This window comes from Halorussus salilacus (assembly GCF_024138125.1).
Taxonomy (GTDB): domain Archaea; phylum Halobacteriota; class Halobacteria; order Halobacteriales; family Haladaptataceae; genus Halorussus; species Halorussus salilacus.
Map to the genome: position 1 here is coordinate 1,279,325 of NZ_CP099993.1, position 54,852 is coordinate 1,334,176.

Consider the following 54,852-nt stretch of genomic DNA (forward strand, 5'->3'; position numbering starts at 1 on the left):
TCGCGACCCTCGGCCTCGAACTCCGCGAACTCCTCGCGGAGGTCGGCGGGCGAGACCCCCGCCCACGGGCGCACGCGAGAGGTGCTGTAGTCGTAGGCCACGTCGCTGACCAGCAGGCCGAGCGCCGAGAGCACGCCCGCGGTCCGGGGAATCAGGACCCGGGGCACGTCGAGTTCGGCCGCGAGCGTCGGCGCGTGGAGCGGCCCCGCGCCGCCGAACGCCACGAGGCCGAACTCGCGGGGGTCGTGGCCGCGCTCGACCGACACGACCCGGAGCGCGCGCTCCATGCTGGCGTTCGCGACGTCGAGGATTCCCTGCGCGGCCTCCTCGACCGAGGTGCCGAGGGGGTCGGCGACCGACCGCTCCACGGCCTCGCGAACCGCCGAGACCTCCACGTCGAGGTCGTCCGACAGGAAGTTCTCGGGGTTGAGGCGGCCGAGCAGGAGGTGGGCGTCGGTCACGGTGGGCTCGGTGCCGCCCCGGCCGTAGCAGACCGGACCGGGGTCGGCCCCGGCCGACCGCGGGCCGACCCGGAGGGCGTCGCCCGCGTCGACCCACGCGACGGACCCCCCGCCCGCGCCGATGGTGTGGACGTCTATCGTCGGCACGCCGACGGGGTAGTCGCCGACCTCGACTTCGGTGGAGGTGACGGGGTCGCCGCCCCGGACGAGCGACACGTCGCAGGAGGTGCCGCCCATGTCCATCGTGACCGCGTCGTCCATCCCGACGAGTCCCGCGACGTGGGCGGCCCCCTGCACGCCCGCCGCGGGCCCCGACAGCAGGGTGTCGACCGGGCGCTCGCCCGCGGCGTCGGCGGTGATGATGCCGCCGTTCGACCCCATGATCTTGAGTCCGGCGGGGACGCCGAGGTCGGCGACCTCGGCGTCGAGCGCGTCGAGGTACCCCCGCATCACCGGCTTGAGCGCGGCGTTGAGCGCGGTGGCGAGGGTGCGCTCGTACTCCCGAATCTCGGGGAGAACGTCGCTCGACAGCGAGACGGCGGCGTCGAGGCCCTCGGCGTCGAGGAGTTCGGCGACGCGTCGCTCGTGGGTCGCGTCCTCGAACGAGAACAGCAACGCGACCGCGACGCTCTCGACGCCCGCGTCGGCGAGCGTCCCCGCGAGTTCGCCGACCGCGTCCTCGTCGAGGGGGGTCTCGACTCGCCCGCGCTCGTCGAGTCGCTCGGACACCTCGTATCGTCGGTCGCGGGGGACGACCGGTTCGGGCTTCTCGGCCCGGAAGTCGTAGATGTCGGGGCGGGCCTGACGCCCGATTTCGAGCGCGTCGCGGAACCCCTCGGTGGTCACCAGCGCGGTCTCGGCCCACTCGCGTTCGAGGACCGCGTTGGTCGCGACCGTGGTACCGTGACCGAGGAAGTCCACGTCCGAAAGCGGGAGGTCGGCGCGATTCGCGGCCCGCTGCAGGCCGTCGACCACGCCGTCCTCGGGCGCGTCGGGCGTCGACGCCGTCTTGTTCGCGCGGATTTCGCCGTCCCGGACCGTCACCACGTCGGTGAACGTGCCTCCGATGTCGACCCCTACTCTGGCGTCCATGGTTCGGCTCCCGTTCTCGCGTCCATCTATCTGTGTGGCACGTTCGCGAGCGACGATTTATAGGCTTGGGTCGCGGCGACCGCCGACTCCCCCCGGGAGCGTCCGACGACTCACCCGAACGCCCTCCAAGCGACTCGGCAGTCGGTCGGCTTCCCTCGGAAGCCGACCGACTTACTCGGGGTAGAGTTACTTTCCCGCGTCGGACCCCGAAACCATTATGCCCGAGTTCGTCGGAGGTTCGGGTACATGCTACGGGTCGGTATCAACGGGTACGGTACTATCGGCAAGCGCGTCGCCGACGCGGTCCGGGCGCAGCCGGACATGGAGGTCGTCGGCGTCGCCAAGACGCGTCCCAACTTCGAGGCCGAGCAGGCCGTGGCGAAGGGCTTTCCGCTCTACGCCGCGGTCGAGGACCGCGTCGAACTGTTCGACGACGCGGGCATCGAACTCGCGGGGATGGTCGAGGAACTGGTCGAGGACAGCGACGTGGTGGTCGACGCCTGTCCCTCCGGCATCGGCGAGCAGAACTCGGCGATGTACGAGGAGTACGACACGCCCGCGCTGTACCAGGGCGGCGAGTCGGCCGACTTCGTGGACACCAGCTTCAACGCCCGCGCGAACTACTCCGACGCCAGCGACGCCGACCACGTCCGCGTGGTGTCGTGCAACACGACCGGGCTCTCGCGGCTGGTCGCGCCCCTCCGCGAGGAGTACGGCGTCGAGAAGGTCCGGGCCACGCTGGTCCGGCGCGGCGGCGACCCCGCCCAGACCGGTCGCGGTCCCATCAACGACATCCTGCCGAACCCGGTCAGCCTCCCCTCCCACCACGGCCCCGACGTGAACACCATCTTCCCCGACCTCGCAATCGACACGCTCGGGCTGAAGGTGCCCGCGACGCTGATGCACATGCACAGCGTCAACGTCACCCTCGAATCCGAACCCGACGCCGAGGAGGTCCGGGACCTGCTGGAGGACGAGTCGCGGCTGTTCGTCATCCCCGAACACTTCGACATCGACGGCGCGGGCAAGCTGAAGGAGTACGCTCAGGACGTGGGTCGCCCGCGCGGGGACATCTGGGAGAACTGCGTGTGGGGCGAGTCGGTGACGATGGAGGGCGAGGACCTCTACCTCTTCCAGGCCATCCACCAAGAGAGCGACGTGGTGCCCGAGAACGTCGACGCCATCCGCGCGGTCACGAACACCGCCGACGCCGAGGAGAGCATCGAGGCGACCAACGAAGCGCTCGGGATGGGCATCTGAGTCGAGCGGTCGGCGGCAGTTTTTCGGGTCAGTTCGAGGCGACGCCCCACGCGACGTGGTCCCAGAGGCGCTCGTAGACGTAGTAGGTCCCCGTCTTGAGGACGTTCGTGACGAGACCGATGTTGAGCGCGTCGCTCACGTCGCCCACCACGAACCACGCGACGCTCACGGTTATCAACAGCATGAACAGCCGGTAGCACAGCGTCTTGACGACTGCTCGGGACCGGGCCTGGTGTGCCGACCGCGACAGGAACCGCGCGACCCCCATCATGCGGGAGGCTCCCACGCCCAGCGTGATAAAGTAACCGGGCGCAGTATCATTATTCAGAGATAGTAACTGAATACGGTCACATTCCTCGGGTTCGAGTCCGACGTGTAACCGGAATCGCCGCTCGGCTGGAGCCGAGCGGCGATTCCGGACCGGGTCGACGAACGCGCGGCAAACGACCACGGGTGCCAAAGGCTTTTGCTTGCATGCGCCCTATCGCCGAACATGCGACGAGACGACCGCGACGACCCCTTCGACGACCTCTTCCGGGAGATCGAGCGGATGATGAACGAGATGATGGGCGGGGACTTCGACATGCAGGTCGAGCGCGGCGGCGACGCGACCGGGTTCGGTACCGACACCCACGTCGACATCCACGAGGCCGACGACGAGGTCCGGGTCATCGCCGACCTCCCGGGCGTCGAGAAGTCCGACATCGACCTCAAGTGCGACGGCGAGGTGCTGACCATCAGCGCCGCGAGCGACCACCGCGAGTACGACGAGCGCGTCCGACTCCCCGCGCAGGTCGACGAGCACTCCGCCACCGCGACCTACAACAACGGCATCCTCGAAGTCGCCTTCGAGAAGTCCGACGAGTCAGCGGATATCGACGTACAGTAGGTCCCATTCCGCAGTTCTCCCGCTTCTTCCGTTCTCGCGCTCCTCACTCCCCGGCGGTCTCGCGAATCAGCCCCGCCAGCCTGTCGTAGAACCCCGCGTCGTACTTGGTCTCGGCGTCGATGGTCGGGCGGGCGTTGGTCTCGTTGACCACCGCGCGGTCGCCCGAGACCAGGATATCCACGCCGAGGAAGTCGATGCCGAGCGCACCCGCGGTGCGCTCGGCGAGGTCTCGGAGGTCGGCGGGCAGGTCGACGCCGGTCGCCTCGGCACCGCGGTGGACGTTGTGCTTCCAGCGCCCCGACTCGCGCTCGGCGTCAGGCAGTCTGCGCTCGACCCCGCCGACGCACTCGCCGTCGACGACCATCGCGCGGTAGTCGGTCGCGTCGGCGACGTACTCCTGGACGAGGAACGACTTGTCGCCGGTGGCACGGTAGTCGTGGACGAGGTCGAGGTAGTCGGTCACGCCCAGAAACGAGTCGGCGTCGCCCACCTTCGCCACGCCGACCCCTCGCGTGGTGGAGTTTGGCTTGACCACGACCGGCGTGTCGAACCGGTCGAACGCCGCGAGCAGGTCGGACTCGTCGGCGGGGTTCGACACGAGGACGGTCTCGGGGACCGGAATCCCGGCGCGTTCAAGGCGGGCGACGACTCCGGCCTTGTTCCGCGACGTGAGCACGTCCTCGCGGTCGTTGACCCACGGCACGCCGAGGGCGGCGTCGAGGACGCCGCCCTCCATCGCCCGCGAGGGGTAGACGAATCCCGCGTCGAACCCCTCGGCGTCCCACGGCGGGTCGGCGAGCGCGATTGCCCGCCCCTCGGTGGGGACGTGGCGCGCTCGAATCCCGCGCTCTTCGAGGGGGTCGCGCATGCGCTCGAACGTCTCCTCTCGGTAGGCGACCGCGAGGTCCAGCATACGCTCTCAGAGGGAGTGGGTGGGTAAAAAGGTGGGTTTCGGGAACGTTCGGTATCTACCGAGCGGTCGGCTCACGGACGATAAACAACGAAAGGAAACCGACGAGAACCGCGCTACGCGACCAGCAGTTCCTCGCCGCGCTCGACCTTGATGCGACACGGCGGGGAGATCTTGTTGTACGCGCGGCGGAGCGCGTCCTTCACGACCGGGGCGTCCTCGGGCTGGCACCACGCGGTGAAGATGCGGTCGTTGCGCGGAATCCGGGCGGCGGTACCGACGACCTTCCCGAACGCCTGACGCATCCCGTCGGAGACACGGTCTGCACCCGCGCCGGTCGCCTGCTTGTTCTCCCGGATGACGTGGTGGGGGAACTTCCGGAGGATCATCTTGTAGTTGTCCTGACCGAGTTCCTTCAGCAGGTAGCGGTTGGCCGACAGGCGGGAGGCCTCCAGCGCGCCGTGGCGGAGCTGGACCTCTTCCTCGGTGAGGAGGCTGATCTGGACGGGGTAGTCGTCCTCGTCGCTTTCGATGTTGCCCATCTTGTGCTGTGCGATCTTCGAACCGGGGATGCCGGTGATGTACTCGCGTCGGGTGTACGGCGGCTTGCTGATCTCCCGGTACATCGAGGCGGGTTTGTCCGACATGGTTATTACTGGTGTCTGAGGGTCACTGCGCGGATAAACCCTTCGAAGCGAGACAAGGGAATCCGGTGGAGACGGGCGGACCCGGCGGTTGTGACGGGCCAGCACACACCACAGAGTCCCGTCACGGCCGGACCGCCACGAGCGTCAGCGCCGCGAGCAGGCCGCCCTCGACGAACCCCGCCGCGTGCGCGAAGACGTTGGTGAAGGTGCCGCCAGCGACGGGGCTGGCCGGGAACAGGCCGTAGACGAGCCAGACCAGCAACGCGAGGACGAGCGAGACGTACACGAGGTCGAAGCCGACCCGCCGGTAGTGGTCGCCGCCGAGCTTCGCGCCGAGACCGCGCGTGACGATGCCCGAGACCGCGAGCGCGAGTCCCGCCGAGACCGCTGCGACCTCGACCGGATCGGTTCCGTCGCGGTATATCCAGAGCAGTTCGGCGAGCAGGAGGAGGACCGCGAACCCGCCGACGAAGAACGCGGTCGCCCGGGAGTAGTTGGCCCGGAGCTGGACCGCGACCGCGGCCAGCAGGAACCCGCCGAAGCCAGCGACCACGCCCGAGAACCCCCGCGATATCGGCGTGGAGCCGGGATATCGGGATTCGAGCAGGACGTAGCTGGTGAGGTTCACCGCCACCGGGAGCGCGAGGAGGAAGACGGGGAGCGTCCGGCGGAACCACGCCCGACGGCCGGTGTTGAGACAGACGAGGTAGGTGACCACCGCGAGCGAGAGGTAGCCGCCGACGTTGTTCAGCAGGTGGTCGTTCCCCGCGTGGACGTAGGCCGCGGTGAGGAGCGTCTCGGGGGCGAACGCGCCGTGGTCGAACGCGAGGCGGTCGTGGGTCGCCTCGGGGAGCAGGACGTGTACCGCGACGAGGACGACCGCGACCGCCGCGACGACCGCGAGGTCCCCGGCGACCGCGGCGCGCGGATAGTCGAACCCCTCGGACGCGTCGGTCATCGGACGTAGACTTCGCGGGGCGGCGGCAAAAAGACACCTGCCGGGCGCGCCTGACGGCGCGCCCGGCAGGTCGTCGAATCGGTTCCGCGGGCCAGACTGGTCGCTCGAAGCGACTCCGCGGACCCGGCCGCCGGAACGACTATTGGCGGTCGCCGTGCAGGTTCGCCATGGTCGAAAACGAGAGCGACACCTTCGACATCGGCGGCGAGCTTGCGGTCCGTCGGCTCGGCTACGGCGCGATGCGGCTCACCGGCGAGGGAATCATCGGCAGGCCCGACGACGAGGAGGCGGCCCGCGAGCTGCTCCGGCGAGTCGTCGAGACGGGCGTCGACTTCCTCGACACCGCCGATTCCTACGGACCGGGCGTCAGCGAGCGACTCGTCGGCGAGACCCTCGACCCCGACGACGCGGTGGTGGCGACGAAGGCCGGACTCCTCCGAAATCGGGAGGGCGACTGGATTCCCCACGGCGACCCCGACTACGTACGGAATCAGGCGCTCGCCAGCATCGACCGCCTCCGGACCGACAGCATCGACCTCTACCAGTTCCATCGCCCCGACCCCGACACGCCGTTCGCCGAGTCGGTCCACGCCTTCGCGGAGTTGAAGGACGAGGGGCTGGTCGACCACGTCGGGCTGAGCAACGTGAGCGTCGACCGGCTCGACGAGGCCCGCGACATCGTCGAGATAGCGACCGTCCAGAACGAGTACAACGTCGGGAATCGCGAGCACGAGGACGTGCTCGAAGCCTGCGAGCAGGCGGGCATCGGGTTCATTCCCTACTTCCCCATCGGCGCGGGCGACCTCGGCGAGAAGGCCGACGCGCTGGCGGCGGTCGCCGAGGACCGGGACGCGACCCCGCGGCAGGTCGCGCTGGCGTGGCTCCTCCAGCACTCGCCGGTCACCCTCCCGATTCCGGGCACCGCCAGTATCGAGCATCTGGAGGAGAACGTCGGCGCGTCGGCGGTCGAACTGTCAGACGAGGAGATGGCGCGACTCGACGAGTGAACGGACTCGACGAGTGAACGGACTCGACGAGTGAGCAGACTCGACGGGCGAATCGACTCGACCGGAAGGTGACGCGGTGGCCCGGCGCGACGCGCCGGGCCACCGCGTGGATGCCTCTGGGCGGCGTGATAAACGTAGGATGGTTAGTAGTACGCGAAAGTCCGAGCCGACTTACAGTCGCTCGACGTTGGTCGCGCGCGGGCCCTTGTCGGCCTGCTCGATGTCGAATTCGATCTCCTGTCCCTCTTCGAGGTCGGGTCCGCCAACGTCCTCCATGTGGAAGAAAACGTCCTCGTCCGCGTCCTCAGTGTCGATGAAACCGTAACCGCCAGTATCGTTGAAGAAATCAACCGTACCTGTTGCCATTGCTTTTGGACACAGTGGCGGTGGACAAATAAGGCTTCCGAGAGAACCGGTACCACGGGTCGTGGGGATACGTCCGGCCGGGAGCCGGGCCAATCGGCACCCTCAGTCGTCGGCGACGGGGGTCTCGGGTCGGAACTCCCTGCTGATGGCCTTCCACTTGCCGGTCGAGAACCGGTAGTAGTTGACGGCCGCCGGAACCACGGTCTCGGCCATGAACGACAGGTACAGCCCCACGAGTCCGAGCGGAGTGGTGGCCCCGAGGTACGCCACGGGTATCGCGAACCCGAACATCCCGAGCACTTGGCTGTAGAAGGGCCATCGGGTGTCGCCGCTGGCGTCGAGCGGCCCCGCGGCCGCGCTCTTGACGCCCTGCGGGACGACGGCGAGACACGCCGCGTAGACCAGCGCAATCGCGACCGGGACCGAGGGGTCGGTGGGGTCGTCGACGAACGAGTGGACGATGGGTTCGGCGAACACGGCGACGACGACCGCCGCGACCGCGTACGTCGCGACCGAGAAGGCCACCACGTCGCGGGCGTACGACTCCGCGCCGGGCTCGTCGCCGTCGCCCAGCGCCTGTCCGACCAGACTACTGGAGGCCAGTCCGAAGCCCCACCCGGGCGTGTTCATCAGCCCCCAGATGCGCCGGGCGATGACGTAGGCGGCGACCACGCTCGGGCCGAACAGGCCGACGATGGCGAGCATCGGGAACTTCGCGACGGTCCACACTGTGTTGCGACCCACGACCGGGAGGCCGATTCGGACGAGGTCGCGCATGGTGTCGAGGTGGACGTACGAGCCGAGCGGGTCGACCGTGACGGGCAGCGCCCCCGCGCCGGGGAGCCGACCCGCGACCAGTCCGACCGCGAACGCCGCGGTCACGAGGACGTTCGCGAGCACCGTGCCCCACGCCGCGCCCGCGACGCCGAGACCCAACCCGAAGATGAACGCGGCGCTCAGCACGATGTTCGAGAGCGCGCCGCCCGCCCGGACCAGCATCGGAGTCCACGCGTCGTCGGCCCCGATGTAGACCCGACTCCCGATGAGGTTGAGGCCAGCGAAGGGCACACCGAGCGCGAGGATTCGGAGGTAAGTCGCGCCGAGTTCGATTGCGCGCGCGTCGTCGGTCATCACCGAGATGAGTTCGGCGGGGAGCGCCCAGAAGGCGACCGAGACCGGGATCGTCACCGCGACCACGAGTGCCACGCTCGACCGGACCGCGCGCCCGAGTTCGTCGAACGCCTCCGCGCCGTAGCGCTGGGAGACCAGCGCGATGGTGCCGCCAGCGAGACCGCCCCCGAGCGAGAACGCGACGCCCCAGTACGGCGCGGCGAAGCCGACCCCCGCGATGGCGACCGGCCCGACCGCGATGCCGACCATCGCCACGTCGACCGCGTTCTTCGACATCCGCGCCAGTCCGGTGACGATTCGCGGCCACGCCAGGTCCGTCGTCCGGCGGACGTGCTTGGGGTCCACGAGGCCGACGCGCGCGAGCGCGAGGCCGATGGAGAGGATGAGCAGTCGGACCGGGTTCGGGAAGCGAGCCACTACGGGGGTGTTTCGAATCGAAAATTAAAGTGTCTTCCTGATTCGGTAAGAGACGGCGATTACACTCCGGAGGTAGTAATAATATTTTTATACCCCCATACTTAATCGTAAGTCGGTGTAATACGAACAATGTCACCAATGACCAAGACTCGATTGGCACTCCTCGTGACGCTCGCACTACTGGCTACCGCTGTCGACCCGGCACTCGCTTGTGACTGGCGGTACGACTGCGTCAGTCCCTGATTCGGACCGAGAAGCACCGACCGACATACGGTGATTTCGGGGCACCCATCCCCATCCGTTTCGGATCGAAAGTCGAGGAGCGGCGACCATCGTGAACTCGCTCCCGATGCGCACAGTATGGTTCGTCTTCTACTGTATTCGGACAGCTTTGCTCGAAGCCGGAGATTGATATCGGAGAGAGACGATTAGAGCGGTAGACACTACGAACGTTAGTGTCTGTCAACTCGGGCTGGTATCCCGTCACCACTACCCCCCAAACTGGTACGGACCGGCGGCCGGGCGTTCTCGGCGGTGAACTACAAGGACCCGGAGCCCGATGCTCGGATATGGACCCGAACGAGGGCACCGACGACCCAGACCGGCTCGCTCGAATACTCCTCGCGACCGCGCTGGCGGTGGTCGCCGCGGTCTGGCTCCGAAGCGGAAAGCGAGTTCGCGGGGCGCTGGCCGGAGTCGGCGCGCTCGCGGTCGGATACGGACTCGCGACCGAATCGGGCGACCTGATGGAGACCATCGACATCGAGGGAAGCGAGGAGCGAGCGGGTCTGAGTGAGGAGGACGGCGGTCTGCGGTGTGCGGCCTGCGGTGAGCCCATCGTCCCCGGACAGCGACGCGGGCCGAACGAGAACCACGAGATCGTCCACGAGGACTGCGAGTAATCGAGAGTTCGGAAGTAATCTCGACCCGACAACCGTCGCTGTCCGGTCGAACGTAGAGAAGCATGCCGCCTCCCGGATTTGAACCGCCGGAGAGCAAAGCTCTCCGAGCCCCCGCTCGCTTCGCTCGCGGGGACGGGGACAGCTCGTCCGACGCCCATGGGCGCTTCGGTGAACCCCATGACGAAGGACCAACTCGAACCCATCTCGCCTGCTGAGGCGAAGAAGATGTACCTCAATGCGCGCGAGCGCGAAGTATCGCAATCAACCCTCGACGGCTACCACTACCGACTCAAACACTTCATCCGATGGTGCGAGGACGTCGAGGGGATCGAGAACATGAATACCCTCTCCGGTCGGGACTTGCAGAGATTCAAAACGTGGCGTCGAGACGATGGAGACTTGAAACCCATCTCGCTTGAGGGACAACTCGACGCACTCCGACTTTTCATCCGATGGTGTGGCTCTATCGATGCCGTCGAGACAGACCTTCACGAGAAGTTCGACGCTCTGATGCCGACACTCGACAAGACAGACGAGCAGAGCGAATCCATCCTCGATTCCGACCAAGCGGAGGCTCTACTCGAATACCAGCGGAAGTTCGAGTACGCGTCTCGTCCCCACGTCATCATCGAAATCCTGTGGCACACCGGGATTCGGCTCGGGGCACTTCACGCACTGGACGTAGACGACTACGACGAAGAGGCTGAGCGGCTTGCAATCCGCCATCGACCGAAGAAAGGGACACCACTCAAGAACGGGAAAGAAGGCGAGCGTATTGTCGCTCTGAACGCCGAGGTTTGCCGCTCAATCGAAGACTGGAGGGATAATCATCGCCATGACGTGGAGGATGATTACGGCCGAGAGCCGCTTCTCACGAGCAGGAATGGGCGGATGAATCGGTCGAGCATTCGGGACGCGGTCTACAGGGTCACTCGACCTTGCTATTATGGGGCTGATTGTCCCAAGGGACGGAATCCAGACGACTGTGAGGCGGGGTCTTATCCCGGATACAGCAAGTGTCCCGTCAACGTCTCGCCTCACGACATCCGTCGAGGCTCAATCACCTACTTTCTGACCGAAGACGTGCCCGAGAAGGTCGTTTCTGACCGGATGAACGTCGGACAGGACGTTCTGGACAAGCACTACGACAAGCGAGACGAGGAGGTGAAGGTGGAACAACGGCGGGGCTATCTCAGCAATATCTAACTGTTCTACTTTCACTACCTCTCCATAAGCATTTTTACGGGATGTATCGTTCGATGACATATGGGAAAAGCAATCACGAATCTCAAAATAATGGTACTTGCTCTCGTCGCTTCCTTCCTGATGTTGACCGTAGCAGGGTTTTGGAGTTACACAGGAGCAAGTGGTCCCATTGACGCTCTTGGGTCAATGCTCGGTTTACTCATCGAGTATCCCCGATTTGGTGGAATGTTGGTGATAGTCATCGGGTTTGTCGTTGTCGCAGATCGAATAGCAGGCTAACTTCCGATATAACAAACGGAGTTATGAGGACGAAAGCTGAAACCACCAAGATTACGTCAACAGTAACGAAATAGCGTTTCCGCCAACTGTCACCGTAAGAAATATTATTTGATAGTGTACACGCCAGTATAACATATGGAAATCACCATTACCTTAGACCATGGTCCTCTGAATGCAGAATTTACGGGTGAGGACCGAGAGGAACTTGAGGACAGCGTTCTCGGATTCGTTGAGTTTTTGGAACAAAATAAGGAGGTCTTTGATGGAACTTCTTTTTCAATAGAGCAGAATGGGGGAGACGAGAATCCAGGACTTGATGCAGAGTTTTGGGAAGAACAACAGGATGAAACTGAAGAATCAAACGGCGACGAAGGGTGGGATGTAGAAGTTAGCTACGGTTCCATCCCCACCCGAACGGGCCTTAATGAGGAAACGCTTAGTAGATACTTTGACATTGACCCGGAAGGAGAGGAACCACCGTATTTGAATTTCGACCCAGAGATACTGGGAGAATCTGGGAATAGTCGAAGTGAGAAGCAAATGCGTAGCTCTCTGATTCTTATGACGCTTTGGCGCGAATGCAATGATATTGAAGCAGTTCGTTCTCCTGACCTCAAAGATGCAGTACGGATTTCGGGAGTTGACGATAATGGTCTATTCAATATGTATCAGTTCAATAATGGGGAAGGAGATAGATATTTCCGCCGAGACGGGAGTGGAGCAAATACGGATATTAGTCTAACGCTACCTGGAGAACGAGAAGGATACGACCAAATCCAGAGAACGGTTGAACGACTGGAAGCGGAAGAGGAAGACAACACGTAAATGTCATTTGACCGTTTTTTGGAACACTACGATAGCGACGCAGGACAGAAGGAACAAATTGGGCTGGCGATTTACTATCTTGAAGCTGAACAAGAGCAGGATGAAGCAAAGCAGGCAGACGTAAAGGACTTGATTCAACGCTCGCGATCATCTATCTCACCGTCAAGCGTTTCAACCTATTTCAGTCGCCTCCGAGAGACGGGTTGGATTACACCAACCGAAAACGAGGGATACCGATTGACACATACTGGAGAAGATGAGGTGGTAATGTTGCTTGATGACGAAGCACTTGGTAATCCCCGCAACGAAGGAGAGAGTTTCATTGACTCGGAAGTAGTTGATGACGAACGGTACGAGAGACTAATCAAGGACATTAACGACTGCTATCGCTACCGCATCTACGATGGAACAATGGTCCTTACTCGCAAACTCTTCGAGGACATGGTCTTTGAGATCTTGAAAACGCACTATGCAGGTAGAGATGTGCAGATGTTCTATAATCAGGAAGACGATTGCCACTATTCATTCAATGAACTACTCAACAAACTCAAGGACGGCGTTTCGACCTTACGACGCTACTCCCGGGAACTTGATGACGCCTTCGTAGAGGAAGTTCGTGAACTCAAAAATGCAGGTAACCGAGGTGCTCACTCAATCAGAGTCGATTTTACTGATGATGAAGTTGAGGAGTGGGCAAGCGATGCTACAAGGATGTTTGAGGTTCTCTACGATGTACTCCTTGGCGCTCGCATTGCAGATGAGCAGGGGAACTAAGCCTCGCTGACTCTCATTTCGCTCTCACGGCTCTTCATGCCGCTCTTAGGAGGTCCTCAAGGTAAGCAAAGGAGAACATTGGCAAGATATTATCTCTGCGCATATCGCAGTCTACTCGCTCTCACGAGAGATGGGCTATACGTCACTCTTTGGAGCACCTGGCCCCCACGAGTCGTCATGTCCGTCGGCAGACTCCATCTCGTCAATACTCGGTGGTGAATCAAAAGCAGGAACGCCAAACCCCCAGTCCATCTCCTCCCAGTGAACCTCGATCTCCAAGTCCTCGGTCAACGTTCGGTGACGATGGGCATCGTCGCTGGCCTGACTTACGTGATTCCTGAGATGGCCAGGTTCACCGACAACCGTTCGACTACACCCGTCAATCGGACAGGTGTACACCTCGGGGCCGTCCGTCGAACCATCATCCCCGTCTCGGACCTTGCGAATCTGTTTGAGTTTATCACGGCTTTCGGTCTTACTCATGGGAGTTCCTCCGGGCTTGTTTCATCTGTTCATCGAACTTCCGCTCACGGGCACGATGCATCGTATCCCGCATCCAGTCAGGGTACCGACGTTCAGGAGGGAGTTCAAATGGGTCGCGACGGGGGATGACGCGGTCTGAGAATGGCCGAGATTCCCTTAAAGAATTCTTTAAGGAGTGTTCGGCCATTCTTGTAAGATCAACTCTACCCGCGATATTCAACGATTCAACCCCATTAGCGTGCCATTTAGTTCCTCGACCAGCACCGGTCTTTTCAGCTATGCCCTCCTCGCGGAGTCGGTTGAGTGAATCCATCGCCGTCGACTTCGACAAATCGGCCCGGCGTGCAATTTCTCGACCAGAAATACCGTCCTCGTTTTCGAGTACAGACAGGACTGCTCGATCACTGTCGTTGCGAAGATTGCCGTGAGGACAAGCATCGAATGATCCGCTTGGCGTTTCCCGACCGATCTTCTTGGTTTCGAGCCAGTCAGGAACTAAGCCCGTGGCGATGTAGACTGTCGCTTCAGTGTCGTCTTTTCGACCAGCACGCATCGCCGCCTGAAATACGCCCCCACGACGATGCATATTGAGGATATCATCTGCGATTGGATTTCCGAGTGAGAGATTCATCCCCTGAGTTTCCTCTACCCGTTCAGCACTTTCGCCGAATAGTGCCGTGAGATGCTGGTAGTAACTATCTCCCCGAGAGGGAGCGCCCAGCACTACCAGAAGCTGAGAGTCACCAATTTGGTTCTTCCCCCGGAGGGCATCGTAATACAAGTCTTCATCCCAAAGATGATCGAGTCCTCTCTCTTCGAGTTGGTCTCGAATATCCTTGCCAGTTATCAGGTCCGGGCGTTTTCCGTGTTTTTGGTGAACTTCTCGAAGGTATGCCTCACATTTGGGAATGCTAAGGTTCCCTCCCTGTGCAGGCCATGCGTGGGAGTTCAGTTGGATGAACTCGTATCCTTTCTCGCGGAGGTATCGGTTACGCTCCTGCTCGCCGAATAGGCGATAGTGCTTGAAGTCCCCACCGAGAACTCGTCTCCACTTCGAGAGGCAAGGCGTAGCGTCGAGCCCGATGACCGCCTCTGCTCCTGAGAAGTCCGGTAAGTCGAAGAACCACATTGTCGGGGTACCATCATCGTGACCATCTCCGCTTGTCTCGTATAGTTTTTCGAAGACTGCCGTCCGGTCTCCGGGAAGTTCCGTGTATTTTAGACCGTTATCTAACTTTTTAGCCCCGTAGATAGCGTACGCGATGAGTGGGGCCTTTGCATGGAAGTCCCCTACTGAATCCCTGTGATCGGTTGGTTCAAGACCGATCTTTCCAAGTTCTTCTAATGCCTTTACTCGGTCATCTCCTTCGAGACGCCGTAGGCTATCGAAAGGGAAGTCATCAAGCGTATCGATGAACTCTTGCGCTTCCTTAGCCGGGTTTTCGATAACGGTATAGTATTCATCAAAGGCGTCTTCATCGAGGACGACAACGCGATTCTCGACGTATGCTGGGTTGTACGCCTGCACGAAATTTCCTACGAGGAGATCGAGACCGTCCGCGTCAATCTGAGTGACTCGTTCGCAGTATGGACAACTGTTCTCTCCCCGCTGGCATGGAAGATCGAACTCTCGATGAATCTCACCCGGTGACCAGCCGTTATTGCGAGCGTTTCGCGCTTCTTGAGCGACCGGGTCATCTCGATAGGAAGGATTCTCGTCTCGTAGCGTTGGGCAGAATTCTCGCTTCGGAAGTTTCTCAACCCCGACTCCGTCCTCCTTGCCCCAGTCCTCGAATTGGTCGTAGTTATCGGTCAGATTCGTGAGAACCGTGACCGGCATAGCATCGGCAACCTTCGGAATACTTCGTGACTTTCCTATGCCGGGGAGAACATCGAACAGCGCGGTCTCTCCGTTGAGCGCAGCTTCCGTAATACCGTATTTCAGGACTTCTCGCGGAGGTTGCCGCCCGGTAGGTCTTTTACTTAGGGGCTTCTTTTTGCTCATGTCGAAGGGCTCCCTCCTTCGGCGACTGGAACTTGGTTCCCTCCGAGTTCCGATGTACCACGTCGAGCCAACTTCGGATGGCGTCGGGTCCGTTCTGACCCACCCTGTTCGACAGTTCGTCGATTTGGGGGTTCCGAGTGCCCACCTCGCCCCCTGTCCTTCGTTACGTTCATTGTCTTAGTCCTACTTGTCGGGATCCAACTCTTCGGCAGCTTTCTGCACGAACTCGTCCCACGTAACTCCGAGCTTTGCTTTGGTCACTCGGGCTTCATCACGGGTCGATTCCTCGGCAGGGATAATTGGCTTGGAAGCCATGTCAAAGGTTTAGAATTACTGACCCATAAAACGCCAAGTAAGTTATTACGAATACGAAGTATGAAATTTATTCCCCGAAAGTGTACCGACTGAAACTGAGAATCTCATCGGAGTCAGTAGTAGCAATAGAAGCCGTTAGACCCCATCGCATGAATTTGCCGTGAGCGGCTCCCTCTCGAATTTGAGGTTCTATCAGACCGATTCCTCTGCAAATGATGAGAAATTGATTGAGCGGCGCGAGAGCGGCTCCTATGAAGAGGTAAGAGGACACTTCTCGTCTAGAAACTCGATTTGGCCTTTAGAACCCCTGATTGTACGATATTCGGTCGAATTACCCGGTAACCTCTTTGGCGTATACGAGTATTCTCAAATGTAATGTCAGAAAGACTGTCGAAGGCACAGAGGGAGAAGGTACAGGAACTGATTGACGAGCGGGTTGAGGATATCAGACGCGCCGCCCTGAAACTCAAGATAGAACAACTGACAGGGGAAGTCCTTGGCGAACTCCATAACCGTGGTGTAGATACCGACCCCGAAGGCATCGATATGGTGGAGATAGCTCGGGAGTGCGTATTGGACGTGATGTTCGGAGATGAGACATCAGCAGAGACCATCGAGATTCCAGTCGGTGGTCGGCATAACCACGGCCACACTACGGAAGTCACTCTGGAAACAGAGGATGCGCCGGAGACGTATCTTGAGGAAGTCCCCATCGAGGACGGAGAAGACCCCGAAACTGTAGAGGTCGAACGAGTTGAGCCATCCGGTGACCCTCGACTGAACGGAGAACTCAGCTCCTCCGAGATAACCCGGGCTTTCCAAGAGGGACTAACTCCCGAGATGATTCTAGGGGACCGTCACACGAATGACGAGGATACGTCTGAAGAGCCGAACCCGGAAGATGTACCCAGAGCCGGACTACCGTGGTACCAGTAACAATGAGTACGAGTGATTCCCTCAACGCGACGCCCAAAGACGCAGATCGGGTAGTGAAGATGGAGACGAACAGGGTCTACAATCCCGTCGTGAGTACAGAAGAGGTCGCCGAAGAACTTGGGATTGGTACGGAAGAGACGTTCGAGCTACTCGAAGAAGCCCCAAGACCCTCAGGAAAGCAAGTTGGGGATACTCACGTCTGGTGGTAATAGGGATACAGAAAAGGGTCAAGAACGATGGAAATTGGACCTAATCCCTCTCGTCATCACCACACGTCCGAATCTCTCCAATCAATCCTATGACGGACGATATCTGTGGCGCGACGAACCGTCACGGTGAACCCTGCCAGCAACCTGCTGGATGGGGAACCGACCACGTCGGAAAGGGTCGGTGCAAACTGCATGGTGGTAATGCAGGTGCGCCAGCGGATAATCAGAACGCCTCCAAACACGGGCTCAACGCTGACCTGCATCACTACTACCGGGACCTCCCACCTGAACAGAAGGAGTTCATCGAGAAGATTGCCGCGACAATCGAGGATCGAGTTCGAGAGAACACGGGAACAGTCGACTATATGGACCGGGTCTTGTCCAAACAAGTGGCGATTCAACTCCACATCTCCTCGAAGGCGTCGGCATACATAGAGAAGGAGTCGGGGCTGGTTCAGGACGTTCCTGCAAGAGGTTCGACTCGCAAGGAAGCGGCTCCACTCCTCGAAGAGGTTCGTCGATACGATGACTCGATATTCAGAAATCTCAAGAAACTCGGTGTTCTCGACGACCCCGATTCACAGAAAGCTGATGCACTGGAATCTTGGCGCGATTTCATCGAGAAGAGCTACGATTCGTGAGCCGCCGTGAACGAGGTCCTATGCGATTTTTCGATTCATCAGGTTCATTCCTCTGCTCCAGATAACAATTGGCAAATGACGGCAGATATAGCCGTCTCTGCGAAAGTGGGTGTCAGAAGGTGGACTTGAAACGTGACCCCCGGTCCCTTTCGTGCCTCGACGCACCTCGGTCATGGACGGGATATCCTCTTTAGCCCAACCCCCCGTTTTCGAAATACGGCGCAATAGTATTCAGAGTATCAAAATCTTCCGGAGAATGCTCGTAAGAGGGATCTGTGCCGGAGAGGTCAATTCCCTAATGAGATAGCAGTGAGGCTGGTTCACAGGTAGGTGAATGATCCTTACTGGAGCCTCACCGAGTTCAGGTGTGACCCCGTAATGGAGATAGGGAACATATTCAGAAGAGAAAGAATTGTAAATCTACCAAAGGTGGTGGCGAGTATGGAAAGTTCACCCTCTGACCGATGTTGTTACACATGGCCAGAGGACCATGCAGTTGATGATCGACCTAATCAACAGAGTTCGTGCTGGCGGAAGGCGTATTCCGAAGAAGCAGACCATTGTCTCTGGCATGCAAACCCGAATAGTGTGTCAAAGTCTGCTGAAGAACTCAGGGTTGTTTGCTCGGATACCGAGGTCCGGGAACAGTGTTCAGGATACTCCGAGTTACTTGACGGAGCCAAGCTATCGGGTGTAAATCTCGAAGATTCCCTTTCATTTACAAACGTCGCGTTGCGAGACGCGGTTCTTCCGGGGTCGAATCTCTCCGGAGTGGTCCTAAAGGATGCGGATCTCACTGACGCAGTTCTTTGGGATGCTGATCTTTCTAACGCAAATCTTTCAAAAGCGGACCTTTCCGACGCAGATCTTCGGGATATAGACCTTTCCGATGCAAACCTATCAAATTCCGACCTCTCTGACGCAGATCTTCTGGATGCTGATCTCTCTAATGCTTCACTCAGAGGTGCAACTCTCACCGGTGCAGACATTCGGGAAGCAGATATCACGGGAGTATCCGTAACCGGAGCGACGACTTGCAAGCGTCTATTTGAGGGGTATGATGGTGAGATATCGACTGAAGATAGTTTCATACCAATGCGTCTCCGGAAGTGGCACTTCGGCTCAAACTTCGGACCTAGAGAATGGGAATCAACTGCACGAGCTTACCATGAGCTCAAATCCATATTAAGTGATCATGGATTAGTGGGTCAGTCTAGAGACATATATGTGAGGGAACGCCGGGCCCGTAGCCTTGAAGCGAAGGCTGATGGGGGTTCCCTGAATCTCAGGTATTGTGGTTCGCTTCTCTCTCAACTCTTTACCGGATACGGTGTTAAAGTTCGAAACCTCTTGGGTTGGATGGTAGCGTTATTTCTCTTTTCGACATCGATTTACGTTATCGCGGGTGTTGAGGAGAGTCTCATGAGGAATATTTCCTACAGTGTTCTTGCCTTCACGGTTGCTCCTCCAAAGATTCCTTCAGGTACTGGAGTACAATTTGTCATGATGATAGAAACGTTCTTTGGAACACTTTCGATAGTGCTATTAGGTTACATCCTTGGCAACCGAGAACGGTTTTGATAGTTGCAGAGAGGCAAGGTTCTCGAAGAGGCACCCAAAATTGGAGCTACTATGGCCAGTCAACCTCATCTGCGTTTTCTTGTCCGGGATATGGAGGCCAACGGCCGTGTTCATTTGGGCCGTATTCTTCTGGACGAGCTATCTCTGACCGCTCTCGTACAACTCGGTCAGTAACTTTAATCGCTACGTCATTACGCTTGTGGACTCCAAATACTCGTTCGTCTTGGTATTGGAATTCCCAATACTGGTGGTCGTCGAGGAAGATTAACCCTGGTTCCTTGCAACCAGGTCGTCCGCAGGTCGCGGCCGTATCGGGATATCCGATAGGTTTGACGGCCGCGATGTAGGTGTACCCATCCTTCCGTTCCTGCGGCCCCCCACCGTGAACGTGCCCATTACAGCGACTGAGCATAGAAAGGAGGTCAATCCCCTTCCCTATAAAGAAGCTTCTCGACGCCGTCATTAGTAGGAGATAAGATTAAACCAGGCTATTCCCTTGTCCCATTCAGGAATTCGGTCTCAAGCGCAGTCAGCCGCCTTAGAATTTGATTCAGAGCGATTGGGAAGCCATGGAGCTTCAAGAATCTCGAATATCGTCGTGTCACGGTCTGCGTGTACCGTGTACGGGAGCACGAGTAATTACAAGGGCCTCGCAATTCAATTGAGAGCGAAGCGCCCGAAGACGTTAGGGCGCGAGCTAAACCATGGTCAAATCTCAGGGCGGTTTTCGGAAGATAATGGCCGGAAGGCGTTGCTGGCTGGTGAATGAGGACCGAGTAAATTTCGGATGCCGCCTCCCGGATTTGAACCGGGGACAGCTCGATCTTCAGTCGAGTGCTCTCCCAGTCTGAGCTAAGGCGGCGCACTTGCAACGAGGCGTATGGCAAAGAAAAGGGTTTCGAAAGGCGGCGAGGGCGCGGCGGCCGCCGCGCCCTCGCCCGGGCGAAGCCCTTTGTTCCTCGGGAACGAACCGCACGCCATGGGCGAGCGCGCGTGCTACCTCGACTTCTGTCCGGAGTGTGACGCACAGGTCACCGTCGCCGACGAGGAGTGTCCCGACTGCGGGGCCGACCTCGGGTAGTCGGCGCGAGGATGTCCACGAAAGCCGAGCGGTTCTCCGGGGCGGTCAGTCCTCGGCGACGCCGTCGACCTCGACCGCCGGGTCCGACGGCCCCGCGTCGACGACCGCCTCCTTCCAGGTACCGCGGGTGAACCACGCCGCGGCGGCGAGAGCGCCGACGACGTGGCCGAGCGCGACGCCGACCCAGATGCCGGTCGCGCCGAGCGAGGTCTCGAACGCGAGGAGGTAGACCACCGGCACCCGGATTATCCACAGCGTGACCATCGACAGCACCATCGCGGTCTTGGTGTTGCCCGCGCCGCGGTACGCACCGACCAGCACCTGGAAGACGCCGATGAACGCGAACTCGACCGTTCGGATGCGGAGGTACTCGCTGGCGTACCCGATGGTCGCGGCCGCGTCGGCGGTGTCGGTCGCCATGAACACCGAGACGATGGGTTCGGGAAACAGCGCGGCGAGCACCGCCAGCGCGAACATCACGCCCGCACCGGCCTTCGCCGCGAGCGTGACCGCCTGCTCGGCGCGCGCGGGGTTCCCGGCACCGAGGTTCTGGCCGACCATCGTGTTGGTCGCCTTGCCCAGACCGACCGCGGGGAGGAACACCAGCGAGATGAGGCGGTTGCCCAGCCCGTACGCCGCGATGACCGCGGGTTCGAACGTCACGATCATCACCGTGAGCATCACCATGGCAAGCGCGCCCGCCGACTGCTCCAGCGCGGCGGGCGTTCCGATGCGAACGATGTCCCGGACGTAACTCAGGTCGGGCGCGAGATGGCCGACGCTCACGTCGGGACCCATGTCGGTCCCGAACAGGATGGCGACGCCGAGGACGCCCCCGGCCGCGCGTGCGACGAGCGTCGCCCACGCCGCCCCCTCGATGCCCATCTCGGCGAACGGGCCGACCCCGAAGATGAGGATGGGGTCGAGCACCACGTTGAGCGCGACGCTGAGCGCCATCACCCGCATCGGCGTCCGGGTGTCGCCGTACCCCCGGAGCAACGCGGAGAACGCGAGGAAGCCGAACATGAAGGGGAGCCCGAGGAAGAATATCTCCAGATACGACTGGGCGAGCGGGACGACCCGCTCGGCGGTCGCGGGGTCGCTGGGGAACACCGACAGCATCGGCCCGGCGCTGAAGCGTCCGACGACCGCGAGGACGACCCCGATGCAGACGACGAACCCGAGCGTCTGGCCCGCGACCTTCCCGGCCGACCCGTCGCTGTCGGCCCCCGTGTACTGCGCGACGAGCGTGCTTCCGGCGACGTTGAACCCACCGCCGAACGCGATGAGGAAGAAGATGAGCGGGAAGGCGAGACTGATAGCGCCGACCGCATCCGCGGAGTACCGGCCGAGCCAGAACGCGTCGGCGACGTTGTAGGCGACCTGCAACAACTGAGTGACCACGATGGGCCACGCGAGATGGAAGAGCGGACGCGCCAGCCCACCCTCCGTGATACCTTCAGAGTTCCTCGATGCCACTGTTCGATTGGAATACGGCTTGGGATTTTAATGCTTTGGGTTGAAATTGCGCCGACGGCGCCGAGAACAATTCAGGGCGTCTCGTTGGTCTCTAGCGAGAACTCCGCGGTCGGATACGCGGTGCAGGTGAGGACGTACCCCTTCTCGACCTCGTCCTCGCCCAGCGTCTCGTTGTTGCTGTGCTGGACGTACTCGTGGGCGTCGCCGTCGGCCACCTTGCCGCCGCAGGAGAGACACTGGCCCTGCCGACACGCGTAGGGCAGGTCCCAGCCCTCTTCCTCTCCGGCTTCGAGTAGCGTCTCGTTGTTGGCGACCTCGATGGTCTCGCCCTCGTTGACGTACTCGATCTCGTAGTACTCGACCTCGTCATCCGAGATGGCGGCGGGGTCGAAGCCCTCGTCTTCGTCCTCGTCGCCTTCGAGTTCGCCCTCGGCGCCGCCGCCGACCGCGACCGCGCCGCCACCGCCGCCGATGGAGCGGTTCATCGGTTCGGGGAAGTCGGTCTCCGGCACGGTCGAAGCCCGGCGTTCGAGCACCTCTTGGGAGATGTCGTCGGGGGTTCGCCACTCGGTTCCCTTCGAGTAGTGAAGGGCCACGACGAGGAGCAGCATCGTCAGTCCGAGTCCCAGACCCAGTGCGTCTACCATGCGCGGGGCTACGGAATACTGGTTTAACAGCATTGTGATTGCTCGCGGGCACTCGGGTCGGCGTCGACCACACGCTTTTGGCCTCAGCCTCCGAGACACCCACCATGACAACCGAAATCGCGGTCATCGTCTACGACGGCTTCGACGAACTGGACGCGGTCGGTCCCTACGAAGTGCTCTCGGCCGCGGCCGAGAGCGGCTGTGACCTCGACGTGAGCCTGCGAACGCTCGACCCGGCCGAGCAGGTGACCGCGGCCCACGGCCTGCGAATCGCGGTCGACGGGACGCTCGACGAGGCCGACCCCGACGTCGTCGTGGTCCCGGGCGGCGGTTGGAACGACCGCGCGGACGCGAGCGCGTGGGCCGAGGCCAAAAAGGGCGACCTCCCGGACGCTCTGGCCGACCTCCACGAGCGCGGGGTCGAACTCGCGGCCGTCTGCACCGGCGGGATGCTCCTCGCAAGGGCCGGAGTGCTGGAGGGCCGCCCCGCGGTCACCCACGCCAGCGCGGTCGGGGACCTCCGGGAGACCGACGCCGAGGTCGTGGACGCGCGGGTCGTCGACGACGGCGACGTGCTGACCGCGGGCGGAGTGACCTCGGGACTCGACCTCGCGCTCCGCCTGGTCGAGCGGCTCTGCGGGGCCGACACCGCCGAGGAGATGGCGACCAGAATCGAGTACGAGCGACGCGGAGCGCTCCACCGGACCGGAGGATAAGTTATGGATACGTATGATACATCGTATCTCGGTTATTTATATTCGTGATACTTACTATCTCAGTAGTTTAATATACTCGCGAAACCTCTATAGAAGTAGGAGTACTTCTCCGTCAATCATGACTACCAGCACGATTAACCCAGAAACTACCAATACGTTCACGAGCACCATCCGGGGCTACACCGTCCGAGGGAAGGCCCACAGCCTCAGCGCGTGGTTCGTCCTCTCGCTCCGGCTCATGATGGGCTGGGCGTTCGCCTACTCCGGATTCACGAAGATCGTCGCGTCCGAACCGTTCAGCGCCGGTGGGTATCTCACCCACAGCGCCGCCGCGAACGGCAACCCCCTCGCGGGGCTGTTCGCGTGGATGGGCTCGACGCCGTGGTTCGTGGAGTTCGCGAACGTCGCGGTCCCGTGGGGCGAGCTGTTCATCGGCCTCGGACTGCTCGTCGGCGCGATGGTCCGGCTCGCCGCGTTCTTCGGCGCGCTCATGATGCTCATGTTCTACTTCGGCAACTGGGACATGGCCCACGGATTCATCAACGGCGACTTCGCCTACATGCTGGTGTTCCTCGCGGTCGCGGCGTTCGGCGCGGGCCGAATCCTCGGCCTCGACGCCTACATCGAGCGCTACGAGGTCGACGGCGAACCGCTGATCGAGCGCTACCCCGTCCTCGACTACGTCCTCGGATAGGGACTTCGCTCGGACTCCCGAACTCCTGTTCTATCGCTTTCCTGTTCCATCGGTCTATTCCTCGCGCCGCGCGACCTCGTGGCGACCGAACCCGTACCGAAGCCGGTTCGCGAGCCGCCGCGAGAACCGACCCCCCTCGGGCGCTCGCGACCCGAACCGCTCGGCGAGCGCCTGGTAGATGAGCGGGAGCGGCACCTCCTGTTCGAGGGCCTCCTGCACGGTCCACGTCCCGGTCGAGCCGCCCGCCACGTAGTCGTCCACGTCGCCGAGGTCGGTGCCCTCCTCGCGGAACGCCTCCTCGCAGAGTTCCAACAGCCACGACCGGATGACAGCGCCGTTGTTCCACGTCCGGGCGACCGCTTCGAGGTCGAGGTCGTATCGGCCCTCCGCGAGCAGTTCGAACCCCTCGCCGTAGGCCTGCATCAGCGCGTACTCGACGCCGTTGTGGACCATCTTGACGTAGTGACCCGACCCGGCCGGACCCATCCGGTCGTGGCCTGCGGGTCCGGTGGCGACCGCGTCGAACACCGGCCGCATCTCGTCGTAGGCCCACTCCGGGCCGCCGACCATCAGCGAGAAACCGAGTTCCGCGCCCGCGGGACCCCCGGAGGTCCCGCAGTCGAGGTAGGCGGCGCCCGTGGCGTCGGCCCGCCGGACCGAGTCCTCGAAGTGGGAGTTGCCGCCATCGACGACGATGTCCTCCTCGGAGAGGTGCGGTTCGAGGTCGTCGAGCGCCGCGTCCACCGGCGCTCCGGCGGGGACCATCAGCCAGATTCGCTTCTCGTCGCCCAGTTTCTCCGCGAGGTCGACCACGGAGTCGGCGGGGGTCGCGCCCGCCTCCGCGGCCGATTCGACGGCTTCGTCGTCGAGGTCGAAAGCCACCACGTCGTGGCCCGCGTCGAGCACTCTGTCCACGACGATGCGTCCCATCCGGCCGAGTCCGATGACGCCCAGTTGCATGGGTGAGGGTGGTTCGGGGTGGGAGGTAGTGGTTGCGGTTCGGACCGGTGATAAAATGGATTCGATGCGATTCGGAGGTCGGAAGTCAGCAATTCGGCGTCGTCTCGGAGCTGTCTTCGACGCGATTATTGGAGATACGCGTCCGACGTGTCCACCATGAGCGAGGAACCATCGAGTTCGGTCTGGAGATCTTCGGACTTCGTGGTGCTACTGGCCGAGACAGAGATGCCCCATGGGTAGCTAACCGAGACGCCGCTAAGTTCGCCCGAGCTCCAGGTGTACTCGTACGCCGCATGGATGGAGTCACCGTCCTCGTAGTCCTCGGCTTGATTGAGGTAGACACCAGCGTACTCGTAATCGCTCCAGTGCTTGTCCCTGTCGTTGGTCTGTCCGGTATTCCGAGCGATGTCGGCGGAGTTCACTCTGTAACCGAGCCCCTCCTGATTCCAGCTACCGTTGTCCCACTCGACGTGATCATCGCCTTCGGTCGAGCTGGGGATGTCGTCGGCGTTCATAACTTCCCAGTGATCTTTCTCCCACATGATACCAGCACCGTCGTCTGGATACCTCGGCCCCCAGTAATCGTAGGCGGTGTAACTCTGGTAATAGTAGTATCTGTACCGCATCGAGAGTTCCGCGTAGTACGCTTCCATGTCTTGGTCATAGAAGAACCAAAGCGTCAGGTCGATATCACCATCGCACTTGTCGGGTTCGACACAGTAATTGTCGGGGGAATCCGCGGTGGACGGGCCGTTCCCCTCATTCGGGAACTTAGCCAGCAACCGATTGTAACCCGCTCCGATACCGCGAGCTTCGAGGTAATTGATTCTAGCCTCAAGACCGGCATTGTTCTGGATGCGTCGGGACTGCATAAGATCCCGGTGCATATCGTCTAGCGAACGCCCCTTCTCACCTCGGACCACACTAGGAAGTGTGAGCGATCCGGCAAATGCGATACTCGTCTTTTTCAGAGCGTCACGTCTCGATACTCCGCGATTTTGTTTCTCTGACATCACATAATAAATTATTATAACTATACTTATATTTTTCTAAATTTAGATTACATCATTAAATCCAGCAATATATTTATTAAATATTGTATATAATATGGTTCATATCCCTGTTTTTCTTATATGTGTTGCATATCTTGTTCTCTCCCATTTTCGATGGGATCAAGTCCTCCTGTTCAAATCCATGTCGACTAAAACAGGAGTGGCAGTGAACTATTTAACATCGGGACTAAAAACCGGTAGACGATATGCCCCCATCACTAACTCTACTTCCCACAGACGGTTGTCGACGAGAATTACTTGCGGCCACCGGTGTGATAGCAACCACCCTCATATCCGGGTGCGGTGACCTCCTCGTATCCGATGGGGCAGAAGGAGAAGGTGATACAATCGAAATCATGGTCGAAAATAGAACGGACGAACGTGCAGAGATAGGAGTCCGGGTGGAAGACGACGACGGGTCGATGCTGTTTAGTCGAGTGTATGAACTCGAACCGGGGCATCTGGATTCGTCTGCCGGTATCGAAACGACTCCGGAAACGGTGGCCGCGTTCACTCCCGAGGGTGCCTCCGCTACGTGGGACTACAGACCTGACGTGGACCTCGACTGTGATGGTGAGGACATCGGAATCACGCTTCAGTCGGACGGTTCGATCGACTCGTGGTACGCCTGTTGACCTCCACGGTGACAGAAGTCGGAGAACAAGTTCGGTCTCCCTCACAGCAACTTTCGGTACGAGCTATTGTCGGATGACTCGTCGACACTGCTCGTCGTTCGTCCTCGTAACGAGAACCTTTATCAGTCCCGCGCGATTCCGTTGTCGTATGAGGCTGACCGCGTCGGTAGTACGTCGAACTGTCTAGCACAGCGGCGCGTCTTTCTCGCTGGACGACCCTTCCACCGATAGAGTCAGCTACACATCCATCATGACGGACGTTCCAGACAGCTACGACCCCGAGACAGTCGAACCGAAGTGGCAAGAGGAGTGGCGCGAGTCCGACGTGTACCACCACGAGGGCGAACCCGACTACGTCATCGACACCCCGCCGCCGTACCCGACCGGCCACCTCCACCTCGGCCACGCGCTGGGCTGGAGCTACATGGACTTCGCGGCGCGGTTCCACCGCCTGCTGGGCGACGACGTGCTGTTCCCGCAGGGCTGGGACTGCCACGGCCTGCCGACCGAGGTCAAGGTCGAGGAGGAGCAGGGCATCCACCGGACCGACGTGCCCCGCGAGGAGTTCCGGGACCTCTGTATCGAACTCTCCGAGCGGCGCATCGACGGCATGAAGGAGACGATGCAGTCGATGGGGTTCTCCCAGGACTGGACCGCCGAGTACCGAACCATGGACCGCGAGTACTGGGGCAAAACCCAGCGGTCGTTCGTCGAGATGGCCGAGGGCGGTGAGGAGGAAAGTTACGTCTACCGCGACGAACACCCAGTCAACTGGTGTCCCCGGTGTGAGACCGCCATCGCCGACGCCGAGGTCGAGAACATCGACCGCGAGGGGACGCTCCACTACATCACCTTCGAGGGCGTGGACAACGACGACATCGAGATCGCCACCACCCGCCCCGAACTGCTGGCGGCCTGCGTCGGGATGGCGGTCGACCCCGACGACGAGCGCTACGCCGACCGCGTCGGCGAGGCCTTCGAGGTCCCGCTGTTCGGTCAGGAGGTCGAGCTCGTCGCCGACGACGACGTGGACGGCGACTTCGGGACCGGCGCGGTGATGATCTGCACCTTCGGCGACAAGCAGGACGTGACGTGGTGGGCCGAACACGACCTCGACCTCCGGCCGGTGTTCACCGAGGACGGCCACCTCGGGTCGCTCGCTGGCGAGTACGAGGGCCTGACCATCGAGGAGGCCAAGGGCGTCATCGCCGAGGACCTCGACGAGGAGGGGTATCTCAACGACACCGAGCCGACCGAGCAGTCGGTCGGCGCGTGCTGGCGGTGTGACACGCCCATCGAGATCCTCAGCAAGGAGCAGTGGTTCGTGGAGGTCCGCCAGGACGAGATTCTGGAGAAGGCCCAGCAGGTCGAGTGGATTCCCGACCACATGTACGACCGCCTCGAAGACTGGACCGAGGGGATGGAGTGGGACTGGGTCATCTCGCGCCAGCGCGTGTTCGCGACGCCCATCCCCGCGTGGTTCTGCGGGGAGTGCGGCCACGCCCACGTCGCCGACGTCGAGGAACTGCCGGTCGAACCCACCGAGACCGACCCAGCGGTCGGTTCCTGTCCGGAATGCGGGGCAGGCGCGGCGTCGGAGACGCCGCGAGGCGAAGGCGGTGAAACCGCCGAAGCGACGCACTGGGAGGGCGAGACCGACGTGATGGATACGTGGATGGACTCCTCCATCTCGCCGATGCACGTTCAGGGCTGGCCCGACGAGGAGTTCACCCCGACGACGCTGCGCGAGCAGGGCCACGACATCATCCGGACGTGGGCGTTCTACACCCTGTTGCGGGTCACGGCGCTCGAAGACGAGATTCCGTGGGAGGAGTCGCTGGTCAACGGCATGGTGTTCGGCGACGACGGCCACAAGATGAGCAAGTCCCGCGGGAACGCGGTCGGGCCGAACGAGGCCATAGAGGAGTACAGCGCCGACGCGGTCCGCCAGGCGCTCGCGCTCGGCGGCCAGCCCGGCAGCGACATCCAGTTCCAGTGGAAGGAGGTCAAATCGGCCTCGCGGTTCCTCACCAAGTGCTGGAACATCTTCCAGTTCTCGTCGGAACACCTCGACGAGGACACCCCGGAGGTGTCGGCTCCCGCCTATCGGGACACCGACAAGTGGATACTGACGAAGCTCTCGCGTACCGTCGAGGAGGTCGAGGCCGACATGCGCGAGTACCGCTTCGACGCCGCCCTCCGCAGGCTCCGGGAGTTCGTCTGGGAGGACCTCGCCGACGACTACCTCGAACTCGTGAAGGGCCGCCTCTACGAGGGCCGACCCGGCGAGCGCGACGCCGCGCGCCACGCGCTCTACACCGCGGTCTCGGCGAGCATCCGGATGCTCGCGCCGTTCTCGCCCCACTTCGCCGAGGAGGTCTACCACCACCTGCCCGGCACGGAGGGGAGCGTCCACGCCGCGTCGTGGCCCGCCGCCGACTTCGGCATCGACGACGAGGACGCCGAGGAGACCGGCGACCTCATCGCGGAGGTCGCGAGCGCGGTCCGGGCGTGGAAGTCCGACGAGGGGATGGCGCTCAACGCCGATCTCGACCGCATCGAGGTCTACTCCGAGGCGGGCCGGGGCTACGACACCTACGACCTGAGCGAGGCGGTCAACGCGCCGGTCTACCTCGAATCCGGGTCGCCGAACGTCGAACTGGTCCCGGTCGGGGTCGACCCCGACCACAGCGTCATCGGCCCGCAGTTCCGCGAGAAGGCCGGGCAGGTCGTCGCGGCGCTGGAGTCGGCCGACCTCACCACCCTCAAGAACGACAAGGAGATAGAGGGAGAGGTCACGGTCGAAGTCGACGGCGAAGCGGAGACCATCGACGGCGACGCCATCGAAATCGAGGAGGAGTATCGCGCCGAGAGCGGCGAGGAGGTCGAGGTGCTGGAGACCGAGCGGGCGACCGTCCTCGTGTTCCCCTAGCGGCTCCGGCTCTTTCCGCGCTGTTTTTCCGCCTCCAACAGCCGGATATATTGACCTCAGGGTAACACACATTAATAACACCTCGCGCTCGTATCCTAACGCACAATGACAGATTTGTACTCCGTGATGGAGCAGTTGGAGGTCGGCGATACTATCTTCTGGACTGCAACCGCGGAAGAACGAGATACGAATATCTCGACCGTAGATGCGATTATCGAGACGATGGACGGCGTCGAGGTAAGAGTTTCCGGACCCGGAGGCGGCCAATACACTCTCGATTTCCCCGACGAGAAGCATCCGAACACCCACTGGCACCCACCCGACGAGAGCAAAGAGACCCACCGGAACTCCGGTCACCGAGAACGACGCGGTGAGGTCTACGTCGGTAGAGGACCGCTGAAGATGTTGGCTCTCGTTGGTCGTGCTGAAGATACCCCTGAGAGTATGGATCACGAACCACTCAGGGATGCACTGTCCTGAGTTCGCTCACGAAAGCTTCAATCGAAGATGGTCGAGAAGTCTCCGACCAACCCCGCAGTCACCCTCTCTGAAAGTCGCCGTGTTTCGGGTAATGGGAACGATTCGCACTTCTGAAGACCGGAACTCGATCCCGCACTGCTGATACGAACCGACGCCCGAACCGTCGGCGTTTTGACCCTCGATTGCGACCCTCGGGTATGGACCAGCGAATCCACGACCACGCCGAGGTGTTGGTCGACTGGAGCGCGCGAATCGAGGCGGGCGACGACGTGGTGGTGCGGGTCGACGACGGCGCGCACGACCTCGCGGTCGCGGTGGCCGAGAAACTGGGCGAGCGCGGCGCGAACTACCTCGCGACCTACGTCTCCGACGAGGTCGAGTCGGCGTTCGTGCGGAGCCACGACGGCGACTTCGACCAGGACCCCGACTTCGAGACCGCGATGCTCGAACGCGCCGATTCGGTGCTGTCGCTCCGCGGGAAGTCGAACGCCGCCGAGAAGGCGGCCGCGCCGGGCGAGAAGCGCGCGGCGTACAAGCAGTCCCGGACCGAGATAAAGGCCCGCCGGATGGACACCGACTGGGTCTCGACCATCCACCCGACCCGCGCCCACGCCCAGCAGGCGGGCATGGGCATCGGCGAGTACCGGGACTTCGTCTACGACGCCGTCCTCCGCGACTGGGAATCGCTCGCCGACGAGATGGCGAACATGAAGGAGATTCTGGACGAGGGCAGCGAGGTACGACTCGTCAAGGAGGACACCGACCTCACGATGTCCATCGAGAACAGGACCGCGGTCAACAGCGCCGCCTCGGTCGCCTACGACTCGCACAACCTCCCCTCCGGCGAGGTGTTCACCGCCCCCGAGGACCCGGAGGGAGAGGTCTACTTCGACGTGCCGATGACCCACGACGGCGCGCGCATCCGAGACGTTCACCTGACCTTCGAGGACGGCGAGGTCGTCGACTGGTCGGCGGAGGTCGGCGAGGCGGCGCTCGAAGACATCCTGACGACCGACGAGGGCGCGCGCCGACTCGGCGAACTCGGCATCGGGATGAACCGCGGCATCGACCGGTTCACCGACAGCATCCTCTTCGACGAGAAGATGGGCGACACCGTCCACCTCGCGGTCGGCCGGGCCTACGGCTCCTGTCTCCCCGAGGGCGAGGATGGCAATCAGAGCGCGGTCCACGTCGACATGATAACCGACGTGAGCGAGGACTCCCGGATGGAGGTCGACGGCGAGGTGATTCAGCGGAACGGGCGATTCCGGTGGGAGGACGGCTTCGAACAGGAGTAATTCCACCTTTTGGTCCAGCTTTTGCGAGTGAGCAAGGTCTTGCTGAGCGTAGCGAAGCAAGACCCGGAAGACGCGGAGCGTCTTCCGACGCGAACGAGACAAAAGGTGGGCGCAGGTGATTCAGCGGAACGGGCGATTCCGGGAAGAGGGGTTCGAGAAGTGAATTGCGGCGTTCGGCCCCTTTCAGTCCCACCAGTCGCTGCGGCGGTCCTCGTAGTCGGCGTCCCGGAACGGCGCGGGCCACTCCGACTCGTCCTCGAAGCCGAAGCCGTAGCCGAACCAGTAGCCGACGTGCCACCCGATGGCGTCGTCGTCCACGTCGGCCAGCGAAATCCGGAGTTCGTCGTAGCGTTCGAGCGCCCCGTCTCCGTCGGCGTCGACGCCCTGCACGCGCCCGCACGACCCGGTTCCGCCGTCCCTGCAGGGGAGTTCGTCGGCGAACGCGACGACCACGTCGGCCTCGGTGCGGTTGTCCGTGAACTCGTAGGAGACGTTCGCCGGGACGGTGTCGTTCGCGCCGTCGGCGTAGTAGTCGAAGGCGTTTCCGACCTGCTCGCGGGCCGCGTCGGCGTCCGAAGCGTTCCCATCATCGAGGTACACCGAGAAGTTCGAGTCGTTCCACGGGAAGCGACGCTCAGTGGCGTTCGTCTTCGGGAGGGCCGTCAGGTCGGAAGTCGGGGCCATCACGTCTTGGGGCTCCGAGGAGTGATTCAGGCCGAGGGTGTGGCCGAGTTCGTGTTTCAGGATGAGCCGCGTGGACTCGTTGGAGTACGACGCCGCGACCTCCAGCGTCACCGGCCGGGAGACGTGGGCGGCGTCGGTGAGGAAGGGCGCGCACCCCGCGGGGTCGGTGACGTTCGCGCACGAGTCGATGCTATCGACGACCCGGACCACGAGGTCGGGCTCGGAGGCGTTGGGTTCGAGTTCGTACTCGACCTCGAACCCGGCGTAGCGCTCGCTCGCGTTCGACCAGAAGTCGAGGGCAGACCGGACGTGCGGCCGGAAGTCCCGCGAGTCGTTCGCGGTGTCGTTGATGGCGACGGTGAGGTTCGACTCGCCCCACGGGTTCGGCCGGTCGTCGCCCTGGTCGGTGGTCATCGCCCGGCGGTCGGCAGACGAGTCGGCGGTCGTGTCGCCGACGCCCGGGGCGGCCGCGCAACCCGAGAGGACGAGGAGGGCCACCGCGAGCAGTGGACGCCACATCAGGACCCACGACGACGGTATCGCCCATCAATGTTTGGCGCTTATTTGAAAAAGGCCCTCCGTGTCGAGCGAGGGAGCCCGGGGCGTCCGGGGCGTTGACCCCGCCTAACACGGCCGAATCGGGCGGGCGACGCCGTCGGTGGAGCGACCGCGGCGTCCGGCGTCTCGGTCTCGACCGCGGGAATCCGTTCCGCAGGAGGACCGAAAAGCGGCGCTAACCGTCGTGTTCGAGCGCCTATACCGTCTAGTTCGACCCTGAAGGAGGTGTCGAAGACCGAGGGACTCGACGAAGCAGTGGCGGCGTCACGGCCGCGGGTCGAAGTAGCGCGCGAGTTCGACGCCGAACTCGTCGGCGAGTTCGGCGACCTCCTCGCCGACGAGCACGTCGTAGCCGTCTCCGAGCGCCGACTCGACGTGGACGCCCAGCGCCACGTCGAAGAGGGCGTCGCTGCGCAGGAACTCGGGGGCGCTCGCGAACTCGCGGTCGCGCTCGACCGCGTACCGGTCGCCGTCGACGAACGGGCCGTACACGTCGGGGTCGTCCTCGTACTTCCGGAAGAACCCCTCGGCGTGGTCGCGGACGTGGACCGGCGGCCCCTCGTGTCGCTCGACCGCGGGGCGGTCGGGGACTTCGAGTTCCGCGAACAGCACCGCCGAAACGTCTGCGAACGCGGTCGCGCGTAGCACGTCGAACCCCCGGCGGTCGAGTCCGTCCCGGACCCCCGAGAGGGACTTCCGGAGCTGGGGGTAGAGCTGGTCTTCGACCACGTCGGGGGCGTCGAAGCGCACCGCGACCGGCGTGGTCTCCCGGCGTCGGACGTGGTCACAGACCCCCTCGGGCGAGAGGGGGTTGGTCGGCTCCGGGAAGAAGCGGCCCTCGCGCGGGTCGGCGAGCAGGTCGCGGGCGTGGTGCTGCAACCGGGCGACGTTGTCGGCCGAGCAGACCGCCGCGACGTTGCGCTCGGGGTCGGTGGGGTCGATCACGACGAGGGGGTCCTCGAAGGTCTCCCGGCCGTGGTCCTCGGGGTCGAACCGGACCGGCGGGTGCCAGTCGGCGGCGGCCTCGACGGTCTCGCGGAAGCCGCCGTGTTCGAGGACGAGGAGTTCGGTGAGGTAGCCCGAGAACCCGCGCGTCCGGAGGTCGCTCCCGTACGCGCCGATGCCCTTGAGGAACTGCTTGAACAGCCGGACCTCCCCGGCGAGGTCGGCGTCGAGTCGCGCCTGCAGGTAGTCGTTGTGGAACGGGGTGCGGTCGACCGCCGACCGGATGTCGGTCGCCGCGTCGAGCCGGTAGCACGGCACGAGGTCCACGTCGAAGCCGTCGTACTCGCCGGTGACGTAGGGGTGTTCGGCGTACTCCTCGCGGCCCTCCGGGAGGACGGCGTGGCCGACTTCGAGGCCGTAGCGCTCCAGTTGCTCGCGGTCCAAATCCGCCGAAAATCGGACGAAGAGGTCGATGTCGCGGTCGCCGCTGATCCACGTCCCGCGGGCGGTGGACCCGACCTGCATCGCGTCGGCCTCGACCGGGAGGTCGTCGAGCGCGTCGTCGACGCGCTCGACGAGCGCGTCGACGGCCTCGCGCATCCGCTCGCGCTCTCGGTCGCCGGGGTCGATTCGCTCGCCGACCGCCGCGACCACCGCCTCGAAGTCCGCCTCGTCGGTCATCGGTGTTCGATTGCGGCCGCGCCGCCGAAAACGTATCGTCTCGTGCCGCGGGACGCCGGTCGCACCGCGGGACTCCATCCCACCTCCTGCGGGCGAAAACGAAAGCCCTATCAAAGGACTCGCGCATACCAACGAATGCGTTCGGAAGCCGTCGTAGCTCAGCTGGTAGAGCGCCACGCTGTTAACGTGGTGGTCCCAGGTTCGAGTCCTGGCGACGGCGCTTCTCTCGGCGAACAACGACGACGAGCGTAGCGAGTCGTCCGTGAGCCGTGAAAGCGCAACCTCGGCAGACTCGGGCAGACCAGTCGCAGGCCCGGAAGCGCAACGAAGTGAGCATCCCGGACCGTCTGGGCGTGTTCGAGTCCTGGCGACGGCGTTTTCCTGTGTGTCATCGCGACGAGCGAAGCGAGGAGCCGACGCACAGGAAAACCGTACTCGACAGGCTCGAAGCGTTACATTCACGGGGAGAGACGAGCCGAGAAGGTCCGAGACGGTCGATAGTTGGCCGTAGAGCCAAACCCAAGTGATTTAAAGAATCGACCCCTCAGATGAACCTGAGGGCCCGTAGCTAAGTCTGGTAAAGCACCCGGCTCATATTGGCGACCGGAATTTCCGGCGTCATGGGACACCGGGCGATTCCTTGGTTCGAATCCGAGCGGGCCCACTTTCTGCCGACGCGAACCGCGAGCGCCGCCCAGCGGCGCTCGCGGTTCGCGCTGGCAGACGTACCGAACGAGGGTCCGGGCCCTGCCGTCGATTTTCAGAACGTGGGAATCGGATTCCCGTTTGATAGTGATATCGGTCGTAGTTCCAGCCGAGCCATGATAGACCAACGTATCGACCCGCTGAAGGTCGCGCTCGGAGTGTTCGTCGTACTCGGTCTCGCGCTGACGGGCGTCGCCGGGTACGCGGTCGTCGCCAGTACGGTCGGACTCCCCTCGCTGTCGCTGGGAGCGACCGTCATGCTACTCTCGGGGAGTTCGCTCGTCGTCTTCGTGCTGGTCGCCTCGAAGTTCTTCGACTACCGTCGGCGGGCGCAGCGCCGGAGCGCCTGAGTATTTTCTCCGAAATTCCGTCCGTGGGACCTGTCACCGGTGTAGCGCGACCCACAGCGCCGCGACCGTAATCAGGAACACCGGGGTCGAGAGGTCGTAGGACCGCGCCATCACTTCCGAGACGGCCACCGACGAGCCGCCGACGGTCCCGGCCAGGAGGGTGGCGAGTACCGAACCGGTACAGCTCACGCAGGTCACGAGCCCCAGCGCGCCCGAGAGGACTCCCCGACTGCTCCGCGCGAGCGCGGCGTACACGAGCGCCGCGAGTCCGGCGTAGCCGATCACCTTGAACGGGACGAGCGTCGCGTGAACCGCGCCGCCGGTGACCGCGAGTATCGGCCCCCACCCGGGAACCGCCGGGAGGACGCTCGCGGTCCCGAGACCCGACTCGCCGGTGACGGCGAGGAGGCCACCTGCCCAGCAGAGGACGAGGAAGTACACGACCGAGACCGCGAGCGCTCCGCCCGTCCACCGGTCGGTCGGCCGCGAAATCGGGGCGTACGCGACCGCGAGCACCGCGGCGTTCGTCCAGACGAACGGATACGCGAGGTAGCGGAGCGAGAGGACGTCGCCCTCCGTGACCGCGACGTATCCGAGGACCGCGAGCGCCTCCGCGACCGTGAGCACGACGAGCGCGCGGGCGACCCGCGCCAGCCGGGACGGCGAGGCGACCGCCCCGTCGCGTGTAACGCTAGGGGTCCCGAACACGGTCAGCCTCCGGTCGCGGCCGCCCGTCGCTCGCCGAGCACGTACGCCGAGAGGATGGCGACCAGTAACACCACCTCGAACACCCCGGCCGCCGCGAGCGGCAGGTCGATGCCGAACAGCGCGAACAGCGTCCGGAGCTCGATGGCGACCGGGACGCTGAACGCGACGAGGATGAGCACGCCAGCCTTGGTGAGCCTCATCGGACCACCCCCACGAGCGCGTCGAGCGCGTCGAGCATCACCGGGAACGCGCCGCTGTTCCCGAACAGGCCGGAGTCAGCGATGATGCTCCCCAGCGGGAGGGTGTACGCGAGTATCACCAGCACGACGGCGATACCGGTCCAGAGCCGGAGGTCGTCGAGGACGGCCGGACTCCCGTCGGGCCCCGAGAGGGGAGCGGGCAGGCTGTCGTCGACCGGCGTCTCGATGGGGTCCTCTATCGCCGACAGCAGGATGTTGAACAGGAACAGCACGACCGAGACGAACAGCAGGACCCCGCCGAGCGCGATCTGGGCTTGGAGTTCGCCGATGGTGCCGAACGCCGCGGTGAAATCGAAGCTCTGGTACTGGGGTTCGGCGGTCCGCCGGGGGACGCCTTCGAGCCCCGCGCGGTGCATCGCGTTCGACATGAACACCATGCCGACGAACCAGAGGACCACCTGGAACAGCCCGATGGGCCGACTGTAGAGCCTCCGGCCGGTGAGCTGTGGGACCAGCCAGTAGGAGCCAGCCATCATCGTCAGCGCCACCGCGGTGCCGACGGTCAGGTGGAAGTGGCCGGGCACCCACAGCGTGTTGTGGATGAGGTAGTTGATGTTCATCCCGGCGTTGATCATGCCGGAGAACCCGCCCGCAGCGAACATCAGCCCCGCGAGCGCCATCCCGGTGAACGCCGGGTCGCGCCACGGGAGCGCACCGAGCCACCCGAGATAGCCCTCGCCGCCGCGCTGGCGCGCGCCGTGTTCCATGCTGGCGACCACGGTGAACGCGGTCAGCAGGCTCGGGAGCAGGAGGAACATCGTGTTCGTCATGGCGATGAACTTGAAGCCCTCCGCGATGCCGGGGTCGAGGTACTGGTGGTGGATGCCGACCGGCGTCGACAGCAGGAGGAACAGGACGAACACCACGCGAGCGAGCGGGTCGCTGAACAGGCGGCCGCCCGCGAGCTTCGGGAGGATGGTGTACCACATCAGGTACGCGGGCATCAGCCAGAAGTAGACGACCGGGTGGCCGAAGAACCAGAACAGCGTCCGGGTGAGCAGGGGGTTGACCGTCTCGACGATGCCGAACGACCACGGCAGGAGGAAGAAGACGACCGAGACGGCGACCCCGAGCGTCGAGATGTACCACATCAGCATGGTCGTCAGGACCATGAACGTCTGGAGCGGGATGCGCTCGTCGGGGTTGTCGCGTCGCCACTCGCGATACGCGAGGAACCAGTCTGCGCCCGCTATCCACGTCCCGACGATGAACATCGCGAGTCCGGCGTAGAACAGCGGATGGGCCTGCAGAGGCGCGTAGAACGTGTAGAGCACGTCGGCGCTCATGTCGATGCCCGGAATCAGTCCGGCGAGGATGGCGACCGCCGCGGCCGTCGCCCCGACCGTGGTCAGGCCGAACCACGCCCACGTCAGGCGGATGTCGGGCAACGGTCGTTCCAAACTCCGAGTGACCGCCCAGGTGAACAGGCCGAGCAGGAAGAAGATGGTGAACACGAGCGCGAGGAGGACGCCGTGGCCCGTCAGGACGGTGTAGTAATCGGTCGAGCTGATGACCCGGACGTACCCCGTCCGGTGGAGCGCCTGGAGGACCCCGAAGAACGCGCCGATGCCGAGCGCGGTGAACGCGACCGCCAGGGTGGCCTTCACGACTCCGGCCTCTTTCGGGTAGTGGTCGACGTAAGTCGCCATCTCAGTCGTCCCCCTTCGGGCCGTCGAACTCGTCCTCGGGCACGACCTTCACCGTCCCTTCCATCGCGTGATGGGCCGACCCGCAGTACTCGTTACACAGCAGGCCGTACTCGCGGGGGCCATCGACCTCGACGGTGAACGTCGCCACCTGTCCCGGAACCGCCATCGTGTTCGCGTTGGTGCCGACCACCTCGAAGCCGTGGATCACGTCGGCGGAGGTGACGTGGAACGTCAGCGTGCTGTTGGCGGGCACCTCGATGGGTTCGTTCGTGCCGGGGGCGAATCGGAACTGCTCGGCGATGACGTAGACGTCGTACTCGCCGTCACCCGACTCGTAGACGCCCGGGTCGCTGAACTTGGGATGGTCGTCGAGCGAGTCGGGGTCGACGGTGTCGCCCTCGTCGTCTATCATCTCGACGCCCGCCCCGACTGCCCCGTAGGAGACGGTCGCGATGAACCCGACGATGAGCAGGAGCGCCGCGCCGAGCCAGAGTTTCTCGTATGCGTGTATCTCCATGTTATCCCACCACCGTAATTCCCCGACCGAGGAACTCGACGAAGTACATGAATACCCACATCACGACCAAGATGGCGAAGTATGCGAGTATCAACGTCAGCGTTCCGACCGGGTCGAACTCGTCGTGGCCGATTTCCCGCTCGATGCTGTCGGGGGCCGACCCCACGACGTATCCGGGCGGCCGACCGTCCGGTTCGCGCCCGTCATCAGGGCGTTTCAGTTCCGTGTCCGTCGACATAGGCGATGGTATGAACCCCCTTTATAAAATGACGGGACGCGATTCTCAGTTCGTGAAAATCGGGGAAAAGGGCGACTTGTATCGGTCCCAACGGCCTGTATGGCCGGAACTGAGAGTCGGTCGCGACTCAAGCATACGTTGTCGAATCGCTCGCCTCGAACGTTAAGTGTGATCGCACTGCTCGCGCTCGTCCCCGTCGTTCTGTTCGCATTCGGTCGCGACCTCGTCGCCGGGGTGGTGACCTCGGTGAACGTGTTGATCATCGTGGGGAGTCTCTACCTGCTGGTATCGCCTACCGAGGCCGAGGACGGGGGAGCGCACGAGACCGAGGAGTCGACCGTCTGAGACCGCGATGACGGTCGTTCCACTTCACGGAACCGGGGCGGTCCCCGCGGGCGGGAACCTCGACGCCGCGGTGTTCCTCGTAGTCGGGATACTCGGCGGCGCGCACTGTCTGGGGATGTGCGGTCCGCTGGTGAGCGTCTACGCCGACCGACTCCGGGCTCAGGAGGGGTCGGGAGAGGCAACGCTGACGGTCCGGCAGGTCCGCCAGCACGTCGTCTTCAACCTCGGTCGGACCGCGGGCTACGCCGCGGTCGGGGCGGTACTCGCGGCGGTCGGGGCGGCCGCGGTCGGTGCGACCGACCGGCTTCTGGCGGTCGGCACGAGCGTGCAGGCGGTGACCGCCCTGCTCACCGGCGGATTCATCGCCGCGATGGGGCTCTCCTATGCCCGCGGGTCGGTGGCACATCCCTCGTTCGGACCGCTGGACGGACTGTTCGGCCGGGTCAGCCGCGTCCTGACCGCCCGAGTGGACGAATTCGTCGGCGACGCCCGAATCGCGGGGCTGGGCGTCGTCCACGCGCTGTTGCCCTGTCCCATCACGTACCCCGCGTACGCCTACGCGTTCGCGCTCGGCGACCCGGTCCGGGCGGCGTTCCTGCTCGCGCTGGTCGGCCTCGGGACGTTCCCGACACTGCTCGTGTACGGGACCGTGTTCGGCTCGCTGTCGGCGAGCCAGCGGGTCCACCGAGTACTCGGCGTCGTGTTCGTCGTGCTGGGGTACACGCTGGTGGCCCACGGTCTGAATCTGTTCGGCATCGGCGTTCCGCAAATCGAGCTTCCGCTTCCGGCCCCCGAGTACGGCCCGAGGTGAGAACGGATGAGCGCGACCACCGTTCCGTCCGACTCCGAGCGCTCCCCGGAGGAGTGTACGCTCTGTGGATTGGCGACCGGCGACGCGCCGGTCGCCGACGAGGCGGTGCCCGGCACGTACTGCTGTCGGGGCTGTCTGGAGGTCGCCCGGAGCCTCGACGATGTCGAAGCCGCCGACCCCGAGGCGGCCGCCGACGAACTCGACACCGGAGCCGAGGACGCGCCCGACGACGCCGACCACACCTTCCTCGCGGTCGAGGGGATGCACTGTGCGACCTGCGAGACGTTCATCGAGTCGGTGGCGGCCGACGCCGACGGCGTGTACGGCGCGCAGGCGAGCTACGCGACCGACGTCGTCCGAGTCGCCCACGAGGAGGCGGCCGACCTCGACGCGGTCGAGGCGACGCTCGACCGATACGGCTACGCGGTCACCGACCCCGAATCGGGAACCGACGAGGACGGAGCCGACGCGCAGGTCGTCCGGTTCCTCCTCGGCGGCGGCATGTTCGGCATGATGGTGATGGTGTGGTACGCACTCTTTCTCTACCCGAGCTACCTCGGCTACGAGCCGTTCGTGGACCTCGGGGGCTTCGACGGCCTCTACCTGTTCGGCAACGTCTGGCTGATGACCTCCATCGTCCTGTTCTACACGGGCTATCCGCTGCTCCGGGGGGCGGTGGTCAGCCTCCGGGCGGGCCAACCCAACATGGACCTGCTGGTGTCGCTCGCGGCCGCGAGTTCGTACCTCTACAGCAGCGTCGCGGTCGCGGTCGGCCGGACCCACGTCTACTTCGACGTGACCGTCGCCATCGTGCTGGTCGTGACGCTCGGCAACTACTACGAGGACCGGATCAAGCGCAGGGCGGCCAGCGGTCTCTCTGAGTTGACCAGCGCGCGCGTGCGGGAGGCGACGCGCGTGACCGACGACGGCGACGAGACGGTCCACGTCGCCGACCTCGCGCCGGGCGACCGCGTGCTCGTGCGACCGGGCGAGCGCGTCCCCGTGGACGGCGAGGTGGTCGAGGGGACGGCCGCGGTCGACGAGTCGCTGGTCACCGGCGAGTCGGTCCCCGAGACCCGCCGTCCCGGCGACCGCGTGCTCGGCGGGACCGTCGTGACCGACGACCCGGTCGTGGTCGCGGTCGGCGAGGACGCCGACAGCACGCTCGACAGGCTGGTCGACCTCCTCTGGGAGGTCCAGAGCTCGCGGTCGGGCGTCCAGCGGCTCGCCGACAGGCTGGCGACGCTGTTCGTCCCGACGGTCCTCGCGCTCGCGCTCGTTGCGACCGGCTGGCACCTCCTCGGTGGGGCGACGGTCGCCGACGCGCTGCTCGCGGGGCTGACGGTGCTCATCGTGTCGTGTCCCTGCGCGCTCGGTCTGGCGACGCCGCTCGCGGTCGCCTCGGGCGTCCGGGAGGCCGTCGACCGGGGGGTCGTCGTCACCTCCGAGGCGATATTCGAGGGCGCGCCCGAGGTCGACGTGGTCGTCCTCGACAAGACCGGGACGCTCACCGACGGCGAGATGACCGTCGGGGAGGTCGTCGCCGACGACCCCGAGGCGGTGCTTTCGCGCGCGGCGGCGCTCGAACGGTTCTCCGCCCACCCCGTCGCGGAGGCGGTCGCGAGCGCGGTCGAGGACCCCGCCGCGCTCGCGGCCGAGTCGGTCGAGAGCCACGACCGGGGCGTGACCGGCGCGGTCGCGGGCGAGGGGACGGCGGTCGGCCATCCGTCCCTGCTGGAGGGACGCGGATTCGCGTTTCCCGACGAGTACCGGGCCGCGGTCGCCGACGTCCGCGAGTCGGGCGGGGTGGCGGTCGCGGTCGGCTGGGCGGGCCGGGTCCGGGGCGTCGTCGCCGTCGGCGACGCGCCCCGACCCGAGTGGGAGCGTGCGGTCGCCGACCTGTCGGCCGACCGCGAGGTCGTCGTTCTCACGGGCGACGACGAGCGCGCCGCCGCGGCGTTCGAGGCGAACCCCGAGGTCTCGGAGGTGTTCGCCGGTGTCCCGCCCGAGGCGAAGGCCGAAACCGTCGAGCGACTGAAGGCGCGGGGAACGGTCGCGATGGTCGGCGACGGCAGCAACGACGCGCCCGCGCTCGCCGCGGCCGACGTCGGAATCGCGCTCGCCAGCGGGACCGACCTCGCCGGGGACGCCGCCGACGCGGTCGTCGTCGACGGCGGTCTCGACGCCGTCGCCGAGGCGTTCGCGGTGGCGGCGGGGACGAGCCGACGCATTCGGCGCAACCTCGGGTGGGCGTTCCTCTACAACGCGGTCGCGGTGCCGCTGGCGGCGCTCGGACTGCTCAATCCGCTGTTCGCCGCGGTGGCGATGGGCGCGAGCAGTCTGCTCGTGGTCGCGAACTCCGCCCGACCGCTCGACTGAGACGCCGGGCGCGAAGCCACTCGGCGACGTGCGCGACAGTGAACTCGGACCACGCGACGGGCGTTCAGCCCGGTGGTCCGTCCCGGGGTCACACCGACGCGAGTCGCGCGATGTACACCAGACTCATGACGTGGTCGTCCATGTCGATGTCGGCGGGTCCGGGCCGGTCGGGGTCGAAGCTCTCGACCTCGGAGAACCCGCGCATGTACTCCCGGAGGTCCTCACGGGTGGCATCGGTTATCCAGCCCACCTCCTCGTAGTATTCGAGGGCGTTGCCCGTGTTCTCGAACCCCGCCTTGTTGATGAGGAAGTCGAGCCACTCGAAGACCACGACCTCCGCGCCGTAGCGGCCCGGAAGCCCGTCGAGGTAGGGTTTCTCGGGGAGCGCGCCGACCGCCGAGAACTGGCTCTGGAGTCGGACCAGTTCGTCGCGCTGGCGGTGTCGCAGAACGTCGTCGGGCGGCGCGGGCAGTCGCTCGCCCTCGGCTTCGAACACGTCGGGCGTCTCCCGGTTCGGGTCGGCGAGCGAACGCAGGTCGCGCAGGTCGTAGTCTCCGGGATTCGTCGGCATGATGTGCGAGTAGTTTCGGCTAACTCGCACATCACATTTAAGTTTTTGTGCCGAACCGTGACGGAAGGAGCCTACCGGCGTCGCTTCGCGACCGCGAGCGCGACGCTCGCGGTCGCGACCACGAGGGCGAGTGCGCCCACGACCTTCCCCGCGCCGCCGGACCCGCCCTCGGACTCGTCGGTCTCGTCCATCGACCCGACCTCGGCACCCGCTCGCACGCCGGTGTCGCCCCCGCCGCGGAGTCTGGCGGCGAGCAGTCCGATTCCGACCACGAGCGCGAGCAGGCCGACGAGCTTGACCGCCCGTCCGCCGGAGTCCGAGTCCGAGCGCTTTCCAGCGGTTCGGGCTCGGTCGGTGGACCCGCCGGTCCCCGGCCGTTCCTCGATTATCGCGGGTTTGTGGAGATTGACTTCGATGAGCGCCATCGGCGGCGATTCAACGGACGGACGGGTATAGGTTGCGGCTAGACACCGTCCAGTTCGTCGCTCGCGTCCCGGAACAGGCCGTCCAGAATCTCCGGCGTCGTGGGGTGGTACGCCCTATCGGGGACCTCGCGAACGTCCATCTCCTTCTCCACGAGGACCTGCATCGTCTTTGCCATCGCGTCGGCGTGGTAGTGGAGGCCCTGATACCCGAGCACCGTCCCGTCCTCGGCGTCCACGACGAGTTTGGCGAGTCCCTCGGGGACCGCCTTGGTCGCGAACACGCCGTCGTCGCTCGCCTCGCGGGTGACCGCCACGTAGTCGCGGTCGGCGGCGGCCGCCGCGGTCTCGGAGACGCCGACCCGGGCGAAGGGGTAGACGCCCGCGCCCGAGAAGACGACGTGATGGTGGACGTTGTCGTACTCCCGGAGGTCGTCGCCGTCGCGGTGGGCGAGGACGTTGTCGGCCGCGGTGAACCCCTGCTCCTTCGCGACGTGGAGGATTGGCTCGCGGCCGTTGGCGTCGCCGACCACGAACACCCGGCCGTTCTCGCTTGCCTGCATCGTGTCCTCGACCCACCCGGGTCCGGGGTCGATGGGTGTGTTCTCCAGTCCGATTCCGTCGACCGCGGGGCGACGACCCGTGAAGGCGAACAGTTGGTCGGCTTCGACCGCATCGGCGTCCCCGTTCTCGTCCTCGACGTGGAGGCGAACCCCGTCGTCGTCGGTCGCCTCGACCGATTGCTCGGACGTGTTCGTCAGCACTTCGACGCCGAACTCCTCGCGGTAGAGGTCGAGCAGGGTCTCGCCGAAGGCGTCGTCGGCCTCGTCGAGCGGGTAGTCGTCGTGTTCGATCACGGTGAGGTCCATCCCGGCCGCCTCCGAGAGGTACGGGACCAGTTCGAGGCCGACGTAGCCAAAGCCCATCACGACGCCCGAGTCGGGGAACTCGGTCGCATCCAGTACGTCGGCGCTGGTCATGTACTCCACGTCGTCGAGACCGGGCAGGTCGGGGACGTCGACGGTCGACCCGGTGGCGACGACCACGTAGTCGGCCTCGACCTCGCGGTCGCCTATCGCGACCGTGCGGTCGTCGAGGAACCGCGCGGTCTCGCGGTGGAACGCGACGGTTTCGCGGTCGGCGAGCATGTCGACCGCGGCCCGGCGGTGAGCCGCGAAGTTCGCGACGTGGTCGTCCTTGGTCTCGACGACGGCTTCGAGGTCGACCTCGGGCGTCCCCTCGATTCGGTCGTCGTGACGCGCCTGAAAGCGGTGTTCGGCCGCAGAGAGCACCTCCTTCGAGGGCATGCACCCCCGGAGGATACAGAGGCCGCCGCCGGGGTCGCCGTCGTCGGCCAGAACCAGTTCCACGTCCTCGGCGTCGGCCAACCGTTTCGCGACCGCGACTCCGGCGCTCCCGTAGGCTCCGATGATGACGACGCGCGTAGGCATACCGCGAGAGAACGGGGGCGGCCCCATTAGTCGTTGGCTTCGCGACACGCGAAGCCGGAAAACGGGGGCGGAGCGAGCGGTCGCCGACCCCGGCCGCGCTCCTCGCGCTCGCGCTACCGCGAGATTTCGCCGCCCTCCTCGGCCAGCACGCGCTCGACCTCCGCGGGCGTGACCACGGCCACGTCGCCAGCGACCGTGCGCTTGAGCGCGGCGGTCGCCGCGCCGTACTCCAGCGCCGCCGAAATCCCGTCGCCCGCGAGTCGGCGCGCGAGGAATCCGCCGACGAAGGCGTCGCCGGTCCCGATGGGGTCGAGGGTGTCGGTCTCGAACGCGGCCTGCTCGTGGGTCTCGCCGCCGTGGCGCGCGAGCGCGCCCTCCGCGCCGCAGGTGACGACGACCGTCTCGAAGTCGAACTCGTCGGCGAGTCCGACCGCGATGGCCTCGGGGTCGCCCTCGCGCGCGAGCACCTGCCGGGCGTCGCGCTCGGCGGTGACCAGCACGTCCACGTCGGGAAAGAGGCCTTCGAGCGTCTCGCGGGCCTCCCCGGGCGACCAGAGCTTCGACCGGTAGTTCACGTCGAACGCGGTGGTCGTCCCGGCGTCGGTCGCCGCCGCGAGCAGGTCGGCGGTGGTCGATTCGAGCGTCGGAGAGAGCGCGGGGGTGATGCCGCAGGTGAAGAAGTACTCGGCGTCCCGGACCCTGGAGACCGGAAGCTCCTCGAACTCCGCAGTCGTGACCGCCGCGCCCTCGCGGTCGTAGACCACGTTGGTCCCGCGGGGCCTGCCGCCGTGTTCGAGGTAGTAGGTGCCCTGTCGGCCCTCGTCGGCCCAGACCGCGTCGGTCTCGACGCCGTGCTGGCGCAGGCCCGCGACGACTCGCCGCCCCGGCGGCGAGTCGGGGAGCTTCGAGGTCCAGACCGCCTCGGCACCGAGTCGCGCGGCCGCCACCGCGACGTTGCTCTCGGCGCCCGCTGCCCGGAGTTCGAGGTCGTCGGCGGTCTCCAGTCGCTCGCCCTGCGGGGGCGAGAGGCGCAACATCGTCTCGCCGAACGTCACGAGGTCGGTCATACGTCGCCAATCGCCCCGGCGGGCCATAATTTACTCGGTCGTCGATACGTTCTCCGAGAAGCGTCGAGACCGCCCGAGTAGATTCGGGTCGCTCTCCGCGACCGAAATCGGGACTCGCTTTCCGGACTCGCTTGCCGGGTTCTCGTTCGCGGTGCAGAAGTTGCCCCTGTCAGCCGACCTAACCGACCGCGCCGCGTTGTCTCCGACGAGCATGACCGACTCCGAATCCGAACCCGAATCCGACGCCGAACCCGACGCTCGCGGGTTCCACACCGAGAGCGTCCACGCCGGACAGGACCCCGACCCGACCACGGGCGCGCGGGCACCGCCCATCTACCAGACCACCTCGTACGTCTTCGACGACGCCGAACACGCCGCCTCGCTGTTCGCGCTCGAAGAGCCGGGCAACATCTACAGCCGCATCATGAACCCGACGAACGCGACGCTGGAGCAGCGACTCGCGACGCTCGAAGGCGGCGTCGCGGCGCTCGCGACCGCCAGCGGGATGGCCGCGCTGGACCTCGCCACCTTCGTCCTCGCGGGGAAGGGCGACAACGTGGTGACGGCGTCGTCGCTGTACGGCGGCACCTACACCTACTTCACCCACACCGCGCCCCGGCGGGGCGTCGAGGCGACGTTCGTCGACACCCTCGACTACGACGCCTACGACGAGGCCATCGACGACGACACCGCGTTCGTCCACCTCGAAACCATCGGCAACCCCGCGCTGGTCACCCCGGACATCGAGCGAATCGCCGACATCGCCCACGACCACGACGTGCCGCTGGTCGTGGACAACACCTTCGCGACGCCAGCCCTCTGCAACCCCATCGAACACGGTGCCGACGTGGTCTGGCACTCGACCACCAAGTGGATTCACGGCAGCGGCTCGACCATCGGCGGCGCGCTCGTCGACGGCGGTAGCTTCCCGTGGGAGGACGGCGACTTCCCCGAAATCGCGGCCGAGAACCCCGCCTACCACGGCGTGAACTTCCGCGAGCGGTTCGGCGACGCGGCGTTCGCCTACGCCGCTCGGGCCCGGGGGCTCCGGGACCTCGGCAATCAGCAGTCGCCGTTCGACGCGTGGGTCACCCTCCAGAAGCTTGAGTCGCTCCCCCTGCGCGTCGAGAAGCACTGCGAGAACGCGCTGGCGGTCGCGCGGTTCCTCGACGACCACGACGAGGTGGCGTGGGTCAACTACCCCGGACTGGAGAGCCACGAGACCCACCAGAACGCGAGCGAGTATCTGGAGGGCGGCTACGGCGGGATGATAACGTTCGGGCTGGAAGGAGGGTACGACGCCGGGCGGGCGGTCACCGAGGAGGTCGAACTCGCCAGCCTGCTCGCGAACGTCGGCGACGCCAAGACCCTGCTCATCCACCCCGCGAGCACCACCCACCAGCAGTTGACCGAGGACGAGCAGTTGGCCAGCGGGACGACCCCGGACCTCGTTCGCCTCTCGGTCGGCATCGAAGATGTCGAGGACATCGTCGCCGACCTAGAGCAGGCCATCGAGGCGGCGAGCGCGAACGCCTGAGGCCGGTCGGCTCGGGGGCGACGCCGGTCCGACCGGCGTCGCCCCCCGAGCCACAAGGCTTTCACCGCGGGGGTCTCGACCGGACGACGTATGCGACGACTCACCGCCGCGATAGCGCTGGCGTTGCTCGTATCGCTCGCCGGATGTTCGGGAGCCGTCGGCGACCCGTTCGCCGCCGACGAGACCGACGCCGCCGCAGGCGACGTGGTGACGGCGACCGACGCGTCGGCGAACGCGACCGGCGTCGACCACACCCTCCGCGTCGAGGCGAACGAATCGACCGCAGGGAGCGAACTGGAGTCGGTCTCCGCAACCTACCCGCGCGAGGCGTTCGAGGTCGAGGGGGCCAAGCACGGCGCGGTCGAGCTGGGCGTCGACACCGACGGCGACGGCGACGCCGAGCGCGAGTTCAACGAGAGCCACGTCAGCGGCGTCAACAACAACGAGTACTCGTTCACCGTCGAACTCGACACGGGGTACGCGCTCGACCGCGGCGACGCGGTCGTGGTGACGTATCCCGCGGTCGACAACCCCGACGAGTCGGGCGAGTACGAGGTCGCGGTGACGCTCAACGACGACCAGACCGAGAACGGTACGCTCGCCGTCGAGGCGTAGCGCGGCGAGCGCTCCCGGACGGTCCCGCAGTTGCGCCGACTCAGTCCTCCCTTCTCCGACCCGCGTGGCCCGGATAGTCGCGCTCGAACCGGTCGTCTATCTCCTCGGCGCTGAACTCGATTATCACCGGGCGGCCGTGGGGGCAGGCGTAGGGGTTCTCGCAGTCGTCGAGCGCCGACAGGAGTTCGACGACCGACCCCTCGCGCAGGGAGGTGTTGCCCGTGATGGAGGGGTAACAGGCGAGGTCGGCGAGCAGGTCGTCGGCGACCTGCTCGACGGTGTCGCCGCGGTCGTCGGCGTCGGTCGAGACGAACTCCCCGAGCGCGTCCCGGAGGAGTTCGGGGTCGAGGGTCGAGTCGAGGACGGTCGGGGCGGTCCGGACCCTGACGGTTCGGCTCGCGGCGTCGGCGCTCGCTCGCTCCGCGCGCTCGGCGCGAAAGCCGAGCGTCTCCAGCGCCTCGCGGTACTCGTCGAACACCGCGGCCTCGCCCGCGGTGAGTTCGAGTTCGACCGGCTGGGCGAGCATCTGGGTCGTCGTGTCGTCGGCGAACTCCGCGGCGAGTCGCTCGTAGTTGACCCGCTCGTCGGCGGCGTGCTGGTCCACGAGGACGAGTCCGTCGGGCGTCTCGGCGACGACGTAGGTGTCGTGGAGTTGACCCAGAATCCGCATCCGCGGAAGCCGGTCGAACTCGGGGTCGGGGGTCGGGTCGCCCGCGAGCGTCTCGGCCTCGGTCGGGGCCGAGAACTTCCGGTCGGAGTCGGCGACCGAGGAGGTGTCCGCAGTCGGGCGAGTATCGACAGTCGGGTCGGAGTCGGCCGCCGAGTCGGCCTCGGCGGCCGACTCCGGGGCGCGGGAACGAGACGACCCCTCGCCCGATTCCGAGGGCCCGGACGCCGCCGACGGCGGCGTCCGGGCCGTCTCCGCCTCGGTCACCGAGTTCGCAGAGGTCGCGTCCCCGGTCGAGCCCACGGAGCGTGCGTTTGCGGGCGAATCTACGGGTCCCTCGTTCGCGGTCGACTCCGAGACCCGCGAGTCGTCGGTCGGGGTCGACTGAGCCGACGAGTCCGTCTCTGGATTCGAATCCGCACCCGACTCGCCATCCGCGCCCAGCGTCGCCTGCTCGCGAGGGCGGTCGTCGGTCCCCGTCGCCAGTTCGGCCTGCTCGCTCTCGTCGGCGCGCTCGGGTTCGACGCGGGCCTCCTCGGGGGCGCTCGCGCCCCGCGGGGCCGACGACCGGACGAGGCCGTGGTCGAGCAGGGCGTCCTCGACCGCGCGCTCGACCGCCGCCTTCACGGCCGACTCCTTCTCCCAGCGACACTCCATTTTCCTCGGGTGGACGTTCACGTCGACCTCGCTCGGGGGCACGTCCACGAACAGGACGGCGAAGGGGTAGCGCTCCGCGGAGAGCTGGCCGCCGTACGCCGAGAGGACGGCGTCTCGGACGACGGGAGAACTCACGTACCGGCCGTTGACGTAGGTCGAGAGGTACTCGCGGGTGCTTCGAGTGGTCTCGGGGTCGCTCACGTAGCCCGAGATCGAGACGCCCGCGTCGCTTTCGTCGCCTTCGACTCGAATCATCGACGTGGCGACCTCCCGGCCGTACACCGACAGGAGCGCCGACTGGAGGTCCCCCCGGCCGGTCGTGGCGAACACCTCGCGGCCGTCGTGGGTCAGCGACACGGCCACGTCGGGGTTTGCGAGCGCGTACCGGGTGACCACGGTGTTGACGTGCGAGAACTCCGTGGTCGTGGTCTTGAGGTACTTGCGGCGCGCGGGGGTGTTGTAGAAGAGGTCGGCGACCTCCACGGTGGTCCCCTCGGGACGCCCCGCGGAACCGACCGACGCGACCTCGCCCTCGTCCATCCGGAGTTCGGTGGCGCGGTCGCCCTCTCGCGGTTTCGTCGTGATGGTCACCCGAGCGACCGCGCCGATGGTGTGGAGCGCCTCGCCCCGGAAGCCCAGCGTCGTCACGCCCGAATCGAGGTCGTCTGCGTCCTCGATTTTGCTGGTGGTGTGTTCGCGGACCGCGGCGCGCACGTCGGCCTCGCTCATGCCGACGCCGTCGTCGCTGACGACGATGCGGTCGGTGCCGCCCGATTCGACCGTCACGTCGATGCGGTCGGCGTCGGCGTCGAGGCTGTTCTCGACCAGTTCCTTGACGACCGAGGCGGGGCGCTCGACCACCTCGCCCGCCGCGATCTTCCGGATGGTGTCGTCGTCGAGTCGGGTGATTCGGTTGGTGTCGGTCATTGCTGTCCTCGCGGGAGAGTCGCTAGCGCCTACGACGAACGGGGGTGGTTTCAATCCATTGCTGACCCCCGCGTGGCTCCGAGGGGCGTGGACGCCGAACAGTATATTTTACATATATTATAGCCATAGAAATTTTTATTATCGTGTAGATTTTAGATAGATTGTGGTAGAAAATAATCCCGACCACAGCGATGACGTATCGAATCTCGGCCGCAGGACCGTCCTGAAGGCGACTTCCGGTGCCCTCGTGGGCGTCGGTCTGGGCGGCGTCGCGAGCGCCAGCGGCGACGGGAAGAACGACGAGCGGGTCGAAGGCGAGGTCCCCTACCCCGACCACAGCAAACTCCTCGTCGACGACTCGCTCACGTCGCTCACTCCCCGGTACCACCTGCTGACGGTGGACGAGGACCGATTGCTCGAACTGGTCGAGGCGGCGAAACTGGACGAGGCCGACGAGCAAGAGGCCCGCGACAGCCTCAAGGACCTCTGGTCGACCTACGAGGTCCGCAAGGTCCGCGACGGGAAGGACTTCGTCCTCACGCTCGACGACGACGGCCCGAGCGCGCTCGGCGGGAAGGACGAGGCCGAGAAGTTCTCGACCGCCGGAGAGGCCGTCTCCTTCGGGTTCGCCAAGCGTAACGGCGGGCGCAACGAGATCGGTGCCCAGTGGTACGGTTCGACCCACAAGACCATGACGAGGGACGTGCTGGAGAGTCACTTCGACCTCTACAGCTACGAGGAAGACGACATCGTCGAGTACTCCCCGAAGCCCGACACGAACCCGTGTGACGGCTGTGGGCAGTGGGTCGAGTCGGCCGACTGGCCCAGCTGGGTCAAGGACGCCGTCAAGAAGGGGCTCAACGAGTTCGCCCACCACTACGGCCACTACTACGACCCCAACCACTACACCGTCGACCTCGGGTACGGCATCACCATCGAGTTCAACGGTCTGGGCGGCGCACCGTGGTTCTGCGAGTACGAGATGGGCGAGGCCGAGGACACCTCCTACTCGACCCAGCGCGAACACCTCGGACGTGCGATCCACTACGTCCAGGACGTGTCGGTGCCCCTCCACAGCGGCATGGGCATCGAGCAGATGAACCTCGAACTCGACTGCGACTTCGACGGCTGTGAGGTCCTCGACCCCTACTACGACCTCCACTACAGCTACGAGGAGTGGGTCAAGAACAACCTCACCTCGGGCGAGAACTTCCTCGACGACTGCACGATGATCGCCTACAACAACGACCCCTTCGACTGCGTCGAGAACGTCGCCGACGAGGGCAACAGCTACGCCTACGAGGTGTTCCACCTCGTGAAGGAGAACGGGACGGACTTCGATAGCTGGAGTTCGACCGACTACGACGACCTCGTCGAAGCGACCGCCAACTCCCTGAGCCACGGCTACGGCTACACCCACGCGCTCGTCGAACAGCTCTACTGAACCCGGGAGTCCGTCTTCGACGCTCGTCCGAACGACCTCCGTCGGCCGACGGAGGTCGTTCGGCTGACGAGTACCTGAGGACTTCCCGACGGTTTTTCTGCCGGTTACCCGACGATTGTCCGACCATCGAACCGGTCGAACCCGGGACGACTGACCGACCGCGGTCGGTCAGTCGTCCCGGATTCGGAGCGTCGTGCGGTAGTAACTGCCCCCGTACTCGTAGTGGCGACTCCACGTCCGAGCGCCCGACTCGTCGGGCGGGGTCGGGTCCTCTATGGCGAGGCGTTCGATGACCTCCTCGAACGCCTCGGATATCGGCTCGCGCTCGTCGTGCACGCCGCCGTCGGCCGCCTCCAGAACGTCGGCGACCGCCTCGGTCGGCTCGTCGAACGTAGCGTCGACGTGGTCGGCGAGAATTTCGCGCAACTCGGATTCGGAGTCGGCCACGCGCTCGGCCTCGTGGACGTACCGTCGGGTCTCGACGCTCCCCCTCTCGGCGCGAGCGCGCAGGGTCTGTGGCTCGTCGAGGAATTCGGTGTCGGGGTCGACTCGAACGTACTCGAACGGCGGGTCCGGAACGAGGTCGCTGTCGCCGGGGTCCAGCGGCTCGAAGTAGACCACGCCGCGCTCGCCTCGGGGTCTCGCGGCGATGTCGTCGTCGTCGACGACCGCTCCGATGGCGTCCTGGGCCGCCCGCTCGACGATGTCGGCGTCGAGGTCCGACAGCCCCTCGCCGGGGTCCTCGACCGGGTCGACGCCGTCGGGCGCGTCCTCGACCGGTTCGAACCAGAACTCCCACCGGTCGAGCGACGCCTCTTCGACTTCGGTCACGGCGACCCGGTAGTACGCGCCCTCGTGTTCGGCGTAGGCTGGCGTCGGGGAGCCGTCGGGTTCGTAGGGCGCGATGGGCTGGGCCTCGGTCGTCAGCGTTCCGGAGTCGAGCAGTTCCGCGACGAGCGCGTCGGCGTGGTAGCGAACGTGGAGCGTTCCGCGCCGGGGTTCCCACGCGAACAGGTCGGTCAGCGAGGTGCCGCCCGACGGACTGCTCAACAGGGAGTAGCGCGCGCCGTCGTCCGAGAGGACCGAACAGCCGGGAAGCACGCCGACGAGGCCGATGCCAGCGAGTCGCAGCGCGTCCCGGCGAGAGGGTTGGAGGACCATTTCTATCGGAGGTGCGTGGACGCCGGGGATAAGTTTTCTGCAGAAGAGGTGGGAGAGATACAAATCGCGGTCAGTCGCCGTCGAGTCGCTGTTTCCACTCCTGAGCCCTGTTCAGGAGCTCGACCGGGGCGGTGTCGCTCACCGACAGTTCGGCGAGCTCTTCGAGGACGGCCTCTGCGTCCTCGCCGAACCGCTCGCGGAGGTCGTCCTCGGGGTCGGTCGGACCGGTCGCGTCGCTCTCGGTCGGTTCTCGGATCTCGTCCTCCGTCCGGAGTTCGCCGCTTCCCACGTCGAAGACGACCTGTTTCGTCCCGCCCGACCCCCCGCCCTTGGTCTCGATGGCCTCGTCGGCCCGGAGCTTTTCGAGCACGTCTCTGGAGCGCTCGACGACCGGGCCGGGCACGCCCGCGAGGTCGGCGACGTGGATGCCGTACGACCGGTCGGTCGGTCCCTCCTCGACGGTCCGGAGGAAGGTCACGTCGTTCGATTCGTCGGCCGGACGGGACTCCGTCCCGCTGGAAGACGGCGGTTCGCCGTCGACCGCGACGTGGACGTTCGCCACTCGGTCGAGGTGGTCGGCGAGGGTGGTGAGCTCGTGGTAGTGGGTGGCGAACAGGGTCTTCGCTCGGACCTCGTTGTGGAGGTACTCGGTGGCGGCCCACGCGATGGAGATGCCGTCGTAGGTCGCGGTTCCCCGGCCCACCTCGTCGAGAATCACGAGCGACTGGTCGCTGGCGGAGTGGAGGATGTTGCTGAGTTCCTGCATCTCGACCATGAACGTCGACCGACCCTGCGCGAGTTCGTCGAGCGCGCCGACCCGGGTGTAGATGCCATCGACGAGACCTATCTCTGCGGATTCGGCGGGGACGAAGCTCCCGACCTGCGCGAGCAGGGTTATCAGGGCGACCTGACGCATGTAGGTCGACTTGCCCGACATGTTGGGGCCGGTCACCACGAGGAACTGGCGGTCGCCGCCGAGTTCGGCGTCGTTGGGGACGAACTCGGTGGTGCGCTCGACCACGGGGTGGCGACCCGCCTCGATGCGGAGGTCGCCCGACTCACGGAGGTCGGGGCGGACCCAGTCGTTCTCGACCGCGTGGACCGCGAGCGACGCCAGCGCGTCGATTTCGGCGAGCGCGCGGCCGACCGACTGGAGGAGGTCGGCGCGCGCGGCGACACGGTCGCGGAGGTCGGCGAACAGCTCGTACTCCAGCTCCCCGCGGCGCTCTTCGAGGCGCAGAATCTCGCGTTCGCGCTCGTCGAGTTCGTCGGTGGTGTAGCGCTCGGAGTTCTTGAGGCTCTTGAGCCGGTCGTAGTGGTCGGGGACCTTCTCGGTCTCGGACTTGCCGACCTGAATGTAGTAGCCGTCGGTCTTGTTGCGGTCGACCTGGAGGTGTGCGATGCCGTGTGCGCGCTTCTCGCGGTCGTCCAGCGTGTCGAGCCACTCCTCGGCCTCCTCGTGGCGCTCGATGAGTTCGTCGAGTTCGTCGTCGTGGCCGCGCCGGAAGAGGCCGCCCTCGGTAATCGTTCCGGGCGGGTCGTCGGCGAGCGCGTCGAGTTCCCCGGCGAGCGCGGCGGCCGCCTCGCGGTCGGGCCGGGCGACGATATCCGCGAGGGGCGACCCCGACAGTCGGGGGTCGCTGGCGATGGCGTCGGCGACCTGCGGCAGGAGGGCGAGCGTCTCGCGGACCCGGAGGAGGTCGCGGGCGTCTGCGCTCCCGTGGGCCGACCTGCTCGCGAGCCGTTCGAGGTCGTAGGCGTCGCCGAGCGTCTCCCGGAGGCCCTCGCGGGCCAGCGCGGAGTCGGCGAGCGCGGCGACCGAGTCGCCGCGCTCGCGGAGGGTCCCGAGGTCGCGGCGCGGTCGCTGGAGCCACTCCCTGAGGCGGCGCTTGCCCGGACTCGTGACGGTGTGGTCGATGGTCGAAAAGAGCGACCCCTCCCGGTCGCCCTGCATCGTCTCGGTGAGTTCGAGGTTTCGCTGGGTCGTCGCGTCGAGTTCGACGTGGTCGTCGCCCCGGAAGCGCCGGAGGCGGGTCATCGACGCCCGGACGCCCGTGCCGGTCTCCTCGACGTACGAGAGGAGCGCGCCCGCCGCCCGCACCTCGGGGCGCTCGTCGCCGTCGAGTCCGAGGCTGTCGAGGGTCTCCGCGCCGAACTGCTCGCGGGTCGCGTGAGTCGCCCGGCCGGGCGCGAACGCCTCCGCGCGGTGGACCGAGAGGACGGCGTCGGTGCGCT

General features: G+C 64.7%; 54 protein-coding genes and 3 tRNA genes (2 of these 57 only partly in view). 28 read left to right on the forward strand and 29 right to left on the reverse strand.

The genetic code is table 11. From position 1 onward, the window contains the following. Positions 1 to 1,553, reverse strand: the 5' portion of a protein-coding gene (locus NGM10_RS06560) for a hydantoinase/oxoprolinase family protein (RefSeq protein ID WP_253483124.1). 481 nt of this gene lie to the left of the window's left edge; the window shows 1,553 of its 2,034 coding nt (coding positions 1-1,553); its start codon is at positions 1,551 to 1,553; the stop codon falls past the left edge of the window. Between the two features lie 246 nt (positions 1,554 to 1,799). Between NGM10_RS06560 and NGM10_RS06565 the strand changes: the two genes are divergently transcribed. After that, positions 1,800 to 2,813, forward strand: coding sequence for a type II glyceraldehyde-3-phosphate dehydrogenase (locus tag NGM10_RS06565; RefSeq protein ID WP_253483126.1), 1,014 nt, complete (start codon positions 1,800 to 1,802; stop codon positions 2,811 to 2,813). A 28-nt stretch (positions 2,814 to 2,841) separates the two neighbouring features. Here NGM10_RS06565 and NGM10_RS06570 read toward each other — a convergent pair whose 3' ends face one another. Continuing rightward, complete coding sequence (locus tag NGM10_RS06570; protein ID WP_253483128.1) at positions 2,842 to 3,084, reverse strand: DUF2061 domain-containing protein; 243 nt, start codon at positions 3,082 to 3,084, stop codon at positions 2,842 to 2,844. 222 nt (positions 3,085 to 3,306) lie between these two features. Here NGM10_RS06570 and NGM10_RS06575 point away from each other — a divergent pair, with 222 nt between their 5' ends. Then, entirely contained in the window at positions 3,307 to 3,702 is a 396-nt protein-coding gene (locus tag NGM10_RS06575) for an Hsp20/alpha crystallin family protein (protein ID WP_253483130.1), read from the forward strand. A 43-nt stretch (positions 3,703 to 3,745) separates the two neighbouring features. On the opposite strand, the gene NGM10_RS06580 is transcribed toward NGM10_RS06575, so the two are convergent. From NGM10_RS06580 to NGM10_RS06590, 3 genes are all read right to left on the reverse strand, one after another. Further along, complete coding sequence (locus NGM10_RS06580; protein WP_253483131.1) at positions 3,746 to 4,615, reverse strand: ATP-grasp domain-containing protein; 870 nt, start codon at positions 4,613 to 4,615, stop codon at positions 3,746 to 3,748. Positions 4,616 to 4,728: 113 nt separating this feature from the next. Beyond that, positions 4,729 to 5,259, reverse strand: coding sequence for a 50S ribosomal protein L16 (locus NGM10_RS06585; RefSeq protein ID WP_253483132.1), 531 nt, complete (start codon positions 5,257 to 5,259; stop codon positions 4,729 to 4,731). Between the two features lie 121 nt (positions 5,260 to 5,380). Next, complete coding sequence (locus tag NGM10_RS06590) at positions 5,381 to 6,217, reverse strand: hypothetical protein (protein ID WP_253483133.1); 837 nt, start codon at positions 6,215 to 6,217, stop codon at positions 5,381 to 5,383. A gap of 167 nt (positions 6,218 to 6,384) precedes the next feature. Between NGM10_RS06590 and NGM10_RS06595 the strand changes: the two genes are divergently transcribed. After that, the gene (locus NGM10_RS06595; protein ID WP_253483134.1) at positions 6,385 to 7,224 is read left to right on the forward strand and encodes an aldo/keto reductase; all 840 of its coding nucleotides are present in this window, start codon (positions 6,385 to 6,387) and stop codon (positions 7,222 to 7,224) included. Between the two features lie 171 nt (positions 7,225 to 7,395). Here the strand turns inward: NGM10_RS06595 and NGM10_RS06600 are convergent, their stop codons facing one another. After that, positions 7,396 to 7,590 carry a cold-shock protein gene (locus NGM10_RS06600; RefSeq protein WP_253483135.1) on the reverse strand — a complete coding sequence of 65 codons (195 nt, stop codon included), beginning with the start codon at positions 7,588 to 7,590 and terminating at the stop codon, positions 7,396 to 7,398. A 102-nt stretch (positions 7,591 to 7,692) separates the two neighbouring features. Then, a complete protein-coding gene (locus NGM10_RS06605) occupies positions 7,693 to 9,138 on the reverse strand; it encodes an MATE family efflux transporter (protein WP_253483136.1) in 1,446 nt (481 codons plus the stop codon). A 569-nt stretch (positions 9,139 to 9,707) separates the two neighbouring features. Here NGM10_RS06605 and NGM10_RS06610 point away from each other — a divergent pair. The 5 genes from NGM10_RS06610 to NGM10_RS06630 all read left to right on the forward strand — a co-directional run bounded on the left by NGM10_RS06610 (position 9,708) and on the right by NGM10_RS06630 (position 13,124). Further along, positions 9,708 to 10,040, forward strand: coding sequence for a DUF2892 domain-containing protein (locus NGM10_RS06610; protein WP_253483137.1), 333 nt, complete (start codon positions 9,708 to 9,710; stop codon positions 10,038 to 10,040). 177 nt (positions 10,041 to 10,217) lie between these two features. Next, positions 10,218 to 11,246: a tyrosine-type recombinase/integrase gene (locus NGM10_RS06615; RefSeq protein WP_253483139.1), complete on the forward strand. Its 1,029-nt coding sequence runs from the start codon at positions 10,218 to 10,220 to the stop codon at positions 11,244 to 11,246. 60 nt (positions 11,247 to 11,306) lie between these two features. Then, the gene (locus NGM10_RS06620) at positions 11,307 to 11,525 is read left to right on the forward strand and encodes a hypothetical protein (protein ID WP_253483141.1); all 219 of its coding nucleotides are present in this window, start codon (positions 11,307 to 11,309) and stop codon (positions 11,523 to 11,525) included. A gap of 135 nt (positions 11,526 to 11,660) precedes the next feature. Continuing rightward, positions 11,661 to 12,350 carry a hypothetical protein gene (locus tag NGM10_RS06625; protein WP_253483143.1) on the forward strand — a complete coding sequence of 230 codons (690 nt, stop codon included), beginning with the start codon at positions 11,661 to 11,663 and terminating at the stop codon, positions 12,348 to 12,350. Between the two features lie 267 nt (positions 12,351 to 12,617). Then, a complete protein-coding gene (locus NGM10_RS06630; protein ID WP_253483144.1) occupies positions 12,618 to 13,124 on the forward strand; it encodes a hypothetical protein in 507 nt (168 codons plus the stop codon). Between the two features lie 135 nt (positions 13,125 to 13,259). Here NGM10_RS06630 and NGM10_RS06635 read toward each other — a convergent pair whose 3' ends face one another. The 3 genes from NGM10_RS06635 to NGM10_RS18170 form a co-directional block, all read right to left on the reverse strand. Further along, positions 13,260 to 13,607, reverse strand: coding sequence for a hypothetical protein (locus NGM10_RS06635; protein ID WP_253483145.1), 348 nt, complete (start codon positions 13,605 to 13,607; stop codon positions 13,260 to 13,262). Continuing rightward, entirely contained in the window at positions 13,600 to 15,612 is a 2,013-nt protein-coding gene (locus NGM10_RS06640) for a winged helix-turn-helix domain-containing protein (RefSeq protein ID WP_253483146.1), read from the reverse strand. The genes NGM10_RS06635 and NGM10_RS06640 overlap by 8 nt, the downstream gene beginning before the upstream one ends. Before the next feature lie 183 nt (positions 15,613 to 15,795). Then, on the reverse strand, positions 15,796 to 15,927 hold the full coding sequence (locus NGM10_RS18170) for a hypothetical protein (protein ID WP_256504379.1): 132 nt from the start codon (positions 15,925 to 15,927) through the stop codon (positions 15,796 to 15,798). 375 nt (positions 15,928 to 16,302) lie between these two features. Here NGM10_RS18170 and NGM10_RS06645 point away from each other — a divergent pair, with 375 nt between their 5' ends. From NGM10_RS06645 to NGM10_RS06660, 4 genes are all read left to right on the forward strand, one after another. After that, positions 16,303 to 16,863 carry a hypothetical protein gene (locus NGM10_RS06645; protein WP_253483148.1) on the forward strand — a complete coding sequence of 187 codons (561 nt, stop codon included), beginning with the start codon at positions 16,303 to 16,305 and terminating at the stop codon, positions 16,861 to 16,863. 2 nt (positions 16,864 to 16,865) lie between these two features. Continuing rightward, positions 16,866 to 17,072: a hypothetical protein gene (locus NGM10_RS06650; protein ID WP_253483150.1), complete on the forward strand. Its 207-nt coding sequence runs from the start codon at positions 16,866 to 16,868 to the stop codon at positions 17,070 to 17,072. An 89-nt stretch (positions 17,073 to 17,161) separates the two neighbouring features. Next, entirely contained in the window at positions 17,162 to 17,713 is a 552-nt protein-coding gene (locus tag NGM10_RS06655) for an HGGxSTG domain-containing protein (RefSeq protein ID WP_253483152.1), read from the forward strand. A gap of 588 nt (positions 17,714 to 18,301) precedes the next feature. After that, a complete protein-coding gene (locus NGM10_RS06660) occupies positions 18,302 to 19,294 on the forward strand; it encodes a pentapeptide repeat-containing protein (protein WP_253483154.1) in 993 nt (330 codons plus the stop codon). 788 nt (positions 19,295 to 20,082) lie between these two features. Here the strand turns inward: NGM10_RS06660 and NGM10_RS06665 are convergent. Then, positions 20,083 to 20,156 (reverse strand) — tRNA-Phe (locus tag NGM10_RS06665). 18 nt (positions 20,157 to 20,174) lie between these two features. Between NGM10_RS06665 and NGM10_RS06670 the strand changes: the two genes are divergently transcribed. Then, complete coding sequence (locus NGM10_RS06670; RefSeq protein WP_253483155.1) at positions 20,175 to 20,375, forward strand: hypothetical protein; 201 nt, start codon at positions 20,175 to 20,177, stop codon at positions 20,373 to 20,375. 45 nt (positions 20,376 to 20,420) lie between these two features. Here NGM10_RS06670 and NGM10_RS06675 read toward each other — a convergent pair whose 3' ends face one another. Together NGM10_RS06675 and NGM10_RS06680 are read right to left on the reverse strand one after the other, a co-directional pair. After that, the gene (locus tag NGM10_RS06675) at positions 20,421 to 21,854 is read right to left on the reverse strand and encodes an MATE family efflux transporter (protein ID WP_253483158.1); all 1,434 of its coding nucleotides are present in this window, start codon (positions 21,852 to 21,854) and stop codon (positions 20,421 to 20,423) included. Positions 21,855 to 21,925: 71 nt separating this feature from the next. Further along, on the reverse strand, positions 21,926 to 22,501 hold the full coding sequence (locus NGM10_RS06680; RefSeq protein WP_253483161.1) for a 2Fe-2S iron-sulfur cluster-binding protein: 576 nt from the start codon (positions 22,499 to 22,501) through the stop codon (positions 21,926 to 21,928). Between the two features lie 104 nt (positions 22,502 to 22,605). On the opposite strand from NGM10_RS06680, the gene NGM10_RS06685 reads away from it, so the two are divergent. Together NGM10_RS06685 and NGM10_RS06690 are read left to right on the forward strand one after the other, a co-directional pair. Continuing rightward, positions 22,606 to 23,217: a DJ-1/PfpI family protein gene (locus tag NGM10_RS06685; protein ID WP_253483164.1), complete on the forward strand. Its 612-nt coding sequence runs from the start codon at positions 22,606 to 22,608 to the stop codon at positions 23,215 to 23,217. 118 nt (positions 23,218 to 23,335) lie between these two features. Beyond that, entirely contained in the window at positions 23,336 to 23,911 is a 576-nt protein-coding gene (locus NGM10_RS06690) for a DoxX family protein (protein ID WP_253483166.1), read from the forward strand. 54 nt (positions 23,912 to 23,965) lie between these two features. On the opposite strand, the gene gnd is transcribed toward NGM10_RS06690, so the two are convergent. Both gnd and NGM10_RS06700 read right to left on the reverse strand, forming a co-directional pair. Continuing rightward, positions 23,966 to 24,871: a phosphogluconate dehydrogenase (NAD(+)-dependent, decarboxylating) gene (gene gnd / locus NGM10_RS06695; RefSeq protein ID WP_253483169.1), complete on the reverse strand. Its 906-nt coding sequence runs from the start codon at positions 24,869 to 24,871 to the stop codon at positions 23,966 to 23,968. A gap of 125 nt (positions 24,872 to 24,996) precedes the next feature. After that, on the reverse strand, positions 24,997 to 25,884 hold the full coding sequence (locus NGM10_RS06700) for a hypothetical protein (RefSeq protein ID WP_253483172.1): 888 nt from the start codon (positions 25,882 to 25,884) through the stop codon (positions 24,997 to 24,999). A 311-nt stretch (positions 25,885 to 26,195) separates the two neighbouring features. Here NGM10_RS06700 and NGM10_RS06705 point away from each other — a divergent pair, with 311 nt between their 5' ends. From NGM10_RS06705 to NGM10_RS06720, 4 genes are all read left to right on the forward strand, one after another. Beyond that, a complete protein-coding gene (locus NGM10_RS06705; protein ID WP_253483175.1) occupies positions 26,196 to 26,558 on the forward strand; it encodes a hypothetical protein in 363 nt (120 codons plus the stop codon). A gap of 250 nt (positions 26,559 to 26,808) precedes the next feature. After that, on the forward strand, positions 26,809 to 29,490 hold the full coding sequence (locus tag NGM10_RS06710; RefSeq protein ID WP_253483178.1) for a valine--tRNA ligase: 2,682 nt from the start codon (positions 26,809 to 26,811) through the stop codon (positions 29,488 to 29,490). A gap of 105 nt (positions 29,491 to 29,595) precedes the next feature. Beyond that, complete coding sequence (locus NGM10_RS06715) at positions 29,596 to 29,970, forward strand: hypothetical protein (protein ID WP_253483180.1); 375 nt, start codon at positions 29,596 to 29,598, stop codon at positions 29,968 to 29,970. 197 nt (positions 29,971 to 30,167) lie between these two features. After that, positions 30,168 to 31,268: an aminopeptidase gene (locus NGM10_RS06720; RefSeq protein WP_253483183.1), complete on the forward strand. Its 1,101-nt coding sequence runs from the start codon at positions 30,168 to 30,170 to the stop codon at positions 31,266 to 31,268. Positions 31,269 to 31,451: 183 nt separating this feature from the next. On the opposite strand, the gene NGM10_RS06725 is transcribed toward NGM10_RS06720, so the two are convergent. Next, complete coding sequence (locus tag NGM10_RS06725; RefSeq protein WP_253483186.1) at positions 31,452 to 32,471, reverse strand: matrixin family metalloprotease; 1,020 nt, start codon at positions 32,469 to 32,471, stop codon at positions 31,452 to 31,454. 303 nt (positions 32,472 to 32,774) lie between these two features. After that, positions 32,775 to 34,136 carry a CCA tRNA nucleotidyltransferase gene (gene cca, locus NGM10_RS06730; RefSeq protein ID WP_253483189.1) on the reverse strand — a complete coding sequence of 454 codons (1,362 nt, stop codon included), beginning with the start codon at positions 34,134 to 34,136 and terminating at the stop codon, positions 32,775 to 32,777. Positions 34,137 to 34,283: 147 nt separating this feature from the next. Here cca and NGM10_RS06735 point away from each other — a divergent pair. The 3 genes from NGM10_RS06735 (at position 34,284) to NGM10_RS06745 (ending at position 35,191) form a co-directional block, all read left to right on the forward strand. Beyond that, positions 34,284 to 34,356, forward strand: a tRNA-Asn gene (locus tag NGM10_RS06735). Between the two features lie 338 nt (positions 34,357 to 34,694). Beyond that, positions 34,695 to 34,800, forward strand: a tRNA-Ile gene (locus NGM10_RS06740). A 157-nt stretch (positions 34,801 to 34,957) separates the two neighbouring features. Then, positions 34,958 to 35,191, forward strand: a complete 234-nt coding sequence (locus NGM10_RS06745) for a hypothetical protein (protein ID WP_253483192.1) — start codon at positions 34,958 to 34,960, stop codon at positions 35,189 to 35,191. A gap of 33 nt (positions 35,192 to 35,224) precedes the next feature. Here NGM10_RS06745 and NGM10_RS06750 read toward each other — a convergent pair whose 3' ends face one another. The 5 genes from NGM10_RS06750 to NGM10_RS06770 are packed head-to-tail and all read right to left on the reverse strand — an operon-like array spanning position 35,225 to position 38,563. Further along, positions 35,225 to 35,899: a DUF7546 family protein gene (locus tag NGM10_RS06750; RefSeq protein ID WP_253483195.1), complete on the reverse strand. Its 675-nt coding sequence runs from the start codon at positions 35,897 to 35,899 to the stop codon at positions 35,225 to 35,227. Positions 35,900 to 35,901: 2 nt separating this feature from the next. Then, positions 35,902 to 36,099, reverse strand: a complete 198-nt coding sequence (locus tag NGM10_RS06755; RefSeq protein WP_253483198.1) for a CbaC protein — start codon at positions 36,097 to 36,099, stop codon at positions 35,902 to 35,904. Further along, positions 36,096 to 37,808 carry a b(o/a)3-type cytochrome-c oxidase subunit 1 gene (locus NGM10_RS06760; RefSeq protein WP_253483201.1) on the reverse strand — a complete coding sequence of 571 codons (1,713 nt, stop codon included), beginning with the start codon at positions 37,806 to 37,808 and terminating at the stop codon, positions 36,096 to 36,098. Before NGM10_RS06760 ends, NGM10_RS06755 begins: the two co-directional genes overlap by 4 nt. A gap of 1 nt (position 37,809) precedes the next feature. Next, positions 37,810 to 38,325, reverse strand: coding sequence for a cytochrome c oxidase subunit II (locus NGM10_RS06765; protein WP_253483204.1), 516 nt, complete (start codon positions 38,323 to 38,325; stop codon positions 37,810 to 37,812). Between the two features lies 1 nt (position 38,326). Next, positions 38,327 to 38,563 carry a hypothetical protein gene (locus NGM10_RS06770; RefSeq protein WP_253483207.1) on the reverse strand — a complete coding sequence of 79 codons (237 nt, stop codon included), beginning with the start codon at positions 38,561 to 38,563 and terminating at the stop codon, positions 38,327 to 38,329. 99 nt (positions 38,564 to 38,662) lie between these two features. Between NGM10_RS06770 and NGM10_RS06775 the strand changes: the two genes are divergently transcribed. The 3 genes from NGM10_RS06775 to NGM10_RS06785 are packed head-to-tail and all read left to right on the forward strand — an operon-like array spanning position 38,663 to position 42,098. Next, positions 38,663 to 38,908, forward strand: a complete 246-nt coding sequence (locus tag NGM10_RS06775) for a DUF8131 family protein (protein ID WP_497007318.1) — start codon at positions 38,663 to 38,665, stop codon at positions 38,906 to 38,908. Between the two features lie 7 nt (positions 38,909 to 38,915). After that, positions 38,916 to 39,719, forward strand: a complete 804-nt coding sequence (locus tag NGM10_RS06780; RefSeq protein ID WP_253483212.1) for a sulfite exporter TauE/SafE family protein — start codon at positions 38,916 to 38,918, stop codon at positions 39,717 to 39,719. A 6-nt stretch (positions 39,720 to 39,725) separates the two neighbouring features. Further along, a complete protein-coding gene (locus NGM10_RS06785) occupies positions 39,726 to 42,098 on the forward strand; it encodes a heavy metal translocating P-type ATPase (protein ID WP_253483215.1) in 2,373 nt (790 codons plus the stop codon). An 88-nt stretch (positions 42,099 to 42,186) separates the two neighbouring features. Here NGM10_RS06785 and NGM10_RS06790 read toward each other — a convergent pair whose 3' ends face one another. From NGM10_RS06790 to kdgK1, 4 genes are all read right to left on the reverse strand, one after another. Beyond that, positions 42,187 to 42,669, reverse strand: coding sequence for a FlaD/FlaE family flagellar protein (locus NGM10_RS06790; protein ID WP_253483218.1), 483 nt, complete (start codon positions 42,667 to 42,669; stop codon positions 42,187 to 42,189). A 71-nt stretch (positions 42,670 to 42,740) separates the two neighbouring features. Next, on the reverse strand, positions 42,741 to 43,094 hold the full coding sequence (locus NGM10_RS06795) for a hypothetical protein (protein ID WP_253483221.1): 354 nt from the start codon (positions 43,092 to 43,094) through the stop codon (positions 42,741 to 42,743). A gap of 38 nt (positions 43,095 to 43,132) precedes the next feature. Then, entirely contained in the window at positions 43,133 to 44,542 is a 1,410-nt protein-coding gene (locus NGM10_RS06800; protein WP_253483224.1) for a dihydrolipoyl dehydrogenase family protein, read from the reverse strand. Between the two features lie 113 nt (positions 44,543 to 44,655). Next, a complete protein-coding gene (gene kdgK1, locus NGM10_RS06805; protein WP_253483227.1) occupies positions 44,656 to 45,609 on the reverse strand; it encodes a bifunctional 2-dehydro-3-deoxygluconokinase/2-dehydro-3-deoxygalactonokinase in 954 nt (317 codons plus the stop codon). 211 nt (positions 45,610 to 45,820) lie between these two features. On the opposite strand from kdgK1, the gene NGM10_RS06810 reads away from it, so the two are divergent. Both NGM10_RS06810 and NGM10_RS06815 read left to right on the forward strand, forming a co-directional pair. Then, positions 45,821 to 47,146, forward strand: coding sequence for an O-acetylhomoserine aminocarboxypropyltransferase/cysteine synthase family protein (locus tag NGM10_RS06810; RefSeq protein WP_253483230.1), 1,326 nt, complete (start codon positions 45,821 to 45,823; stop codon positions 47,144 to 47,146). Between the two features lie 90 nt (positions 47,147 to 47,236). Continuing rightward, positions 47,237 to 47,761, forward strand: a complete 525-nt coding sequence (locus NGM10_RS06815; protein WP_253483232.1) for a hypothetical protein — start codon at positions 47,237 to 47,239, stop codon at positions 47,759 to 47,761. A gap of 40 nt (positions 47,762 to 47,801) precedes the next feature. Here the strand turns inward: NGM10_RS06815 and mutL are convergent, their stop codons facing one another. Next, positions 47,802 to 50,012, reverse strand: coding sequence for a DNA mismatch repair endonuclease MutL (mutL, locus tag NGM10_RS06820; RefSeq protein ID WP_253483235.1), 2,211 nt, complete (start codon positions 50,010 to 50,012; stop codon positions 47,802 to 47,804). Positions 50,013 to 50,175: 163 nt separating this feature from the next. On the opposite strand from mutL, the gene NGM10_RS06825 reads away from it, so the two are divergent. Next, the gene (locus NGM10_RS06825; protein ID WP_253483238.1) at positions 50,176 to 51,456 is read left to right on the forward strand and encodes a phospholipase C/P1 nuclease family protein; all 1,281 of its coding nucleotides are present in this window, start codon (positions 50,176 to 50,178) and stop codon (positions 51,454 to 51,456) included. A 168-nt stretch (positions 51,457 to 51,624) separates the two neighbouring features. On the opposite strand, the gene NGM10_RS06830 is transcribed toward NGM10_RS06825, so the two are convergent. Together NGM10_RS06830 and mutS are read right to left on the reverse strand one after the other, a co-directional pair. Further along, positions 51,625 to 52,617, reverse strand: a complete 993-nt coding sequence (locus NGM10_RS06830; protein WP_253483241.1) for a hypothetical protein — start codon at positions 52,615 to 52,617, stop codon at positions 51,625 to 51,627. 70 nt (positions 52,618 to 52,687) lie between these two features. Further along, a protein-coding gene (mutS, locus tag NGM10_RS06835; RefSeq protein ID WP_253483243.1) for a DNA mismatch repair protein MutS crosses the window boundary here: on the reverse strand, positions 52,688 to 54,852 show its 3' portion. It continues 577 nt past the right edge of the window; the window shows 2,165 of its 2,742 coding nt (coding positions 578-2,742); the start codon falls outside the window, past its right edge — the gene reads right to left on this strand; it ends in the stop codon at positions 52,688 to 52,690.

Coding starts and splice junctions, on each gene's coding strand:
- NGM10_RS06565 (WP_253483126.1), top strand. CDS start 1,800: ATGCTACGGGTCGGTATCAACGGGTACGGTACTATCGGCAAGCGCGTC.
- NGM10_RS06570 (WP_253483128.1), bottom strand. CDS start 3,084: ATGATGGGGGTCGCGCGGTTCCTGTCGCGGTCGGCACACCAGGCCCGG.
- NGM10_RS06575 (WP_253483130.1), top strand. CDS start 3,307: ATGCGACGAGACGACCGCGACGACCCCTTCGACGACCTCTTCCGGGAG.
- NGM10_RS06580 (WP_253483131.1), bottom strand. CDS start 4,615: ATGCTGGACCTCGCGGTCGCCTACCGAGAGGAGACGTTCGAGCGCATG.
- NGM10_RS06585 (WP_253483132.1), bottom strand. CDS start 5,259: ATGTCGGACAAACCCGCCTCGATGTACCGGGAGATCAGCAAGCCGCCG.
- NGM10_RS06590 (WP_253483133.1), bottom strand. CDS start 6,217: ATGACCGACGCGTCCGAGGGGTTCGACTATCCGCGCGCCGCGGTCGCC.
- NGM10_RS06595 (WP_253483134.1), top strand. CDS start 6,385: ATGGTCGAAAACGAGAGCGACACCTTCGACATCGGCGGCGAGCTTGCG.
- NGM10_RS06600 (WP_253483135.1), bottom strand. CDS start 7,590: ATGGCAACAGGTACGGTTGATTTCTTCAACGATACTGGCGGTTACGGT.
- NGM10_RS06610 (WP_253483137.1), top strand. CDS start 9,708: ATGGACCCGAACGAGGGCACCGACGACCCAGACCGGCTCGCTCGAATA.
- NGM10_RS06615 (WP_253483139.1), top strand. CDS start 10,218: ATGACGAAGGACCAACTCGAACCCATCTCGCCTGCTGAGGCGAAGAAG.
- NGM10_RS06620 (WP_253483141.1), top strand. CDS start 11,307: ATGGGAAAAGCAATCACGAATCTCAAAATAATGGTACTTGCTCTCGTC.
- NGM10_RS06625 (WP_253483143.1), top strand. CDS start 11,661: ATGGAAATCACCATTACCTTAGACCATGGTCCTCTGAATGCAGAATTT.
- NGM10_RS06630 (WP_253483144.1), top strand. CDS start 12,618: ATGTTGCTTGATGACGAAGCACTTGGTAATCCCCGCAACGAAGGAGAG.
- NGM10_RS06635 (WP_253483145.1), bottom strand. CDS start 13,607: ATGAGTAAGACCGAAAGCCGTGATAAACTCAAACAGATTCGCAAGGTC.
- NGM10_RS06640 (WP_253483146.1), bottom strand. CDS start 15,612: ATGAGCAAAAAGAAGCCCCTAAGTAAAAGACCTACCGGGCGGCAACCT.
- NGM10_RS18170 (WP_256504379.1), bottom strand. CDS start 15,927: ATGGCTTCCAAGCCAATTATCCCTGCCGAGGAATCGACCCGTGATGAA.
- NGM10_RS06645 (WP_253483148.1), top strand. CDS start 16,303: ATGTCAGAAAGACTGTCGAAGGCACAGAGGGAGAAGGTACAGGAACTG.
- NGM10_RS06650 (WP_253483150.1), top strand. CDS start 16,866: ATGAGTACGAGTGATTCCCTCAACGCGACGCCCAAAGACGCAGATCGG.
- NGM10_RS06655 (WP_253483152.1), top strand. CDS start 17,162: ATGACGGACGATATCTGTGGCGCGACGAACCGTCACGGTGAACCCTGC.
- NGM10_RS06670 (WP_253483155.1), top strand. CDS start 20,175: ATGGCAAAGAAAAGGGTTTCGAAAGGCGGCGAGGGCGCGGCGGCCGCC.
- NGM10_RS06680 (WP_253483161.1), bottom strand. CDS start 22,501: ATGGTAGACGCACTGGGTCTGGGACTCGGACTGACGATGCTGCTCCTC.
- NGM10_RS06685 (WP_253483164.1), top strand. CDS start 22,606: ATGACAACCGAAATCGCGGTCATCGTCTACGACGGCTTCGACGAACTG.
- NGM10_RS06690 (WP_253483166.1), top strand. CDS start 23,336: ATGACTACCAGCACGATTAACCCAGAAACTACCAATACGTTCACGAGC.
- gnd (WP_253483169.1), bottom strand. CDS start 24,871: ATGCAACTGGGCGTCATCGGACTCGGCCGGATGGGACGCATCGTCGTG.
- NGM10_RS06700 (WP_253483172.1), bottom strand. CDS start 25,884: ATGTCAGAGAAACAAAATCGCGGAGTATCGAGACGTGACGCTCTGAAA.
- NGM10_RS06710 (WP_253483178.1), top strand. CDS start 26,809: ATGACGGACGTTCCAGACAGCTACGACCCCGAGACAGTCGAACCGAAG.
- NGM10_RS06715 (WP_253483180.1), top strand. CDS start 29,596: ATGACAGATTTGTACTCCGTGATGGAGCAGTTGGAGGTCGGCGATACT.
- NGM10_RS06720 (WP_253483183.1), top strand. CDS start 30,168: ATGGACCAGCGAATCCACGACCACGCCGAGGTGTTGGTCGACTGGAGC.
- NGM10_RS06725 (WP_253483186.1), bottom strand. CDS start 32,471: ATGTGGCGTCCACTGCTCGCGGTGGCCCTCCTCGTCCTCTCGGGTTGC.
- cca (WP_253483189.1), bottom strand. CDS start 34,136: ATGACCGACGAGGCGGACTTCGAGGCGGTGGTCGCGGCGGTCGGCGAG.
- NGM10_RS06745 (WP_253483192.1), top strand. CDS start 34,958: ATGATAGACCAACGTATCGACCCGCTGAAGGTCGCGCTCGGAGTGTTC.
- NGM10_RS06755 (WP_253483198.1), bottom strand. CDS start 36,099: ATGAGGCTCACCAAGGCTGGCGTGCTCATCCTCGTCGCGTTCAGCGTC.
- NGM10_RS06760 (WP_253483201.1), bottom strand. CDS start 37,808: ATGGCGACTTACGTCGACCACTACCCGAAAGAGGCCGGAGTCGTGAAG.
- NGM10_RS06765 (WP_253483204.1), bottom strand. CDS start 38,325: ATGGAGATACACGCATACGAGAAACTCTGGCTCGGCGCGGCGCTCCTG.
- NGM10_RS06770 (WP_253483207.1), bottom strand. CDS start 38,563: ATGTCGACGGACACGGAACTGAAACGCCCTGATGACGGGCGCGAACCG.
- NGM10_RS06775 (WP_497007318.1), top strand. CDS start 38,663: ATGGCCGGAACTGAGAGTCGGTCGCGACTCAAGCATACGTTGTCGAAT.
- NGM10_RS06780 (WP_253483212.1), top strand. CDS start 38,916: ATGACGGTCGTTCCACTTCACGGAACCGGGGCGGTCCCCGCGGGCGGG.
- NGM10_RS06785 (WP_253483215.1), top strand. CDS start 39,726: ATGAGCGCGACCACCGTTCCGTCCGACTCCGAGCGCTCCCCGGAGGAG.
- NGM10_RS06790 (WP_253483218.1), bottom strand. CDS start 42,669: ATGCCGACGAATCCCGGAGACTACGACCTGCGCGACCTGCGTTCGCTC.
- NGM10_RS06795 (WP_253483221.1), bottom strand. CDS start 43,094: ATGGCGCTCATCGAAGTCAATCTCCACAAACCCGCGATAATCGAGGAA.
- NGM10_RS06800 (WP_253483224.1), bottom strand. CDS start 44,542: ATGCCTACGCGCGTCGTCATCATCGGAGCCTACGGGAGCGCCGGAGTC.
- kdgK1 (WP_253483227.1), bottom strand. CDS start 45,609: ATGACCGACCTCGTGACGTTCGGCGAGACGATGTTGCGCCTCTCGCCC.
- NGM10_RS06810 (WP_253483230.1), top strand. CDS start 45,821: ATGACCGACTCCGAATCCGAACCCGAATCCGACGCCGAACCCGACGCT.
- NGM10_RS06815 (WP_253483232.1), top strand. CDS start 47,237: ATGCGACGACTCACCGCCGCGATAGCGCTGGCGTTGCTCGTATCGCTC.
- mutL (WP_253483235.1), bottom strand. CDS start 50,012: ATGACCGACACCAACCGAATCACCCGACTCGACGACGACACCATCCGG.
- NGM10_RS06830 (WP_253483241.1), bottom strand. CDS start 52,617: ATGGTCCTCCAACCCTCTCGCCGGGACGCGCTGCGACTCGCTGGCATC.